Raw genomic sequence first — 57671 nt, 5'->3', positions numbered from 1 at the left:
CGGGCAACCCGGTCCTTAAAGGCAGTCTTTTCTTGCCCAATTACGCCAGGAATGCCCGGGCCAATGGCCAGAGCGTCTATGTCGCCAATGACGAAGTCGGCCTTTTGTCGGTTATTTCCCGCCCCGGAATCGAGTTGACCGCAACAGCCTACGTAAACGACCCGGACCAGTTCACCACCTGGGATGGAACTCTTGAATACCGCTGGGACTTCGACGCGGACGGAATTTGGGATACCCTGTTCAGCGGCACCGCCGAGGCGCTCATCACCCTTCAGGGAGATGAGCAAGCCCCGATATCGATCGTGTGCGAAGCAAGTGACCGGTTCAACGCCGCAACGACCCTGGCCGCCGAGTACCAACCCCCGCCCCCGGTCAACACGCCGCCGGTTGCCATGGCCAACGGTCCCTACACGGGGTCCATCCAGGCCCCGGTGTTTCTTTCCGGTGCGGGCAGCTACGATGTGAACGGGGACCCACTGACCTACCTTTGGGACTTCGGCGACGGCGCCACGGCGACGGAACAGGACCCCAGTCACAGCTACACGGCGGCAGGAGTCTACACCGTGGTTCTGACCGTCACCGACCCGACTGGGGCATCGGCCGCTGACACCACCTCTGTCACCATCGATGAGGGCAGCGTCAACGTCCCGCCGGTCGCCGATGCAGGATCGGACCGGACCGTGCTGGTTAGACAGGAGACAACCTTTGACGGATCCGCATCGTACGACCCCGACGGCACCCTGGTCAGCTTTCAGTGGGATTTCGGTGACGGCGCCGCCGATACGGGCGCGACGGTCGTTCACAAGTACAAAAAAACCGGCACGTACACCCTCACCTTGACGGTGACCGACGATGCCAATGAACAGGCACAGAACAGCGCGGTCATCACAGTCGTAAAGTAAGTTATCCATACCAACCGACCATGCCGGGCCGCTTCCCTCTGGAAGCGGCCCTTTTTTATTGTTTTCGAAGAGCTGGAGGCGTTGCCAAAAATAGATTTTCGCAATCCCTCCCTGATCCCATCAATGGGGGGGCATCCCACCGACACATGTAAACCCAAGGCAGGTCAAGAGCAGGTTTCAGAGCATTCTCCGGTAAACCTTCCCGTCTCCCAAAAGGTCCGGCGGGCCACACTCAGGCCGCCCTGTTCCAAGATGCAAATTTTCCCTTGCGCCCCCCAACAACAGTCATTAGGATTTAACATTCCTGTCCCTTCCCTGTGTCGTTTGGAGAATCTCCACGATGAACAACGTCGTCGAACTCATTGAGAAAAGCTGCGCCGCCTACGCCTCCAAGGCCGCCTTCCGCCACAAGGCCAAGGGAGTCTGGCAGGACACCACCTATGAAACCCTCGGGCGCGACTCCGACGGGGTCGCCTCGGGGCTGCAAAAGGCCGGATTCAAGCCAGGCTCCCATGCGGCCATCCTCGCCCTCGCCTCCCCGCGCTGGGTGGCCGCCTTCTTCGGCATCCAGAAAGCCGGGGGGGTCGTCATCCCCATCGACAAGGAACTCAAGGCGGCGGAACTGCGCCACGTACTGGTCGACTGTGAGGCCAGGGTTCTGTTCACCGAGGACGCGTTCCTCGACACCCTGCTGGAGATCAAGGAGGACCTGCCCAGGCTGGAGAAGATCGTCCTTCTCGACCGGCAGGTCACCCGGCACGGGGTCTCCCCCGATGTCGCCCGGGCCATCGACCTGCTCGTCACCGAGTGGCGGGCCATGGTGGAAAGTCTTGAACTGCCCCCGGACGAAACCGCCCGCCTGGAGAAACTGGCCAACGAGGCCCACCGCCTTCTGACCGGCGCTCCCGAAGAGAAGAAAAAGGGACAGCGCGGCTTCAAAGAGATGTTTTCGCCCCTTGCCGCCCTGCACCGCCGCCTGTTCCAGACCGGGGAACTGATCAGCCTGCAGGAACTCCGGCAGGACGAACCCCCCTCCCCCGCCCCCCGCAAAAGGGACGACACCGCCGTCATCCTTTACACCTCGGGAACGACCGGGCGCTCCAAGGGGGCCATGCTCAGCCACCACAACATCGTCTCCAACGTGCGGGCCTCGGTGGGCCACTTCGGCCTCGACAGTTCCATCCACACCCTCTCTTTTCTTCCCATCAACCATGTCTTCGAACTGGTGCTCGGCATCCACCTCCCCCTCTACCTCGGCGGCACCGTCTCCTTCGCCGAGTCGCTGAAGAAACTCGGGGACAACCTCGCCGAGGTCAAGCCGACTTTTCTCCTCGGGGTGCCGGCGGTCTACCGTCTCCTGCTCGGCCGCATCATGAGGGGGATCGGCGAGAAACCCCTCGCCAGGACACTCTTTTCCCTCCCCCTGACCCGCCCGGTCATTGCCCGAAAGGTCCGAAGGGCCCTCGGAGAGGGGACCATTTTCATCAGCGGCGGGGCGGCCCTCGACCCGGAAATCGCAAAGGGTCTCCAGGCATTGGGGATCGCCATCTACCAGGGGTACGGCATCACCGAAACCTCGCCGGTGATCACCGCCGAATCCCCGGGGCGCACACGCCTGGGCAGCGTCGGAAGGGCCCTGGAGGGTGTGGAGGTAAAGATCGAGGCCCCGAACGAGGCCGGCGAAGGGGAAATCGTGGTGCGCGGCCCCGGCGTCATGCAGGGGTACTACAAGAATCCCCAGGCCACCGAGGAGGTTCTCCAGAACGGCTGGTACCGCACCGGCGACCTGGGCCGCATCGACCCCGACGGCGTCCTCTCCATCTGCGGCCGGGTCAAGAACCTCATCGTTACCGCCAACGGCAAGAACGTCTATCCCGAAGAGGTGGAGAACGAACTGCTCAAGAGCCCTTTCGTCGCCGAGGCGATGGTCTACGGGCACAAAGTGGACTGAGTCGCCGAGGAAGTCCACGCCATCATCTACCCCGACCAGGAGGCCCTCGACGATCACGCCCGGCAGAAGAGGCTGGCCCGCCTGTCCCAGCAGGACGTGGAGGCCCTCATCCGGGCCGAGGTGCTGACCTGCGGCCGGAACCTCGCCGATTACAAGCGGATCCGGCGTTTCACCCTGCGCGAGGACGAATTCCCCAAGACCACCACCCGCAAGATCAAGCGCTTCGTTGTGGAGGCGGACATCCCGGCCGCCTGACCGGGTCCGGTTCCACCCCTGCCCCCCTGGAAACGCCAAAGCCCCGGCCGATCGGCCGGGGCTTTGGATTGTACCGGACAGAAAATCTCTTAGAACCGGTAGCTGACCTCGATGCTGGCGATGTCGACGGAATTCTCGAATTCGCCGACCAGAGTCCCCCGCCCCTCGTCCTCGGTGCCGGGAGTCGCGGTCTTGTTGATCCTGGAATTGTCGACGAAGAGGTGGGCATAGCCGAAGTCAAAGCCGAAGTTGTCGATTTTGTAGCCTGCGCCGACGGCGATCCAGAGACGGTCCTCGCCCGGGATGCGCGGGGTGCGGTGCTCGGCGTCGGGGATCGGGGTCTCGTCATAGGCGAGGCCGGCGCGAAGTTCGAGCTGCTCATCGGGATTGAAGGTGGTGCCGACCGAGTAGCGGAAATTGTCGTCCCAATTTTCAGTCGTCACGCTCGGCTGGCTGGCCAGGGAACCGTCGAACTCGATGACGAGCTTCTCGAAAGAACTCCACTCGGTCCAGGTGACGTCGGCCATTGCGGCCCACTCGGCATTGAACCGGTGGTAGTAGCTCAGCGAAGCGCTGGCCGGAAGGTCGATCTCCCCCCCCGCGCCCTGGTCCTGGAAGACGCTGGCGGCCACCCCGGCCAGGATCGGATCCTGGGAAGCGAGATAGGCGCTCGGGATATCGAAATCGGCTTCCCCCTCCAGTTCATGGGAGACCTGGGAGCGATAGGCCAGGCCGATCCGGGAGTGGTCGCAGACCTCGTAGAGAGCCCCCAGGTTGAAGCCGTAGCTCCAGTCATCGGCCTCGATGTCCGAGAAGATGTCCGCCTCGCGGTTGGACACCGTCGGCAGGATCGAGCCGGCGATGGGGTTGAGGGTCGAGAAGAGGGGGTGGGATGGGTCGGAGGCGGCCCCTGCGGCGAAGAGGCCGTAGTCGACCATCTGGGATAGTTTGGCGTCGATGTACTGGGCGCTGACACCGAAACCGAGGCTCAATTGATCGGTCGCCTTGTAGGCGACCGAGGGATTGATGTTGACGGTCTTGACGTCTGACTCCACGGCGTGATAGCGCCCCACCCAGCCTTTATTGTACTCGGTGGCCAGACCGAAGGGGGCGTTGACCCCGACACCGAAGACCCAACCGTTGGCCGGGTTGAAGGTGTAGTAGAGGTTGGGAGCGACACCGGTCACGCCGGCGCCCCCTCCCTCGTTCCCGGACAAGGGAGCGCCGAGGGCGTTGGTCGCCGAGTCCTTGTCGAACTTGGCCTTGGGAGCGATGATGTGGACCGCGCCCAGGGCCTGCTGGCCCTCCAGCCGGGTCATGCCGGCAGGGTTGAAAAATACCGTACTCGGGTCGTCGGCCACCGCGGCGCCGCCGGCAAAGGCGTTGCCGAGCCCTTTCACCCCCTGCTCGATAAGGGCAAACCCAGCACCGAAAGCAGACCCCGTCCAGACCAGAAGCGCCAGGGCCGTTACCGCAACAATTCGTGTCACCATGAAAAGTCTCCTGTCTCCGAATAGAAAAAGCGCCGGCCGTTGAGGCCAGCCAAATTAAATTATTCCGAGTCTAGCGTCAAAGCCGCTCCCGTTCAACCGGAAAAACTTGTTAAGGATGCCGGATCTGTTGACGGCCACCTGGAACCGGACTAGAATCCCGCGAACCCCTTGCCGGCCTTTCGCCCCTGGAGCCCATGCAGCACACCGCCATTATCCGAGATGCCGCCACCGGGAAGTGGCTGCGTTTCTCCCGGCCCCGCCAGATTCTTGTCGCAGAGCGCACCGTAGATGTCCTTCCGGCCCTGCGCAGGGTCGAGGCCGCCGTTGACGAAGAGGGTCTATGGGCCGCCGGGTTTCTGGCCTACGAGGCCGCCCCGGCCTTCGACCGTGCCCTGCGGGTCCGCCCCGCCGGTCCGGCGCCCCTGCTCTGGTTCGGGCTCTTCGATCCGCCCGAGGAGGTGTCCCCGCCGAGCACCCCGCAACTCCGGGAACAGCTTTCCTGGAGCCCGGCTCTGGACCGTCCCGCCTACGACCGGGCCATAGCCCGCATCCGTCAGCTCATCGCCGACGGCGACACCTACCAGGTCAACTTCACCTTCCCTCTGAGGGCCCCCTTCCGCGGAGAGGCCGAGGCCCTCTTCTGGCACTTGGCCCTCTCTGCACAGGCTCCCTACGCCGCCTTCCTGGACACAGGGCCCTTCGCCGTCTGCTCCGCCTCGCCGGAGCTCTTCTTCCGCCTCGAAGGCCGGGAGATGACCTGCCGGCCGATGAAGGGGACCGCCCCCCGCGGCCGCACCCCGACCGAGGACGAGCAGGTCCGCGAGCGCCTCCTCGCCTCGGCCAAGGACCGGGCCGAAAACCTGATGATCGTCGACATGCTGCGCAACGACCTGGGCCGGGTCGCCGCGACCGGCAGCGTGGTCGTCCCCGAACTGTTCCGCGCCGAACGCTACCCGACGGTGTGGCAACTGACCTCCACCGTCACCGCCCGCAGCGACGCTTCCCTCTGCGAGATCATGGCCGCCCTCTTTCCCTGCGCCTCCATCACCGGGGCGCCCAAGGCCCGCACCATGGAGATCATCGCCGAGCTCGAGCGCTTTCCCCGCCAGGCCTATACCGGCACCCTCGGCTACTTCGCCCCGGGCCGCCGGGCCCAGTTCAACGTCGCGATCCGCACCGTCCTCGTCGACCGCGCCGCGAAACAGGCCGAGTTCGGCGTCGGGGGGGGCGTCACCTGGAGCTCCGACAGCGCCGGGGAGTATGCCGAGTGCCTGGTCAAGGCCCGCCTGCTCGGCGGCAAACCGGTCGATTTCGAACTGCTCGAAACCCTCCTCTGGGACCCGGCGAAGGGGTTCTTCCTTCTGAACGAACATATGAAGAGGCTTGCAGATTCGGCCCTTTACTTCGGCTTCCCCTTCGACCCGGGGGAGGCCTCTGCCCGGCTTCGGAAAACGGCCGAAGCCCTCCCCCCCGTCCCTCACAAAGTGCGCCTGCGGACCGAACGGCGCGGCGGCCTCACGATAGAGCACGCCCCCCTGGAACCCGCCGAAAAGCATCCGCTGCGCCTCGCCCTCGCTGCCGAACCGGTCGATCCGAACGAGCCCCTCCTGTACCACAAGACCACCCGTCGGCAACTCTACGAAGCGGCCCGGACCGCACGCCCCGAGGAGGACGAGGTCTTGCTCTGGAACACTCGGGGGGAGGTCACCGAGGGGTGCAACTTCAACCTCGTGGTGAGATACCGGTGACGATTGCTGACCCCGCCGGTCGACAGCGGCCTCCTTCCGGGCACCTACCGGTGCTGGTTGCTGAGAAAGGGTACGCTCCGGGAGGAAACAGTGACCGTGGAGATGCTTCGCGAGTGCGAACAGATCTGGCTGATCAATTCTGTTCGCAAGTGGCGGAAAGCCGTCCTGGCAGACGAGCCAGTTTCATGAAAGCTAATTGCCATTGACCGGGGAGGCGAAGGGGTTTAAACTGCGCTTCATACAGCCGGTTGGGGGAGAAAGTCCGTCTCCCGTTACGCGGAAAGAAGGCCGCCGGCCCCGGAAATCCCGCACCCCATAGAAAATTCGGGAATAACGGTTTGAAAATGGACACGGAAAAACGATTCATGTTCTCGCTCGGCTGCGGCATCGTGCTCAGTTTCATTGGCGCCCTGTCCGAGTCGAAAACGATCCTGGTTGTGGGATACCTCTGCATCCTGCCGTCGCTGGCGGTGATATTCCTGGCCATTTATGAGATTATCATCGAGACCCTGAACGACATCTTTTCCCTGTACAAACCCCAAGACATGAAGACCTTCGACGAGAAGCCATCGACGACTCAGAGCTGACAAGCCCCCCCCTCTCGTCCCTCCTGCCCGCACAAGCGACCCTTCAGGCCATCCCGCAGTCTTCCTTTCCGGTCCCCTGCCTGCCCTGATTCTTCCCCCAGAACGCCTTTGATTTTTTTGTTGGACACCTCTCCGTTCATGAGGTAATTAAGAAACAGGGTGACGAACCCCCGCACCGGTGCGCCCCGGCAATCCTGTCTCACCCCTTGGCGCTTCGGTGGCCCGACAGCCCGCAGTTCGGAGAGATCGCATGAGCGCCCCTATTCAGAACACCCGCAGAACCGAGTCCGAGGTGGACAGCATCTTCCCCGATCGGTGGTCGCCCCGGGCCCTGAGCCCCGCCCCGATCCCCGAAGAACAGTTGCGCATGCTGTTCGAGGCGGCCCGCTGGGCGCCATCCTGCTACAACGAACAGCCCTGGCACTTCGTCTACGCCACCTCGGCGGAGGGCCGGGCGCACCTCGGCGAGGCCCTTGTGGAGAAGAACCGGCAGTGGGCCCTGCAGGCGCCGCTGCTGATGTTCATCCTCGCCCGGCGCACCTTCGCCCGGGGAGGCAAGCCGAACCGGCACGCCCCCTTCGACGCGGGGGCGGCCTGGATGTCGCTGGCCATCCAGGCCCGGCGCCTCGGCCTTTACGCCCACGCCATGGCCGGGTTCTCTGTGCCGAAGGCCTTCCAGGTCCTCGGCGTGGCCGAGCAGGATTACGAGATCATGGCCGCCGTCGCGGTGGGCCGGAGAGCCGACCCGACGACCCTCCCCAAAGACCTGCGGGAGATGGAGAGCCCCAACGACCGCAAACCCCTCTCCGAAGTGGCCGCGGAGTTCCGGCCCGGGGACTAGACTCCCTTGGCCGGCCCCGCTGCCGGGCCGCACCAATAAAAAAGCGGGGCCCGCTGTGGGGCCCCGCTTTGTCGTCTGTGATTTCCCGCCTCTGTCTAGCCGCGAATGAAGAGAGCCATTTCGGCCCGCTCCCCTTCGGCCACATGGATATGGAAGAGCAGCCCGGACTGGCCGGGTTTGGCGGTGACGGGTCCGCCCTTTGCCTCGATCAGCTCGGGAGGCCGGATATCCATCTGAAAACCCATCTGGGCGGCCTTGGCCACGGCGTTGCCGCAGACGATGTTGACGAACTCCATCACCGTGTCGTCGAGCACCTCCTGCGGCTCTGCCGAAACGTCCGCCTCCTGCAGAATGGCCCGAGCGATCTGGGCCTGGACCCCGGAGGAGATCGAAAGGAGGTAGCGGGCCTGCAGCGCCCCGGTGAAGTCCATGGCGACCACCACCCCGTGGGACTGAAGCGACGAGGTCACCGAACACGGGCCGGGGCGGTGCTCGAGGTTGACGACCCGGGTCAGCATCTTGTAGGTCAGGTCGGCCACCATGGCCCAAGTTTCGGCGTTCGCCAGCCCCTCTGGGACGATGGTCCGCCGCTCCAGGAAGGGCGCCTGGTCCTTGCGGAACTCGTCCAGGTAGCGGATCAGGTCGTGCCGCGCCAGAGCGCCGATCTTGACCAGCGCCTCGCCGATGTAAAGATGGCTGTTCTTCTGCCGGGTCAGCACCTGCTGGAGCTGCTCCGGAGTGATGATTCCCAGCTTGACCGCCATGTCGCCGAAACGCAGGTCCTCGCTGCGCTGAGCCAGATGGACCCGCTCCACGTCGGAATCGGTCATCAGCTTCATCGAAAGGGCCATCTCTCCGAAGCGCAGATTGGTCTTCTCCTGCAGTTCGATGGCCTGCAGGATCTGCTCCCTGCCGACGGTTCCCCGCTCGACCAGGAACTGCCCGAAAAACTTGACTGCCATTGTCCCTCCCCTGAATAAATCGATACAGCGCTCCGTGCCGGCAACGGGCTAGGCGGCGCGCAGAGCCTCCAGAACTACGTCCTTGTCAAAAGGCTTGGAGACGACGTTGCGCGCTCCGAATTTGAGAGCCTCGGTGAACTTGTCGCCGACCCCGCCGAGGGAGGTCACCATGATCACCTTGACCTCCTTGTCCACGGCGACCATGGTACGCAACGCGGTCAGGCCGCACATCACCGGCATGTTCATGTCCATGCAGATAATGTCAGGTTTTTCACTGCGGTGTAGCTTGAGAGCCTCGGCCCCGTTGCGGGCCTGGGCGATCACCTCGAACTCCCCCGTGCTGCTAACGATCTTTTCCAGCTGGCGGGCGACGGTGATGCTGTCGTCAACGATCAGCACCTTTTTCATAGATACATCCTCCTCGATTTTAAACGCCGACGAACCGGGCCGAAGGGCCATTGGCTTGCGCCGGGCGTCGAGACTGCTAGTATTGTCACTTAATCGGATATTTCCGGCAAAAACTTTAACTAAAACGACCATCCCGTGCTCCGGCTCCACCAAAGGCGGGACGGACAAAAGACAGGGGACGAATGACCCTCAAAGAACTGGCCCGGCACGACGGCAGGGATGGGCGCAAAGCCTATGTAGCGGTCAACGGCAAGGTCTACGACTTCACCGACAGCCCCCTGTGGCAGGCGGGAAGCCACCAGGGGGAGCACCGGGCCGGCTGCGACCTGAGCGAAGCCCTGTGGAAAGCCCCTCACGTGCGGTCGGTGGTGGAGCGCTACCCGGTCGTCGGAAAGCTGGAGCAGGAACCCGCACCGGCCCGGGGCGGGAGCGGCACCGTCAAGCTGGCCCTGGCCGCGCTGGCAATCATCCTGGTCGTTACGGTTCTTCTTTTGACGCGCTAGAATCCTTCGCCGGCTGGAAACTTCGTGGAAAGGAGGCGACGAAGGTTGTCCCCCCCGAGGCTGAGCTGGAGAAGGAGACCTTTCCCCCGAGGTACTCGCTCAGCAGCCGCATGCCGTAGGTCCCAAGGCCGCGATCCCGCCCCTTTGTGGAGAAGTTGCGCCGAAAAATCTGGACCTGGTCTGCCATGGGGATGACGCCTGGATTGGCCACCCGGAAGCTGACTCCGTCCCCCTCCTCCGACCAGCCGGCCCGCACCGTCTCGCCCTCCCCGCTTGCCTCGAGGGCGTTCTTGAGCATGTTGCCGAGGACCCGTCCCAGCAGGGTCGGGTCGCTGTGCAGCACGACCTCTTCCCCCCCCGCCTCCAGGACCAGTTGCCTCCCTTTTGCCGCATCGTGCCTGCGATAGATATCTACGATCTGTTGGAGAAAGCGCCCGGCCTCCAGAGGCTCCGGCCGCACCTCCAGGTCCCGGCTCTCGACGGCCGAGAGCACCCGCTGCCCCTCGATCTCACCGATGGTCTGCTGGGCGGCCGCGTGGATCAGGCCATAAATCTCCTGCCGATCCTCGGGTTCATAATCACGCAGGATTTCGGCAAACCCCCGAATGCTCCCCACCACGTTGAGAACGTCATGATAAAAAATCCGTTCCAGAGCCTGCCGACGCTTCTGCTGGCTGATGTCGCTTGCGGCGAAGATGGTGAAGCGCTCGCCGCCGAACTCGAGGGGTGTCGCCGAGACGAGAAGGCTGAGCGCCTCGGTCTTCAGGCCCGAAGTGCGAAGGATGCTGCACTCCCGAACCTGGCCCTCGCCTTCCAGGCTGGCCAGGATAGCCAGCACCGCGCCGCAGGTCCGGCACCCCTCGCCGGTGCCGCAGCCGTCCACCGCCTCCTCGACAAGCTCGCAGCCGAGCACCTCGCCGGGGCGCAGTCCGAGCACCAGGGCCTCCTCATCCATACCGACCAGTTTCAGCAGGTGCCGATTGGCGAAAACGACCTGCCGCTGGGCATTGAGAACCATCAGGATGTTCGGCACGGAATCGAGGAGTTGCGCGGTGATGGTGTCCTGAGAGAAGTGGTCGCTCTGCCGCTTCAGCAAGGCCTCGGGCGCGCGTTCGGCGGGTGCGAATCGTGTGGAGAGGGGCTTTTTGGACATGGACGGCCTCGAACAGGATAGAGCTTGGATTCATTGGAAGCCTAGCACGTTTCCGCCCGTGGCGACAGAACCAAATGCCGTCCTCAGGCCGGGGACTGCATGGGCTCCGCTCCCGCCAGCTCCGCACGCACCCGGGGCAGGCTCTCCGGGTACTCCCGCTGCAAAAAGGCGAGCATCTTCTCCCGAACCTCGCAGCGCAGGTCCCAGGCCAGCGAGGCGTCGACCGCGCTCACCAGGCAGCGCAGCTCCATGGAGCGCTCGGAGGCGTTCGTCACCTGCAGCCCGCAGACCTTGCCGTCCCAGGCGTCGGACTCCTCGACTATCCGGCGAAGCTCCTCCCGGACGGCATCGACCGGGACGGTGTAATCGGTGTAGAGAAAGACCGTCCCGAGGATGTCGGCCGAGACCCGGGTCCAGTTCTGGAAGGGTTTTTCGAGGAAATAGGTGATGGGCAGGACCAGGCGGCGCAGGTCCCAGACACGCACCACGACGTAGGTGAGGGTGATCTCCTCGATGCGCCCCCACTCCCCCTCGACGATGACCACGTCGTCGAGCCGGATCGGCTGGGTCGCGGCGATCTGGATGCCCGCCAGCAGGGTGGCGATGCTGCGCTGGGCGGCGAAGCCGACGATGATCCCGGCGATTCCCGCAGAGGCGAGGATGCTGAAACCGACCTGGCGCACCTTCTCGAAGGTCATCAGCATCGACGCGCCGGCGACGATGAAAATGACCACCAGGGCGACCTTGACCAGCACGTTGACCTGGGTGTGCACCGCCCGGGCCTTGAGGTTGTCCCGGACCTTCATGTCGAAACGGATCAGCACCAGGTCCCGCAGGGCGAAGACGGTCCCGGCCAGCAGCCAGGCGATGCCCCCGATCAGGGCGATGCTGAAGAGATTGCGGAAAATACCGAGGAAACCGGGGGGCAGTCTCAGGGCGGGGGCGACGAGGAGAATCCCGAGCAGGGGCAGCAGCAGGCTGGCCGGACCCTGCCAGCGCCGCACCAGGGTGTTGTCGAGGGCGGTGTCGGAGCGGGCCGCGAAGCGCCCGAGAACCCGGAAGAGAAAGTAGTATAGGACCCACCCCGCCGCGACTGCCGCAAAGATCAACCCGAAGGACTCCAGCAGCGCACCCCAACCGCCCCCGCCCAACGCCGACTGCACTGCCATGGCTCACCTCCCTGATTGTTTACGCTCGGCGGCAAACGCATCCGCCCCCCCCCGGTTTTACCGATCCCGAAGCAGCAGGCCTCCCCGGTACCAAAGCCAGAAGCCGCCCATCTGCACCACGTGGTACAGGTCGTTGTGGTTGAAATGCAGATGCAGGTCCGGCCCTTTCATCTGGATGGCGGCCGCGCCGAATGAAACCAGGATCCCGCCGACCACCCACAGCGCCCCCGGCACACTCCTGCGCGCCGCCCCCCACCCCATCAGGATCAGCACCAGGAGGAGCGCCGGGGCGTAGTCGTAAATGACGTAGCGAAAGGCGTCGTGCCCGGCCATCCAGACCGCGTAAAAGACGAACTTGGCAAGAGCCAGGGCGATCAGCAGCGCCCGCCCCGCCCCGCGCGCCGCCGCATAGGAGGAGGCGCTGACGAGGAGCAGGCTCGCCAGCCCCACCGAATAGACGGTGACCTTCCAGAGCCCTCCCTGCAGAGGCCCCAGCTGATCGGTGAAGCCGTGCACGACTCCTCCGGCGGCGGCGGCCAGCGCCGAGGCGACGAAGGCCGCGCCCCACAGAAGGACGGAGCGCTGCCCGCCATCGCGGGCCTCCCGGAAGAGGCGTGCGGCGAACCAGAGAACCAGCGCGGCGAGAAGGAGATCGGTGGCAAGGGTCATCGGCTCGTGGATGGTCATGCGTTTCTCCCTGAAACATTCTCAATACTAACCGTCCCGCCTCAAAGGGCAAACGTCCTCTCGGGCAGGGTGGTTGAAAAAAAAGGCCGCTTCCGAAGAAGCGGCCATGTATTTTCATTCCACTGCAATCCGTCCTACTTGTAGCCGTCCATCTCGTCGAACTGCAGGTACTGGTAGATCTCGTCCTTCTTCGGCGCGACCTTCTCCTTGTACACGGCGAGGTACTCGGCCGGGGTGGGGAGCTTGCCCATGTTGCTGGTCACCGCGCCGAGCTCGGCGGAGCCGAGGTAGACCTTGGCGCCGTTGCCGATGCGGTCGTCGAAGTTACGGGTCGAGGTGGAGAACATGTTCACCGCGTCGGGCACGCGGGCCTGGTTGCCCATGCAGAGGGAGCAGCCGGCCATCTCGATGCGGGCGCCCATGGCGCTGTAGACCGAGAAGAGGGCCTCTTCCTTGAGCTTGACCTGGTCCATGCGGGTCGGGGGGCAGATCCAGGTGCGGACGGCCGGGTTGAACTTCTGGCCGCGCCAGATCTCGGCGGCGGCGCGGAAGTGACCGATGTTGGTCATGCAGGAGCCGAGGAAGATGTCCTGGATCGGGGTTCCCTGCACGTCGCTGAGGAGCTTGACGTCGTCGGGATCGTTGGGGCAGGCGAGGATCGGCTCGGTGATCTCGGCCAGGTCGATCTCGATGACCGCGGCGTACTCGGCGTTGGCGTCGGCCTCGAGCAGCTTGGGATCTTTCAGCCACTCGTTGACGGCGTCGATGCGGTTCTGCAGGGTCTGGGGATCCTGGTAGCCCTCTTCGATCATCTTCTTCATCAGGGCGACGTTGGAGCGCAGGTAGGTGCAGACGCTCTCTTCGCTGAGCTTGATGCAGCCTGCGGCGGCGGAGCGCTCGGCGGCGGCGTCGGTCAGCTCGAAGGCCTGCTCGACGGAGAGGTCGGGAAGCCCTTCCATCTCCAGGATGCGGCCGTTGAAGATGTTGACCTTGTTCTTCTTCGGAACGGTCAGCAGGCCCTGCTTGATGGCCCAGTAGGGGATGGCGTTGACGGCGTCACGCAGGGTGATCCCTTCGTTGAGCTCGCCCTTGAAGCGGACCAGCACCGACTCGGGCATGTCGAGGGGCATGAAGCCGAGGGCGCCGCCGAAAGCCACGAGGCCGGAGCCGGCGGGGAAGCTGATGCCGATGGGGAAGCGGGTGTGGCTGTCGCCGCCGGTGCCGACGGTGTCGGGCACGAGCAGGCGGTTCAGCCAGCTGTGGATGACGCCGTCGCCGGGACGCAGGGGCACGCCGGCGCGATCGGCGATGAACTTGGGCAGGTTGGCGTGCATCTTCACGTCAGCCGGCTTGGGGTAGGCCGCGGTGTGGCAGAAGGACTGCATGAACATCGGCGACTTGAAGCGCAGGCAGGCCAGCTCCTTGATCTCGTCGGCGGTCATGGGGCCGGTGGTGTCCTGGGAGCCGACGGTGGTCNGACGGTGGTCATCTTCGGCTCGCAGGCGGTGCCGGGGAGAACGCCTTCGACGCCGCAGGCGCGGCCGACCATCTTCTGAGCCTGGGTGTAACCCTGACCCGCCTTGGGGGTGGGGTTGTCCGGGGTGGCGAAGATCTCGGGCTCACCCTTGCCGAGGGACGTGCAGGCCTCGGTGGTGAGGGAGCGGCCGATGATCAGGGGGATACGGCCGCCGGCCTGGAACTCGTCGGGGACGGTGTTCGGCTTGATGTCGAAGGTCGAGACGACTTCGCCGGCCGCGTTGGTCACCTCGCCCTTGGCGGTGTTGATGGTGATCACGTCGCCCATGTTCATCTTGGTGACGTCCATGCGCAGGGGCAGAGCGCCGGAGTCCTGGGCGGTGTTGAAGAAGATCGGGGCGATGACGCTGCCGATGATCACGCCGCCGCGGCGCTTGTTGGGAACGGCGGGGATGTCGTCGCCGATGTACCAGAGGACGCTGTTGCAGGCCGACTTGCGGGAGGAGCCGGTGCCGACCACGTCGCCGACGAAGGCAACCTGGTGACCTTCGGCGCGCCACTTGGCGATCTCCTCGATGCCGCCGGGGAAGCGGGTCTTGCCCATGGCCAGGGCGTGCAGCGGGATGTCGGGGCGGCTCCAGGCGTCGCCGGCCGGGGAGAAGTCGTCGGTGTTGATCTCGCCTTCGACCTTGAAGACCTTGACGGTGATCGTCTCGGGCATCTCGGGCTTGCTGGTGAACCACTCGGCGGCGGCCCAGCTCTCGGCGACTTTCTTGGCGGCGGCGTTGCTCTTTGCCAGCTCGAGCACCTGCGCGGCGGCGTCGTAGACGTAGGTCAGGCCGGAGAGGGCGCAGGCGGCCTCGTCGGCCAGTTCGGCGTCGGAGAGGGCGGCGATCAGGGGCTGCACGTTGTAGCCGCCGATCATGGTGCCGAGGATCTGCACCGCTTTTTTCTTGTCGAACAGGGGGGTGCTCTTGGTCCCCTTCAGAACCTCGGCCAGGAACGCGGCCTTGACCTCGGCGGCGGGGTCGACGCCGGGGCTGACCCGCTCGGTGAAGAGGTTCATCAGGAACTCTTCCTTGCCGGCGGGGGGGCTCTGAAGCAGTTCGCAAAGGTCGGCGGTCTGCTCGGGATTCAGCGGCAGCGCCGGGATGCCCTGGGCGTTGCGCTCCTCTTCGTGTCTCAGATAGGCTTCGATCATTTTCTCTCCTCCAGGAAAATTTTGCGGCAGAGGCGTCTGACGCCCATGCCGCACCTTTATGGTATCCGGTATACCAGAACTCCGGAAATCAAATTTGCATACTGTATACAGTTTTACCCGCCCCTTGTCAACGCCCTAGTCGGCCTCCCGGACCGTCAACCCGAAGGTGTTGAAGGGCCGTCCCCCCCCTCCCGCCATAGCACTATTTTAGACTGTCCTTCTTTTTCCCTAAAGAAAAACCACCCTCCGTCCGAAGAAGAGTTCAGGGCATCCGTGGACACTCCGGGAATGCACCTCCATAAATGTTATTCCATTCGGAAGGGCCCCGATACCGATGGTCGAATCGAACACAGCGCCAAAGGACGTCTCCCCCCCCGAGACTGCCTCTGCCCCTAAAGCTCCCCCCTCCAAAAAGCATCCCGGCGGCGTCATCGCCGAACTGCTCCAGCGGGAGGGCATGCTCAGCGATGAGCAACTCCAATATGCCCGCAGGGTGCAATCCAAAATGGCCGTCGCCAAGCCCCTGGTCCACATTCTCATGGGGCTCGGCTACACGACCAACGATCAGCTCCAGCAGGCCCTGCGAAAAAACCGCATCCAGCTCCGCATCGGAGACCTCCTGGTGGAACTGGGACATCTCCGGGAGAGCGACCTGTCTGCGGCCCTCTCCATGCAGCGCGATCAGGAAGAGGGGAAAAAGCTCGGTGACATCCTGGTGGAGAAGCACTTCATCGAGGAGGAGAAGCTCTGCCAGATCCTCAGCTACCAGTTGGGGATGCCGGTCCTGCAGCCGAGCCTGGCTGAAATAGACCGCAAGCTGATCGCCAAGGTGTCCCCAAAGTGGCTCAAGGAGCAGGACTTCCTCCCCATCCGCGAAGACGGCAAAGAGGTCATCGTGGTCTTTGCCGACCCCCTTGACCGAAAGGAGCGGGAGACCGCCCTGCAGGTCTTCGGGCCGCGCATCAAGCCGGCCATTTCAACCCGCAAGGCGATCCGGGAGACCATCGACCTGCTCCAGCGCGGCAGCCTGCGCTCGGCCGAAGCGGCCTATGACGAAAGCACCGTCATCTGCATCATCAACACCCTGGTCGAGGCGGCCCTGCGAGAGGGCATCAGCGACATCCACGTCGAGCCGATGCGTGACCGGCTGCGCATCCGATTCCGGCGCGACGGGGTGCTGGTCCACTACAAGGATCTCAACCGCGACCTGTGCTCTCCCATCAGCACCCGGCTCAAGGTTCTGGCAAAAGCCGACATCGCCGAGAAAAGGCGCCACCAGGACGGCCGGTTCCTGTACGAGAGCCCGATCACGGGCGAGCCTCTCGACCTGCGTGCCTCCTTCTACGTCACCATCCACGGCGAGAAGATCGTCCTGCGCCTGTTGCGCCAGAAGGAGACCCTGCTGAGCCTGGACGATCTCGGCATGCCCCCCAAGACCATGGAGCGCTACCAGGAGAGGACCCTCGACTTTCCCAGCGGCATCCTCATCATCACCGGCCCCACCGGTTCGGGAAAGACCACCACCCTCTACGGCAGCGTCAACTACCTGAACGACCCCGAGACCAGCATCGTCACCGCCGAGGATCCGGTCGAATACCAGGTGGACGGCATCTCTCAGTGCTCCATCAATCCGAAAATCGGGCTGACCTTCGAAGAGACCCTGCGCCACATCGTGCGCCAGGACCCTGACATCATCGTCCTGGGCGAGGTGCGCGACGCCTTTTCGGCGGAGACGGCCATTCAGGCCGCACTCACCGGCCACAAGGTGCTGACAACCTTCCACACCGAAGACTCCATCGGGGCCCTTCTGCGCCTGATGAACATGGACATTCAGCCCTTCCTCATCGCCTCCACGATCATCGGGGTCCTGGCCCAGCGCCTGCTGCGCAAGGTCTGCCCGCAGTGCTCCGAGCCCTACCAGCCGACCATGAGCGAATTGCGCCGCATCGGCTATCGCCAGGAAGACCTGGCGGGATGCAATTTCCGCATCGGCAAAGGCTGTTCGGCCTGCGCCTTTACCGGGAACCGGGGGCGGATCGGGGCCTTCGAACTGCTGATTCTCAACGAGCCTGTCAGGGATGCCGTCCTGCAGAGAAAGCCCTCCTCGGAAATCCGCCGCCTCAGCATTGAGACCAGCGGACTGGTCAGCCTGTTTGAAGACGGCCTGGTCAAGGCCGCCGAGGGCCAGGTCTCCCTGCAGGACGTGCTGCGCCTTCTGCCCCGGATCAACGAGCCCCGTCCCCTTAACGAGATCAAGCGACTGTTAGGAATGTAGACATGACTCAAAGCAAATCCCTGATGGACATTTTCGAAGAGCGGCTGGTCTCCGAACAACTGAACCTGCCGATCTTTCATCGCGTCGCCCTGGAACTGCAGCAGATGGTCGCCCGCGATGACTTCGACATCGAGCAGGCCACCCGGCTCATCGCCGAAGACCAGGCCCTGGCAAGCCGACTGCTGCGGGAAGCCAACTCGAGCTTTTACAGCGGACTCAAGAAGGCCGTCACCCTGCGCGACGCAGTGGTCCGCCTCGGCACCAGAGAGGCCGCCAACCTGGTGATGCTCGAAACCCAGAAGAAGACCTACCGCTCCGAGATCCCCCTCATCCAGGGCTACATGGAGGAGCTGTGGCGCCACGCCCTGGGCTGCGCCAAGGCTGCTCAGTGGCTGGCCATGAAGACAGGATCCGCGGAACTCAAAGCCGAGGCTTTCCTCGGCGGCCTTATGCACGACATCGGCAAGCTTTTCCTGCTCAAGGTCCTGGAGGAGGTGGCGACCACCGAGCCGGCGACGCCCCTTTCCGACGCGCTTGTCACTGAGATTCTCGACAACCTCCACATCGAGCACGGGACCCGGCTCATGAGCCACTGGAACATGCCCGAGATTTACACCGACGTGATCCAGAACCATCAGGCCGAGGCGTTCGACACCAATAACGTGCTGCTTACCATCGTGCGACTTGCCAATCGGGCCTGTCACAAAATGGGTCTGGGACTGTGCCACGATCCGGAGATCATTCTGGGGGCCTGCTCCGAGGCCCAGATTCTCACCAGCAACGAGATCCTCCTCGCCGAACTGGAAATCATGCTCGAAGACACCTTCATGGCGGATGAGGCCGTCAACGCCTGAGACCGCCCCTTCGCTGATCCGGACCCGGCCCGGACTGCCGGCCCACCTGTGACATATTCTGTCGCACCCCTCCCGTATCCTTCCCTCACCACAACAGGGGAGGTGATCGTGTTCGAATTCTTCATGCTCGTCGGTTTTCTTGGTGCAGGACTCAGTCGCCTGCTTCCTCCGTCCGAACAAAAACGCTCGAAGCGGACCCCGCGAACCCGCCCCGGGGCCCGTCCCCCCACCCTCAAAGAGGCCGGGCGCAGAAACCGCCAACAGTGCAGCGCTCACCCGGCAAAGGCTTGGCAAGCTTCTTAGCTTGTGCTAATCTGCCTCAGGAATCAGCTTTTCCGGGAGGCGGACAATGGCCCAGACATACCCCTGCCGGGCGTACCGGGGAGCCCCTCATGACCCCTTTCAGGCCCCGGTCCTCGGCGGCAAGCCGGGATGCGTCCCGGCCTTCCCCTGAACCATGGGCCTTCCGGCCCTGTTGCTCGCCCTGGCTCTCGGCCTGGCCTGCGCTCCCTATCTTCAGACCCCGCCTCCCTGGTTCGTCCCCCCCCTGTTGGCACTCACCTGGTACCTGGCGCGCAGACGCCCCCTGTCCCTTCTGCTCCTTTCGGCCCTCCTCTGGACCCTGGGAGCCTCTCTTTACCACCTCCACCTCGACCCTCCTTCCGGTACGGGCCACGTAAGGGCCTTCATCAACCCGGAGAAGCTGACCCTCCAGGCCCGGGTACTCCGGATCTCCCAGCGGCCCGGGGAGCGCTGGAGCGCAGACCTGGAGGCGGACCGGGTCATCTTCGACGGTATCGCCGCCCCGGTCCGGGGCCGGATTCGTCTCTACGTCGACACGGGCCCCCGGCATGCCAGCCCGGGCGACGTGGTCCGGCTTCGCACACGCCTGCGGGCCCCAAGGCTTTTCGGCACCCCCGGCGAATTCGATTTCCCCCGGCATCTCGCCCGCCAGGGCATCTTCGCAACCGCCTTCGTCCCCACCGGCGAGGAGGTCGTCTCCCTCGGACCGGCCCCTGACGGAGGGTTCGGCCTGAAACTGGAGCGACAACGCTCCGAAATCGGCGCTTTCATCGCCCGAAGCGTGAACCCCGGTACGGCTCCGCTGGTCAAGGCCCTGGTCCTCGGCGACAAGGGCGGCATATCCCCGGCCCAAAGGGACCTGCTGGCCCGGGCCGGTCTCTCCCACCTCTTCGCCATATCGGGGCTGCATCTCGGCCTGATCGCCCTTCTCCTTTATGTCACGGCCCGGGCCCTGTACCGCCGATCGACAGGCCTGCTGCTTCGGTGGCCGCCCGGGCGGGTTCTCCCCGCCCTCCTGGCCCCCGCCCTGCTGGCCTACCTGCTCCTGAGCGGGGGAGCCCTCGCCACCCGCCGGGCCTTTCTGATGGGCCTGGCAGGTGCGTTGCTGCTGCTCTGGTCGCGCCGCACCCCGCCCGTGAAGATGCTCGCCGCGACCGCCTTCGGATTCCTGCTTCTCGACCCCCTGGCCCTCTTCGAGCCGGCCTGGCAGCTCTCCTTCGCCGGGGTCCTGGGCATACTCTCTCTCCTGCCCCGCTGGCGCCTTTGGACCGCCCCCCTCCCTTCGCCCCTGCGCCCGCCGCTTCTTCTGTTCATGAGCACGGCGGCGGCCACCGTGGCCACCGCCCCGATCGTCCTCTGGCACTTTCACATGGCCGCTCCGGCGGGCCTGCTCTCAAATCTGGCGGCCGTCCCGGCGGTCGGTTTCGCGGCCGTTCCGATCGGCCTGGCAGGAGCCCTTCTCCTGCCCTGGTGGCCCGACGGAGCGGCGGCGCTCTTCCGGGGCTGCGCCTTGACGATCGATGCCGTCCTCGCCGCAGCCGAGCGAATCGTAAACCTTCCAGGCCTTGGCGGGTGGGTCCACTATCCCTCCCCCGGCGAAACAGCCGCCCTCCTCTTATTAACCGGCGCCCTGCTCATGCCGTCTCCGGGTCCCCGGGGCTGGCCGGCTCGTTGGATGCTGTCCCTTGCGGCGGCGATCCTTCTCTGGCCGGGCGGCCAGAGCGACGCCTTGCGAGTCACGGCCCTGGGCGTCGGCCAGGGCGACGCATTCCTGCTTTCCCATGGAGGCCAAACCCATTACCTGGTGGACGGCGGCGGTCTCTACAGCGACACCTTCGACGTGGGCCAGCGCCTCGTGGCGCCAGCCCTGGGCCGTTCCGGCATCCATGCCCTGAAGGCAGTCGTCCTCACCCACGACCATCCCGACCATCGCAAAGGTTTTATTCATATTCTGGAGCACTTTCCGGTCGGGGAGTTCTGGTCGCCTCTTCCGGTTTCGGACCTCCACCCTTCCCTGCAGTACGCGCTGGCCGATCGTAAGATCCCCGCCCGCTGCCTGCCCCCGGGATGGACCACTCTGGAACGAACGGACTTGACGACCAACGCCATTTTCGTCCCCGAGCAGAGCGGAAAGGATCTCAACGACCGCTCCCTGGTCGTGTATTGCCGGAAGGGAGCGGACGGCGTACTCCTGACCGGCGACCTGGAGACGAAAGGGGTCGCCCAGCTGCTGGGCGCGCCGCCGCCCGGACCGGTCACTCTGCTCAAACTTCCCCACCACGGCAGCCGCGGCTCCTCGCCCCAACTCCTGGTGAAACGTTTCAGTCCCGATCTGGCCTTCGTGTCGGTCGGCGCCGGCAACCCCCATGGGCTGCCCCACCGGACGGTGGTCGATTACCTGCGGCAACGAAGAGTCCCCCTTCACCGAACCGACCAGGACGGAAGCCTGAGGTTCACCACAGAGGGGAAGGGTTGGAAGGCCGAGCACTGGGTCAGGGGGCTTTTCCGTTGACAGAACCACGGGATCTTGCTAGGTTTTAATCTTCTCACGAGGTGGAGGTCGGAGTGGAAAAACCAACCATACTGGTTGTGGATGATGAGCTGTTCTTTCGCCGCCTCTACGCCGACCAGCTGAAAGACGATGGTCACCATGTAGAAACCGTCGCCTCCGGTGCTGATGCTCTCGACCGACTCCGGCTGGGAGGGGTCGACGTGGTCCTCGCCGACCTGGTCATGCCCGAGGTCGATGGCCTTGATGTCCTGCGCCAGGCCCGGGCCCTGCCCTCCCCCCCCGAAGTGATCCTGGCGACCGGGCACGCTACCGTGGAGTCGGCCATTCAAGCCCTCAAGAACGGGGCCCGCGACTACCTGATAAAGCCATTCGATCCCGGCGAGTTGCGCCACCTGGTGAATCTCTGCCTGGACAAGCGGCGCCTGGAGACCGAGAATTCCCAACTCAAGGATCAGGTTCGCCTCTTTGAACGCGGACCCCACATCGTCTCCCAGCTTGAAATCGAAAAGCTTCTCCCGGTGGCCGTCGAGCTTCTCCTCCAGGAACTCGGAGGCGGCCGCGGCTTCGCATTCCTGCTGAACCGCAGCAAAGTATCGAGGCTGATGGGAACCGTCGGCCTCAAAGAGACTCAGGCCATGCTCCTGGCCCGGACCCTGCGGCCTTTCCTCAAGGACCTGGAAGGCCCGCACCTCCTCGACGGGGAGGATCTGGATCCGACCCGGCACTGGCCGAAGGCAATCGACCGCCTCTGCATTTTCCCCCTGAGGAGCCAGAACAGCATCAAGGGTGCCCTGGTCCTGATCAACGCCCCGGGCGGGGCGTTTCCCGATCCCTTCCCCATGAAGAGCATTGAGTTTCTCGCCCAGCAGGCCGCACTCGCCTTCGAGAATGCCTTTCGTTACGACGGGGCTCGGCAGCTCATGTACACCGACGATTTGACCGGGCTCTACAACTACCGGTACCTGGAAATGGCCCTGGACCAGGAAATCCGCCGGGCCAAACGCTACGGCGTTCCCTTCTCCCTTGTCTTCATTGACCTGGACCACTTCAAAAACATCAACGACACCCACGGCCACCTGGTCGGCAGCAACACCCTGCGAGAGGTTGCCAAGCTGCTGCGCAAAAGCGTCCGCGATGTCGACCTTCTGTTCCGGTACGGCGGGGACGAATTCACCGCGCTCCTGGTCGGCACCGACTCGCAGGGGGCTTTGCTGGTGGCCGAAAGAATCCGCAAAACCATCGAGGGACACACCTTCCGCGCCCCCAACCAGGTCAACTACTCGCTGACCGCAACCGTCGGCTATGCCACCTTCCCGGAGGACGCCAAGGACAAGGAAGCGATCATCGACCTGGCCGACCGGGCGATGTACTTCGGAAAGAAAGTCCGCAACGTCACCCGTGGCGCCAGGGAGATCACAGAATAGAACCGCTCAACGGAAGCGCCCGGCCGGTCCGACCTTCGACGGGCCCGGGCCCTTCCTTCCCCGCGGCAACGACTTTGGCGACCCCTTTCATGGGTCGCATAATTTTTTGCATGAACCAAAACATGCATCAACAGTATGAGGTGATAAGTACGTGAACATTACAGGCATCAAGGGAATGAACGACATCCTGCCGGGCGAGGTGGAAACCTGGCAGTTTCTGGAAACCCAAGCGCGACGCATTTTTCAGGCCTACGGCTTCACCGAGATCCGGGTGCCGACCGTAGAGAAGACCGAACTTTTCTGCCGCTCCATCGGCGAGACCACGGACATCGTCGAAAAGGAGATGTACACCTTCGACGACAAGAGCGGCAACTCCCTGACCCTGCGCCCCGAGGGGACGGCCCCGGTGATGAGGGCTTTTATCCAGAACAAGCTGTACGCCCTGGACTCGGTCAACAAGCTCTACTACCTGGGGCCGATGTACCGCTACGAGCGCCCCCAGAAGGGACGTTACCGCCAGTTCCACCAGATCGGAGCCGAGGTGCTCGGGGTGGACGATCCCAAGATCGACGCCCAGGTGCTGAGCATGCTCTCTCACTATTTCCAGGAGGTGGGCATCCGGGACATTGAACTGCAGATCAACTCCCTCGGCTGCCCGGAGTGCCGCCCCGGCTACCGGAAAGCCCTGGTCGACTATCTCCAGCAGCGGCTGTCATCCCTCTGCGAAGACTGCAAGCGCCGCTACGAGACAAACCCCCTGAGGGCCCTCGACTGCAAATCCCAGGGCTGCAAGGAAGCGACCCAGAACGCCCCGTCGGTTCTCGATTCCCTCTGCGCCTCCTGCGAGGACCACTTTTCCCGGGTGCGGGGGCACCTCGACGACATCGCCGTCGCCTACACCGTCAACCCGCGCATGGCCCGGGGTCTGGACTATTACACCAAGACCACCTTCGAGATGGTCACAAACAGCCTGGGGGCACAGAACGCCGTTGCCGCCGGGGGACGCTACGACGGGCTGATCGAGGATCTGGGCGGACCATCCCTTCCGGGCATCGGTTTCGCCATGGGGGTGGAGCGCCTGGCGCTGATGCTCGGCGAGAAATCGATCGAGGCGCCCCGCCCCGACCTCTTCATCGCCGCCCTCGGCCAAGAGGCCGGCCGCAGGGGGTTCGTCCTGCTGTCTGCCCTGCATCGCCGGGGTCTGCACGCCGAGATGGACTACGAAGGCAAGAGCCTCAAAGCCCAGTTGCGGCGTGCCGGAAAACAAAAGGCCCGCTTCGTGCTCATCCTCGGCGAAGAGGAACTCGCCCGGCAGGCGGGCCAATTAAAGGACATGGACGCCGGCAGCCAGGAAGAGGTGCCCCTCGGTGCGGTCGAAGAACTGATGATGGAAAAGTGCCGGCCGGCCGATCGGGAGGCAGGATAGTCCTTGACGTTGTCACGAGGGGATTTGTATAGTGTCCTCTTTGCATCTGCGTCGTCTGACCATCCACTGAATGACATATATAGCCTCTGGAGGACATACCCTTGAACGACTTGCTTGGTGACTGGAAACGAAGCCAATATTGCGGCCAGGTGACTGCGGCGGATATCGGCAAAGAGGTCTGCCTGATGGGCTGGGTGCAACGCCGCCGGGACCACGGGGGCCTTATCTTCATCGACCTGCGGGATCGCGACGCGATCGTGCAGCTGGCCCTCGACCCCGACCGCGACCCCGAGGCCCACGCCAAGGCGGAGGCGGTTCGCAACGAGTTCGTACTCGCGGTCAAGGGAACAGTTTCGCCCCGCCCCGAGGGGACGGTCAACCCCAAGATGAAGACCGGCGAGATCGAAGTCGAGGTTCGTGAGCTGCGCATCCTCAACTCGGCCAAGACCCCGCCCTTCATGCTCGACGAGTACACTGACGTGGCCGAAAACCTGCGCCTGAAGCACCGCTATCTCGACCTGCGCCGGCCCGCCATCCAGAAGAACCTGATCATGCGGCACCACGTCGCCCACACCGCCCGCACCTACCTCGCCGAACACGGTTTCCTCGAGATCGAAACCCCCATGCTGACCAAGAGCACTCCCGAGGGGGCCCGCGACTACCTTGTCCCCAGCCGGGTCAACCAGGGCAGCTTCTACGCTCTGCCCCAGTCGCCCCAGTTGTTCAAGCAGCTGCTCATGGTCTCCGGCTTCGACCGCTACTGCCAGATCGTCAAGTGCTTCCGCGACGAGGACCTGCGCGCCGACCGGCAGCCCGAGTTCACCCAGATCGACTGTGAAATGAGCTTTGTCGACCAGGACGACGTCATCTCGATCATGGAGGGGATGATCTCCCGTGTTTTCCAGGGGGCCCTGAACGTCGAAGTGCCGCTGCCCATGCCCCGGATGACCTATGCCGAGGCCCTGGCCCGGTTCGGCGTGGACAACCCCGACCTGCGCTTCGAGCTCTAACTGGTCGATGTCAGCAACCAGGTCAAAGGCTCCGGCTTCAAGGTCTTCGCCGACGTGGTCAAAAAAGGCGGCATCGTCAAAGCGATCAACGTCAAGGGCGGCGCCCCCCTCTCTCGCAAGGACCTCGACGACCTCACCGAGTTCGTCAAGATCTACGGCGCCAAGGGCCTGGCCTGGGTCAAGATGACCGAAGAGGGCTGGCAGTCGCCCATCGCCAAGTTTTTCAGCGAGGAAGAGCTTCAAGCCATCGACCGCACCCTCGAGGCGGAAACCGGCGACCTCCTGCTCTTCGTCGCCGACACCTATGCCGTGACAAACGAAGCGCTCGGGCGCCTGCGCGGCCATCTCGGCCACAAGCTCGGCCTTGTTAACAAGGACGCGTTCCGCTTCGTCTGGATTACCGACTTTCCCCTTCTCGAGTGGGACGGCGAGAGCCGCCGCCACGTCGCCGTCCACCACCCTTTCACCGCACCGATGGACGATGACATGGCCCTGCTCGACGGCGAGCCCGGGAAGGTCCGGGCGAAGGCCTACGACCTGGTTCTCAACGGGTCGGAAATCGGCGGTGGCAGCATCCGTATCCACGACCAGGCGGTGCAGAGCAGGATGTTCGACCTCCTGGGCATCGGGCCGGAAGAGGCCCGGGAGAAGTTCGGCTTCCTTCTGGACGCCCTCGAATACGGCGCGCCGCCCCACGGAGGAATCGCCTTCGGACTGGACCGACTGGTGATGATCCTGACCGGCAGCGATTCGATCCGAGATGTCATTGCCTTCCCGAAGACCCAGAAGGCCACCTGCCTCATGTCCGAGGCGCCGAACGAAGTGGATGAAAAACAGTTGAAGGAATTGTCCATCCGCGTGACGGCACGACCCAAATAGGGCCCAACTGAAAGGCGCCCAAAGTCACCCATGGCAAAACTTTTCACCTGCATCCTGTTCATGACCCTGCTTCTCGGCGGGTGCGCATCGCCGCCCCGCCAGGAGCTTCAGGCCGCCCGACTGGCGGTAGCCCGGGCCTACGCCTCCGAAGCCCCTCTCCTGGCCCCCCTGCCCTACCAGGCGGCCGAGCGGGCCCTGAGGGAGGGAGAGCATCGCTACCGCCTCCGGGATTATTGCGAGGCCCGGCAGGTGCTGCCCCGGGCCGAATCCCTGGCCCGCCACGCCTCCCTCAAGGCCGGGGAGGAGAAGAGCCGGATCGCCGAGAAGGAGCAGCAGCGCATCGCCAAAGAGGAGCAGCGCCGGGAAGAGGTCCGCAAGGCCGAGGAGCGACTCCGTCTGCAAGAGGAGCATGCCAGGCGATCCCAAAGCTCCCAGACTCCCCCGCCTTCCAAACCGAAACCGGCCCCAGCGCCGCTCCCGCCGCCGACCCGATACACCGTTGGCGAAGGGGAGACCCTCTGGACCATCGCCGGCCAGGGGAAGGTCTACTCCGATGCCCTGCTTTGGCCCCTGCTCTACAAGGCCAACAGGGACCAGATCAAGGACCCGCGGCAGATCTACCCCGGGCAGATCCTCAACATCCCCAGGGACTTCACCGGGGAGGAAGAGCAAGAAGCCCGCGCAATGGCCCGTGAGTCGGACATCTTCCCCGTGGAGACCCTGCTCCCAAACCCATCCCCCAAACCCTACTAAAATGGTGTTTGTTTTCAATCCAACAGTACCCGCCGCCCTCTGCCGCGGGGCCATCTTTTCACTTGACACCCCCTGCCCATTTGTATACTGTATACAACATTCTTGACCCGGCCTCATCTTGCTACAGCACATAGCACTTATACGCACCTACTGATCGTTCGCTCTTTTTCACTGTTATCGTTTTAAAATTAACATTTACCTTATTACCATTCATACAATCTAAAACATTCCCCTCAAGGCTAGACAAAACAACGAACATATCACCTTAGTTTCATCCGTCACTGATTAAACCAGTTGATAAAGGCGATCGCGATTTGCCTTTCTTGAGCCTCTGGCGATACTGGCATAACAAACTTAAGGAGAGAAACATGGCAAAAATTATCTGGTCAGAAATTGATGAAGCACCCGCGTTGGCTACCTACGCCCTCCTCCCGATCGTTCAGGCGTTCACCAAGGGGACCGGCGTTGACGTTGAGACCAAGGACATCTCCCTGGCTGGCCGTATCATTGCAAACTTCCCCGAGAAGTTGACCGAAGAGCAGAAGGTTGCCGATTACCTGTCGGAACTGGGTGAGATCGTTCTGAAGCCGGAAGCCAACGTTATCAAGCTGCCGAACATCAGTGCTTCGATCCCTCAGCTGCAGGACGCTATCGCCGAACTGCAGGAGAAGGGCTACGACATTCCGAGCTACCCTGAAGAGGCGACCACCGACGCAGAAAAAGAGCTGCAGGCCCGCTTCGCCAAGTGCCTCGGCTCAGCCGTCAACCCGGTGCTGCGTGAAGGCAACTCCGACCGCCGCGCCGCCGCTTCGGTAAAGAAGTTCGCCCAGAAGAACCCGCACCGGATGATGAAGCCGTGGCCTGCTCCCGGCACCTCCAAGTGCCGTGTTGCCCACATGGAAGGCGGCGACTTCTACGAGACCGAAAAATCGGTCACCATGGACGCTGCAGACACCGTCAAGATCCAGTTTGTTGACGCTGCCGGCAATGTCACCGTCAAGAAAGACGGCCTGGCCCTGCAGGCTGGCGAAGTTCTCGACAGCTCGGTCATGAAGGTTGCCGCTCTGCGCGAGTTCTACGCCAAGACCGCCCAGGAGGCCAAAGAGAAGGGCGTACTGCTCTCCCTGCACCTCAAGGCCACCATGATGAAGATCTCCGATCCGATCATGTTCGGTCACTGTGTCTCGGTTTACTTCAAGGACGCTCTCGAGAAGCATGCCGACACCCTTGCATCGATCGGTGCCAACGTCAACTTCGGCATGGGCGACATCCTCAACAAGCTCAACAAGCTTCCGGCCGAGAAGAAGGCCGAAATCGAAGCCGACATCAACGCCTGCTACGAGGGCCAGGCCGCTCTGGCGATGGTCGACTCCCGCAAGAACATCACCAACCTGCACGTTCCGAACGATGTCATCGTCGATGCTTCGATGCCGAACGTCGTGCGTGACGGCGGCAAGATGTGGAACCTGCAGGACGAGCTGCAGGACACCATCGCCATGGTTCCCGATCGCTGCTACGCCACCATGTACCGCGAGATCTGCGAAGACGCCAACAAGAACGGCCAGTTCGACCCGGCCACCATGGGCAGCGTTTCCAACGTCGGCCTGATGGCTCAGAAGGCTGAAGAGTACGGTTCCCACGACAAGACCTTCGAAGCTCCTGCCGCTGGCAAGTTCCAGGTTGTCAACGCCGCTGGCCAGGTGATCCTCGAGCAGCCGGTTGACACTGGCGACATCTACCGTTCCAGCCAGGCCAAAGACATTCCGATCAAGGACTGGGTCAAGCTGGCCGTCAACCGCGCCAAGGCGTCCGGTGAGCCGGCAATCTTCTGGCTCAACGAAAACCGCGGTCACGATAAAGAGATCATCAAAAAGGTCAACAAGTACCTTCCCGAGTTCGATACCGCCGGCCTCGATATCCGCATCATGGATCCTGTCGCCGCCATGAAGTTCTCCCTCGAGCGGGTTCGCAAGGGGCTGAACACCATCTCCGTGACCGGCAACGTCCTCAGGGATTACCTGACCGACCTCTTCCCGATCCTCGAACTGGGCACCTCGGCTCGTATGCTCTCCATCGTTCCCCTGATCAACGGTGGCGGCCTCTTCGAGACCGGCGCCGGCGGTTCTGCTCCGAAGCACGTCGAGCAGTTCCTCAAGGAAGGTCACATCCGCTGGGATTCCCTCGGCGAGTACTGCGCCCTGGTTCCGTCCCTGGAGCAGGCTGCAACCGCTGACAACAACCCGAAGGCCGCTATCCTGGCCGAGACCCTCGACGCTGGTATCGGTCAGTACCTGGAAAACCAGAAGCTGCCTTCCCGTAAGGTCAAGGAAATCGACAACCGCGGCGCCAGCTTCTACCTGGCTCTCTACTGGGCACAGGCTCTCGCCGCTCAGGACAAGGACGCTGCGATGAAGGCCCGCTTCTCCGAGGTCGCTGCCGAGCTCGAGAAGAACGCTTCCAAGATCGATGCCGAGCTGGTCGACTGCCAGGGCTCCCCGGTCGACGTCGGCGGCTACTTCAAATTCGATCCGGTCAAGGCCGACAAGGCAATGCGCCCGAGCGCCACGCTGAACGCAATCATTGACGCAATGTAAGGACCTTAGCAGGTTCGGGGCAACTCGGTTGCCCCGAACCTTGTTTTTCAATTTCCCAACATAAGGAGAGAAAACCATGGCTAGACCGAAAATCGCATTGATCGGTGGTGGGCAGATTTGTGGCGTTCTGGCACAGCTTTGCGCCCTGCGCGAGCTCGGGGACACCGTCCTCTTCGACATCGTCGAGAACATGCCCCAGGGCAAGACCCTCGACCTCGCCGAGGCCTCCCCGGTCGACGGTTTCGACGTCAGCGTCACCGGCACCAACGACTACAAGGACATCGCCGGCGCCAACATCGTCATCGTCACCGCCGGCCTGCCCCGCAAGCCCGGCATGAGCCGTGACGACCTGATCGGCGTCAACAGCAAGATCATGACCCAGGTGTCCGAAGGCATCAAGCAGTACGCCCCCGACTCCTTCGTCATCATCATCTCCAACCCCCTCGACGCCATGGTCACCCTGTGCCAGAAGATCACCGGCTTCCCCCCCGAGCGGGTCATGGGCCAGGCCGGCGTCCTCGACTCCGCCCGCTTCGCCGCCTTCATCGCCTGGGAGCTCGGCGTTTCCGTCAAGGACGTCACCGCCATGACCCTCGGCGGCCACGGCGACACCATGGTTCCTCTCGTCCGCTACGCCAGCGTCAACGGCATCCCGGTCATGGAGTTGCTCGAGCAGAAGTACGGCAGCACCGCCAAGGCTGAGGAAGTCATGACCGCCATGGTCGAGCGCACCAAGGCCGCCGGCGGCGAAGTCGTCAAGCTTCTCGGCAACGGCAGCGCGTTCTACTCCCCCGCTTCCTCCGCCATCGCGATGGCCGAAGCGATCCTCCGCGACCAGAAGCGGGTCCTGCCGGTCTGCGCCCTGCTCGACGGCGAGTTCGGTGTCGACGGCTTCTACGTCGGCGTCCCCTGCATTCTCGGCGCCGGCGGCATCGAGAAGATCATCGAGTTCAAGCTCGACGCCACCGAGCAGGCCCTGATGGACAACTCGGTTGCCGCAGTCAAGGAACTGGTCGGGAGCATGAACCTGTAGCAGGTATCATTGTTTGAAATGTCGCATCGTAAAGAAGGGCAATGGCGACATTGCCCTTCTTTACGATTTCAAAAAAACATATATCTAAATAAAATGATTGGCATTTCGGCCGTTATCGCCGCAAGCCCTGCGCCACTTCCCCCTCTCAGGACTTGTCCGCTCGATCAGCCTGCCCGGTCTTTACACCATAATTTTCTGGCTTGAGTGGTGCGTTTGTGTTAGCATTCCGCCGCATTATCAAGCCGTTGCATAAACGTCAAACACGCGCAAAGGAGAAAAACGGGAATGAGCAGTGCAAGATTGGAGGTCATCGAAAGGTACTGCAAGGGGTGCAATATCTGCGTCGAATTCTGCACCACTAAGGTCCTTGAGATGGATGCGTTCGTGGTAAAAGTCGCCAAGCCCGAGGCTTGCATCGCCTGCATGCAGTGCGAGTTGCGGTGCCCTGACTTTGCCATCAAAGTCCACAAAGATTAATCATATTCCATAGGAGGACGGAAAACGTGGCTAAGAAAGTTGCTCTTTTGCAGGGGAACGAAGCCTGTGCCCAAGGTGCGATGTACGCCGGGGCCAAGTTCTTCGGCGGTTACCCCATCACCCCCTCCACCGAGGTGGCCGAGGTTCTCTCCGTAGAACTGCCCAAGGTCGGAGGCAAATTCATCCAGATGGAAGACGAGATCGCCGCCATGGCGTCGGTCATCGGCGCCGCCCTGACCGGTGCCAAGTCGATCACCGCGACCTCCGGCCCGGGGGTTTCGCTCAAGCAGGAACTGATCGGCTATGCCTGCATCGCCGAAGTTCCCTGCGTCATCATCAACGTCATGCGTGGCGGCCCCTCCACCGGGATGCCCACCGGCCCCGGCCAGTCCGACGTCATGCAGGCCAAATGGGGCACCCACGGTGACCACGCGACCATCGCCGTCGCCCCCGCCTCCTGCCAGGAGATCTTCGAGGAGACCGTGCGCGCCTTCAACCTGGCCGAAAAATACCGCATGCCGGTCCAGGTCCTCTTCGACGAGATCGTCGGCCACATGCGCGAGCGCATCGAGTTCCCTGAGCCGGGCGAACTCGAGATCATCGACCGCGCCGAACCGACCGCCTCTCCCGCCGACTACAAGCCCTACGACACCTCCTTCGGCGACGTGCCTCCCCTGGCGGCCTTCGGCTCCGACTACCGCTACCACGTCACCGGCCTGAACAAGGCGGCTGACGGCTTCCCCACCACCAAGGCCGAACTGGTCGACGCCGAAGAGCGCCGCCAGATCAGCAAGGTCGAGTGCGAGAGCGCCCGTGCCGACATCGAGAAGAACGAGGAGTACCTCACCGAGGACGCCGAGGTTCTGCTCCTGGCTTACGGCTCCACCTCCCGTTCTGCCCGCTACGCGGTCAACAAGCTACGCTAGCAGGGGGTCAAGGCCGGCCTCTTCCGCCCCATCACCCTCTGGCCCTTCCCCGAGAAGCGGGTCGCCGAACTGGCCAACCAGGTCAAGGCGATCGTGGTTCCCGAAATGAATCTCGGCCAGATGATTCTCGAAGTCGAGCGTGTGATCAAAGGATCTTGTGCCCTGGCTGGCGTGTTCCGGGTTGACGGCGAGCCCATCAACCCCGGCCAGATCATGGACAAGGTCAAGGAGGTACTGTAAATGGCTTACGATTACGATAAATGGATCCGCCCGGGCAAGCTGCCCCACATCTGGTGCCCCGGATGCGGTCACGGCATCGTCATGAAGGGCCTTATCCGGGCCATGGAGACCTGCGGCCTGGAAAAGAACAACACCGCCCTCGTTTCCGGTATCGGCTGCGCCAGCCGCCTGCCCGGCTACATTGACGCCTGCACCCTTCACACCGCTCACGGCCGTGCGGCCGCTTTCGCCACCGGCGTCAAGATGGCCAAGCCCGAGATGAACGTCATCCTCTGCGGCGGCGACGGCGACGGCACAGCCATCGGCGGCAACCATTTCATCCACGCCTGCCGGCGCAACATCGACATGACCTACGTCGTGCTGAACAACAAGATCTACGGCATGACCGGCGGCCAGTTCTCCCCCTGCACCCCCACCGGCGACATGGCCTCCACCACCCCCTACGGCAACCCCGACCCGGTCTTCGACATCAGCAAGCTGGCCATCGGCGCCGGTGCCACCTTCGTGGCCCGCACCACCGCCTTCCACGCTACCCAGATCGACAAGCTGATCGTCGAAGGGATCAAGCACAAGGGGATGTCCATCATCGAAGTCCTCGACGACTGCCCCACCACCTACGGGCGCCGCAACAAGTTCCGCTCCGTCGTGGACATGATGAAGCAGCTCAAAGAAGTCGCCGTCCCCGTAGCCGCAGCCGCCAAGATGACGGCCGAGCAGCTCGAAGGCAAGGTCCTGACCGGCGTCCTCTACAAAGAGGAGAAGCCCGAGTACACCGAGCAGTACGCCAACGTCATCGCCAAGGCCCAGGGCGCCTGATCCTTCGACCGGTTCAAACAAGGAGAGTATAGAAATGGCTGATAGATATGAAATTCGGTTTTCAGGCGCCGGCGGCCAGGGCCTGATCACCGCCGGCATCATTCTCGCCGAGGCCGCCTCCATCATCGAGGGCAAGAACGCCGTGCAGTCCCAGAGCTACGGCCCCGAGGCCCGCGGCGGCGCCTCCAAGTCGGAGGTCATCATCTCCGACGAACCCATCGACTACCCCAAGGCGACCGTCGTCGACGCCTGCCTTGCCATGACCCAGGAGGCCGCCGACAAATACGCCGTCGGCATCAAGGCCGGCGGGGTCCTGCTGCTCGATACGGACTTCGTCCCTAACGAGCCCAAGGGGGACTTCAAGGTCTACAAAATGCCCATCATGCGCACCGCTCAGGATGAAATCGGCCGTGCCATCGTCGCCAACGTGGTCGCGCTGGGCGCGATGATCGCCCTGACCGACGTTGTCTCCAAGGAAGCGGGCGAAAAGGCTGTTCTGGCCAAGGTTCCCGAAGCCTTCCTGGAACTGAACAAGAAGGCCTTCAACCTCGGCTTCGAAAAGGTCAAGGCCCTCATGTAGCCTGGTCCTAGATACTGCGACAAGCAAAAAGCCCGGCAGCGAAACGCTGCCGGGCTTTTTGTTTGTCATTGTCCGTATTTTTAAAAGGTTCAGCACCTAGCCGTGGGCGGCGACATATTCCTCGGCTTTTGCCACCAACTCCTTGCTCCCGATAAAGACCGGGGCCCGGGCTTCGATCCCCTCTGGCGTCAGATCGAGAATGCGCTCGCGTCCCGTCGAAGCCGCGCCGCCCGCCTGCTCGATGAGGTAGGCCATGGGGTTGAGTTCGAAGAGAACCCGCAGCTTTCCATCCGGCGCGCCTTGAAGGTGGGGATAGAAGAAAATCCCCTTACCCTTCATCAGAATCTGGTTGATGTCGGGGACGAACCCCCCACTGTAGCGCAGCTTGGAACCGTTCTCCTCCAGTTGTCCCACGAACTTCTCGACCCCAGAGGTGTACTTGTTGCGCTGCCCCCCGGGGGAGTAGATGCTGCCGCTCGACTCCACGGTGATGTTTTCACGGGTCAGGGTGTATTCCATGAGCTTATTCATGGCGAATTCGTGGACCCCGTTGCCGGTGCTCAGAACCATCGTGGTGCGGGGCCCGTAAAGGATGTAGAGGGCCGCCACCTGGTTGCGGCCAGGCTGGAGCAGGTCGCACCCCTCGTAGATGGAGACGATGGTTCCCACCGCGAGGTTAACATCGACCAGGGAGGAACCGTCGAGGGGATCGTAGGCCACCGAGAATTTCCCTTCGCAGTCAGGCGAAATGGGAAGGATTTCCGGAGACTCTTCGGAGGCGATATTGGCCACGACTCCCGAATGAGCGAGACGCTTGCGCAGGATGCGGTCGGAGAGGACATCCAGAGCCAACTGCTGCTCTCCATAGAGGTTGGAGGTTCCGGCAACTCCAAGATCACCTGTGCGGATCGAGTTGACGATGTACTTGGAAGCCTCTGCGATCTCGCAGATGAGGCGGGTCAGGTTCCGGTCCTCATCCTGCTCGCGAAGATACCGCCGAAGATCGACCTGAAAGGGTGTCTTTCCCGGTTCTGCCATCTTGTTTTCACTCCCTATGCAAAAAAACCGCCCCGAAGGGCAAGATAAAAACAATTTTGAATTTTAGAATAATTCTAGTCCTTCGGCAAGAAAAAACCCGGCACGCTCCGAATGGAGACCGCCTTGACGGACAGCCCAAAGGTGTTACTATCGAATTGAAATCGGCCAGATTTCAGCCTCTCTATTTTTCCTGATACGGAGGAAACCATGACCGAGAATAATCAGCCAACGGAAGAACATCAGGGCGAGAAACATCCCGGCAAAATCGAAACATGGTGGGACGCAACACTCAAAACCTGGAACGCGACCACTTTCAGGGCTGGACAGTACAAGCGACTGGTACAGAAAAAGATCGACCTGGCCTCCCTCCAGAAGCAGATTGCCGCGGATCATGCCGAACTAGGCAGGCAGATCGACCAGCTTCGGGACGCCGGCGAAGCGGACATTTTCGGGAACCAGAACGTCCAAGGCCTTTTCGAAAAGTTGCACGGTCTCAAAGAAAATGCGGCGACCCATGAAAGGGAAATCGCGGACCTCCAAACCGACCACACGCCCGAAACGATGGCGTCAAGCGAGGAGCAGCCGCCGGAAGAGACAAGACATTAACGCAAAAGTGAATATGACAGAATGTAAAAGGCCCCCCGGAGACGAGGGGCCTTTTGTTTTCCATCGTAAGGTAAAGTGACTCTCTGTTTCTCAGCGCATGTGTTTTCGTGATCGAGGCACGCTGTGCAGGCGAGCATCCTTGTACTCGCGATCCCACCTGCGCATCGACTCCTGGATTTCACCCTCGACCTCGGCCATCGCAGCCTCGTGCCTTTCCATGATGTCGAGATCCTGATCCAGGCGTTCGAGGTTTCTTCCCATACCGGACTCCACCGACGTTTCCGCCCTGTTGTTCAGATCGGTCATGCTACCTCCTTTTGCGTGTACCCACATCTTCCCGCCTGCCCGCCGATTCCTTCCCGAACGGGACACGCGGGACTCGAAAACCTTTCCACGAAATCGGTTTTGCGTAAAAACATTATAACACAACACCCTCTGTGAATTTCTTTGCCCCTGCCCAGGGTGAACCCAGTCGCCTCAGGCAATAACGCCCGGTCAGGGCCTTTCTCCTTTCTGAAGAATCTCCGCCATGTCCCTGTGGATGAATCCGTTGCTGGCAAGGCACTCCCTGCCATAGATATCCAGGTCTTGTCCGTTGAAGTCGCTGATCTCGCCCCCGGCCTCCTCGATGAGGATTTTGCCCGCCGCAAGATCCCAGGGTTTGAGTTTCATCTCCCAGAATCCGTCCAGCCGCCCGGCGGCGACGTAAGCAAGGTCCAGACTCGCCGCCCCGGCGCGGCGGCAGGCCTGGGCGCTCTGCTGAAAATGAATAAAATGATCATAGTTGTTGACCGGACTGGTCTTACGATCATAGGGGAAACCCGTGCCCAAAAGGGCCCGGTCGAGACGGCCGGTGCTGGAGACCTGGATTTGAATGTCGTTCAAAAAGGACCCTTTGCCCTTTTCGGCAAGGAACAACTCCTGGTGAAACGGATTGTAAACGACCCCTAGGGTCACCTCCCCCCGGACCTCAAGCGCGATGGAGACGGCGAACCACGGAAAGCCGTGCGTATAGTTCGTGGTCCCGTCCAGGGGGTCGATGATCCAACGATAGTCAGAACATATGCGGCCGTGGTCCTTTTCCTCGGCGAGGATATCGTGCCGCGGGAAAGTGCTGCGGATCACCGTGACGATCGCCTCCTCCGAGGCCCGGTCGGCCTCGGTGACCAGGTCCACCTCCCCCTTGAGGTGGACCTGCAGAGAACAACCGAATTTCTGCAACAGCAAACGTCCCCCCGCCTTGGCCGCCGCAATGGCAATCTGCCTCATGGCGTCCCCCTGTCCGAAGCGGGTCCGCCCCCGCCGCTGCAATCCCACCACAACTGGGTCGCGGCGACCACCGCAACGGGGATGCAGAAGAATTGAAGGAAGGGGATAGCCAGAAGAACAAGCAACCCAACGCCGAAACCGAGCATGAGAAATTTGCGCCCAAAAATGAAACGCCGCTGGTCCCGGAAAGTCGAGCGCTTGCGGCTGAAGACAAAGCCGGTGTATTCCACGGCCAGAAAGAAGAGGGTGAACAGAACCGAAAGGACCGAATAGACCATGGTCCCCACGCCGGGGATCAGGTTAAGAAGAAGCAGCAGGACCATGCCCAGCACGAAAAAGAGCATTTTCTTGCTCTCCTCCACCAGGGTCCGACGAACATCCTTCCCAAAGGCACCCAGGGAAAAGGGTTCCTCGTTGCGCCGCCCGGCCAAAGTTTCCTCGGTTCGCTCCGACAGCAGGTCATTGAAGGGGGCGGCGATCAGGTTCCCCACCACGGTGAAGGCAAAAAAGACCAGAACCGCCGTAGCCAGAGCGGCAACGACCCAAAGAGTGTAAAAGAGGATCAGCCAGTACCAGGCATCCCCTTGGGGAATGCGGTGGATAACCGTATCGTTGAAAAAATTGAGACCGAAATAGACGGCGAGGGAAAAGACCGATGTATTGATGATGAAGGGGATGAGGATGTACTTGAAAAGCCGCGGGCAACCCAATATGAATCGCCCAGCGCGGAAGGGAGAAAAGAAACCGCGAGAAAAGTTGGTGACCGGGTTGTCTTTGATAAAGTCGGACATGAAGGGTTGTGCGTCCCCAACCTGTGCGTTTTTTTCATCCTAGCACAACGCTTTTGCTTTTCCAAGAGTTGGGGCCGAGGTCCACGAAAATGTCGGGGGTTGAAGTACAACGTCCGCGAAGACGAGAAGTCCTTCATCGTTAAAAAAAAAGTCCGCCATCCCCTGGCGAGGGGATGGCGGCAAGGTTGTCGACAGGAGGCAAAAATCGTCGACAAATAAACTTTGGATATTTTAGAAATTCAGGGCCACGGTCACACCACCCATGAACTCGTCGTCGATGCCGGAGATGTCCTCGGCGTCGTCGCTCATGGGAGTGGAGTAGATCACTGCAGGACTGACGACGATCTGGTCGGTCACCGAGTAATCGAGGCCGAGGCTCAGTTCGGCATTGTGCAGGTCGCTGTAATTGCCGACCGCGAAATCGGACTCCTGGTTGTAGCTGACCAGGGCACCGATGCCCAGGCCGATGTTCTCTGCGAGGTCGAAACCGTGCCCGACGGAGAAGGTGTAAAAGGCACCCGTCTCTTCGCACTCGTCATAATCGTAGTAAATGGTCAGGGAAGGCTCGAGAACAGTATTCAGGCTCACACCGAGGTAAAGCTCGTTGGTCGTCTTGAAGCCGTCCACATCGTAGAGGATGTTGCCGATGCTCATGGAAACCAATTCCCCGAGGTCAAAGGAGTAGTCGAGAACCAGATCGACCTCGTTCATCTCCCCGGTATTCTCGCTCATGTTGCCCCACCAGCCGAGGCTGAACCCGCCGAAACTGACGTCGGCCCCAGGCTGCGCAACGAAGCTGTCGTCTGCGCTCAGGTCAAACCCTCTCCAGAGGTACATGCTGTTAATGCTCACATAAGCGTCGCCGCTGACTTCGATTTCAGCAAAGGCGGGGGAGACGGAACCGATCATCATCATGGCAGCCAGCACAACAAAAAACTTCTTCATCCTTCTGTTCTCCTTATTTCTTGAGGGTTTTTCCCTGGAGGGCCCCCATCGGGCCCTCCAGGAAGCGACATTACAAAACCAGTCCAAATTCGAGGCGCTGAACAGTCTTTGCCAGATCTATGCCTGTTTCACCGGCTCGGTGACGACCCGGGCGGCAGCCTGAGCGGCACCGAGGCTGGAGCCGACGCCCACGCCGCCGATGTTGACGCTCTGGAAATCGGGGTAGGCTTCCATGCCGATCTCGGCGAGGTCGAGTCCGCGGAGTTCATCTTCCTCGGAGGCGCGGATTCCGATGGTGGCCTTGAGGGCGATCCAGACGATCGAGGAGGCGATGACAACAAAGGCCCCGGTGGCGGCCACACCGATGAACTGGGTAACAAAGCTCGCGCCGCTGTCGGTGAAGGGAACGGCCATGGTGCCCCAGATGCCGCAGACCAGGTGGACCGAGAGAGCGCCGACCACGTCGTCGATCTTGAGCTTGTCGAAGAAGGGAACGGCCAGCACAACGAGGATGCCGCCAACGGCGCCGATCAGGGTCGCCGCGCCGAGGGACGGGGTGGCCGGGCCGGCGGTGATGGAGACCAGGCCGGCCAAAGCGCCGTTGAGGCCCATGGTCACGTCGACCTTCTTGTAGAGGATCTGAACCATCGCCATCGCGGCAATCATGCCGCCGCAGGCAGCCAGGTTGGTGTTGGCGATAACGTTGCCCATCTCGATCACCGAGGCGGCATCGCCCAGGGCGAGGACCGAACCGCAGTTGAAGCCGTACCAACCCATCCACAGGATGAAGGTACCGAGGGTCGCCAGGGGGATGTTGGAACCGGGCATCGGGTTGACACGGCCGTTCTTGCCATACTTGCCCTTACGGGCGCCGAGGATGATGGCGCCAGTCAATGCGGCCCAACCGCCGACCGAGTGCACAATGGTCGAGCCGGCGTAGTCGGCGAAACCCATCTCGGAGAGCCAGCCGCCGCCCCAGCCCCAGGAACCCTGGATGGGGTAGATGATGCCGCACAGGATGGCGCAGAAGAGCAGGAAGGACCACAGCTTGATACGCTCGGCCACGCAACCGGACACGATGGAGCAGGCCGCGCCGCAGAAGACCATCTGGAAGAACCAGTCAGACGAGGCCGAGTACCCGGCGGAGTAGTCGCCGGCGAGGGCCGCGGCGTCGTCAGCCGCCCAGGGCCCGAAGGAGCCGATGAAACCGCCGTCGACCCCGGCATACATCAGGTTGTAACCGGTCACATAGAAGAGGATCCCGGCGATGCCGAAGAGGGAAATGTTCTTCAGGCAGATAGTGGCGACGTTCTTGTAACGAACGAGGCCTGACTCGAGCATGCCGAAGCCTGCAGCCATCCACATAACCAGGATGCCCATGACAAGGAAAGAGAAAGAATTCAGGATGTAGGTCATCTCGGAGACCGGGGCATCCTCAGCCAGGGCCAGGGTGGGCAGGGCAAAGAGCAGGCCCGCCAGGGTAAGGGAAACAAGTTTCTTCATTTTTATACCTCCTTGAGCTTTTTTCTCAGTTGGCCAATGGTTTTTTAGAGAGAATCGGAGCCGGTCTCACCCGTGCGGATACGCACCGACTGCTGCACGTCGTAGACGAAAATCTTTCCATCGCCGATCCGCCCGGTGCAGGCTTCCTTCTGAACCGCCTCGACGATCTCGTTTACCTGGTCGGCGGCGACCACCAGTTCGAGCTTCACCTTGGGGATGAAATCGATCTGGTACTCGGCCCCCCGATAAAGTTCGGTGTGCCCCTTTTGGCGGCCGAACCCGCGGACCTCGCTCACGGTCATCCCGGAGATGCCCATGTCGCTGAGGACGCTCTTGACGTCATCCAGTTTGAAGGGTTTGATGATGCAATCGATCTTCTTCATGCCACGTTCTCCTTTCCAGAGGGTATAAATAAAAAAGCGCCCACCTTCCGTGTATCGGAAGGGTGGGCGCCGTTGCCAACCGTCGGCCCTATCTGGAACACCTTTGTTCCCCGGGCCGCTATTCTGTTTTCTTTTTACCCGGCCCGTCGCCAGAAGAGATCTTCTCCTTTCTGCCAGCGGGCCGCTCCCTGCAATCTTCGTTTTCTATAGTAGCACAGGCTGTGCCAAAACTTTTTTCCCTTATCTTTCAGCAACATATGGCTTTTTGAATACAGAATATGCCTGTTTTTTTTGCACCCTGTGCAGGGCCTGAGCATGCAAAAGCAGCTACTCTGCCGGGAGAAAAACCCGGAAGGTAGTCCCCTTCCCCACAGCCGATTCGAGCTCCAGACGCCCCTCGTGCTCCAGCACGATGTTACGGCAAATATACAGACCCAAACCGGTCCCCTCCCCTTCCTTCTTGGTGGTAAAAAAGGGCTCGAAAATCCGTTTCCGCACCTCCGGGGGAATGCCGGCGCCCGAATCGGACACAACCGCCTCCAACATCCCCTCCCCGGCGGGCCGGGTCTCCACGGAAAGGGTCCCCCCCTCCTTCATGGCCTGGGCCGCGTTAAGAATCAGGTTGATAAATACCTGCTTGAGCTTGTTGGGATCGGCCTGGAGAACCGGAACTTCCCCGTAGGACTCCTTCAAGACAATGGAGTGGCGGGTCACCTCGTAGCGCACCAGGCGCAGCACGTCCTGAAGGATCTCGTTGAGGTCGACCCACCTCTTGGCGGCCCCCTGCCCCCTGGAGAAGGACAGCAGTCCTCCGGTCAGGGCCTTGAGCCGTTCGACCTCGCTCTCCACCCTCTCGACAAGCTCCTTCTGGAAGGAAGACAGGTTCTCCTCCCTTTGCAGCAACTGGGCCCCGTAGGCGATAACCGCCAGGGGGTTGTTGATTTCGTGGGCGATCCCTGCCGATAGCCTCCCGACCTCGGCGAGCTTTTCCGACTGAAGGGTCTGGTCGAGAAGCCTGCGGAATTCGGTGACGTCCTCGACGATCACCACCACCCCGACGGTCTTGCCGTCCTCCTTCAGGGGGGCCAGGCGCCTCTTCTGGAAACGCATCTCCCCCCGGTGGTCGCGATGGGCGAGTCGGAATTTCTCCGGCATGCCCGTATCGAAAACCTTGTGTACCCGATCGGCAAAACCCTCCCCCTCAAGCCCGGGGAAGATCCGGAACAGGCTGTGTCCGAGGACTTCGCTCTCGGCCATCCCGCTCATGTCTTCGATGCGGCGGTTCCAGGAAGTGACCCGCATCTCGTTATCAACGGTGTAGATTCCGAGATTGGCGCTTTGCAGGATACTGCCATTAAACTGGTGGAGTTTCTGGTAGCGCTCCGACATCCCCTTGAGGTTCTGGTAGAGGCGGGCATTCTCGATGGCGATAGCGGCCTGGCCGGCCATGGTCATGAGCGGGGCGATATCGCCCCGGGAAAAGGCGTGGGGACGGGGGCTCTCCACGTTGAAGACCCCGATCACCCTGTCCCTGGCCACCAGGGGCACCGCCAGTTCGCTACGGGCCCCGCTGATCCCCGGGACGTAATCGGGATGCGAGGCGATATCGGTCAGCAGGATCGGCTCTCCATCCCGGGCCACCTGCCCCATGACCCCTTGGCCCACCGTGATCTCTGGCCCGGTCGCCTCCTCCTCGTAGCCATAGGAAGCGGCAGTCACCAGCACCCCGCGTTTCTCTTCAAGGAGACGAATAATTGCGTTCTCGAACCGGAACACTTCCCGGGAGATGCGCAGGATGCGGTTAAGAAGCTCCTCCAGTTCAATGGTTGAGGCCAGTTCCTTGCCGATATCAATAAGTGCGGTGACCAGCTTTTCTTCCTGCCGGCCCGCTGAATGAATCGCCATTTCTTGTCCTTTTGCAGTGGGTGCCATATCCATTACAGGGCACAAGCCGTGCCATCCTCCTTTCACACGGTATCAAGGGAAAAAACGGCGTCGATGACGGGAAATCGCTCAAGATTTGTCCACCCGAAATTGACACATGCCCAATCCTTGAGCATTCGCGGGGCTCCCGAAAAGGGCAAATTCCCTCTTGTCACCGCCCACTCTTTCCCCTATACTCACCACTAAGAGAAAGCTCTCTGCCCTGCAAGTGAGGTTAGAACGCCCAAGCGGAATAATGTTATTTCGGGATCGCTTCCAGGGGCGTTGTGAGCCAGCCCACCACGTAGTGGGACGCCTGATACGCCCACAAGCTATCCCCCCTATTCTGGTACTCGCTTTGAGGCCGGAAAACCCACGGCAGGCGTGGAGAGCCATTCAAAAAAAAGGCGCCGACTCTGCGGCGCCTTTTCTGTTCCCGACTCCCATCTACGGCTTCTGTAACCGCCTTTTCCGCTTCCTTCTGTTGAGTAATGAATCACAAAAGCGACCCTCCCTCTCCCTGTCATGGCAGGCGAAAGAGAGGCATTCCTTTTTTGTCGCCGCGGCGTTCCTTTTTACGACCCCTGTCTCTTCAGGCCTCTCCCTCGACCTCTTCCACTTCGGCGGGCGGCCAACTGGTCACATCTTCGCCGACCTGAACCAAAAAGGCATCCGGGGTATCGAACCCGGTACACTGGATCACCTTCCCCACCTCGCCGGTCCTCATGTTGCGCAGGAAGGCGGGCATGTCTTTGTGTTCGGTTCGTTCGCAGGCATCGTTGTAGTCCTTGTGTTTCATGGTCACGTCCTCCCGTCCTTTTTTCTAAAGTATATCACCTAACCGAAGGCTGTGCCCCACTGGGCAAGGCGGGATTTCAGGGACCGAAAAACTTCCTGTCCGGCCAAGAAAACAAACCCCTACGTCAAAACAGCAAAGATATGCTAAGATGCAAAGTTGAATTCAGTGCAGGACGAAAGGTCACAATGAACGATCATACCCCTTCGGATATCCGGCGCCTGACGCTGGAAGGCAAGGACATCACCCTGGTGGGCACCGCCCACATCTCCCAGGACTCGGTTGACACCGTGCGAAGGGTCATCGAAGCGGAGATGCCGGACACGGTCTGCATAGAACTCGACGCGCAAAGGCACCGGGCCCTTCAGGATCAGAAGCACTGGGAATCCCTCAACCTCATCCAGGTCATCCGCAAGGGGCAGGCCCCCTTCCTGATGGCCAACCTGGCCCTGGCGGCCTTCCAGAAACGCATGGGACTGCAGACCGGCGTAAAGCCGGGGAGCGAACTGGCGGAAGCGGCCGCCCTTGCCAAGGACCGTGGCATGGCCGTTGAGCTTGTTGACCGGGAGATCCGCACGACCCTGCTGCGGGCCTGGCGCATGACCGGACTGTGGCGGAAGATGCACCTCCTCGCGACCCTTGTGGCCGGCCTGTTCGAAAACCAGAAACTCGATGAAGAGGAACTGGCCCGTCTGCGCCAGACCGACACCCTTTCGGCCATGCTTGAGGAGATGGGAGACATGCTCCCCTCGGTCAAGACGATCCTCGTGGACGAACGCGACCAGTACATGGCCCACCACATCCGCAACGCCCCCGGGAAGAAGATCGTGGCGGTGGTCGGCGCAGCACACCTGCCCGGAATTGTAAATCACATCTCCACCGGAGTCTCCGAGCAAACCATCGGGGAGATCTCCGTCATCCCTCCAAAGGCCAGCCTCTCCAAGGCCCTTCCCTGGATCGTCCCGGCCGTCGTGGCGGCCCTTTTCGCTACCGGCTTCTTTTTCGGCGACCGCCAGCAGCTGGCGGACACGGCACTGGCCTGGATCCTGGCCAACGGTCTGCTGGCCGCCCTCGGCACCCTTTTCGCCCTCGGGCACCCCCTGACCGTGGTTGCAGCCTTCGTGGCCGCTCCCATCACCTCGCTCAACCCCACGGTCGGTGCCGGCATGGTCACGGGCCTGGTCCAGGCTTTCGTGGCCGCACCAACCGTCTGTGACATGGAACGGGTCGGCGAAGACCTGACCACCGTGCGCGGCTGGTGGAACAACCGCATGACCCGGGTTTTGCTGGTGTTCCTCTTCTCCTCCCTGGGCTCCGCCGCCGGAACCCTCATCGCCTTCCACTGGCTCGCAGACCTTTTTTAGAGTTCCCTGGAGTCGGTTCAAGCCATCCCTCCAGGCCCTCTCTGCGTTGCGCCTCAATGCGCCAGCGCATGCCCTTGGCAAGGGGCCACGATGGCCGAGAGACGGGTCCCCCCTCCCTGCCGCCGAGGGCGCTAGTCCCCAGAGAGGGCAGGACGGTCCTGAATCACGTATCCCTGCTCGGCCTCTCCGGGTTTCCCCTTGTTTCCTAGGGCCAGTTCAAGGTCCACGTCCCGCTGATAAATATCCCTGCGGAACTGCATCGCCCCCGCAGCGTCCACCCAGGCAGTCCTGTAAAGGATGTGCACGGGTAGAGGATTGGACAGCCTCACCCACAAGGGTGACTCGAATTCGGTGGCGTCCAAAATCCGGTCGCAATCCCAGTCCTCTTCCTCTTCCAGGACAAAAGCGGCCAGGTCCTGGGGCCTCTCCACCCGGATACAGCCGGAGCTGAAGGAGCGGACGTGGTGCCCGAACAGATGCTTGTCGTTTGTATCGTGGAGGTAAACATCGAAAGAGTTGGGAAAAAGGAACTTGACCTGTCCCAAGGGGTTCCATGGTCCGGGTCGTTGACGCAGGACCCCCGGGAACCGGTCTGCGGTGACCTGGTCCCAGGAAATCCCGGAGAGGTCGAGGATTTCCTTTCCTTCGCCGCGGCCGCGCACAATTTCGAAATTCTTTCTCTCTAGATAGCCGGGATCGTCCTTGATCCTGGGAAGCTTGTCCTCCCGCAGGATCGTCGGCGGGACATTCCAGTAGGGGGAGAACACCAGGTACTTCATGCGGGCCGAGAAAATCGGGGTCTTGCGGTAGCCCGTCCCGACAATGACCGGCATGGACATCACCGCCCGGCCGCCCTCCACCACCTCGAGGGAGAAATCCGCGATATTGACCTGCAGGTGCCGCCGGCCCAGATCCCTCGGCAGCCATCGCCAGCGCTCCAGGTTAAGCTCGACCTGCCGGATGCGGGCCTCGACCGGGGTATTCAGTTCGGCGAGGGTCTTGGGCCCCACGACTCCGTCAGCGACCAGCCCGTGCCTGCGCTGAAACCGCTTCAGGGCGTCCTCCAGGCCAGCGTTGAACTCCCCGCCCCCCCCTGGCTCATCCCCCGCTCCGGAGTAGTCGCCGGATATTTCTAGCCGCTCCCGAAGCAGGTCGACCCGCCTGTCCACATCCCCCGGCCGCAAGGTCGGCCCTGCAGGAACCGCCGGCCATCCCCCAAGAGCCGAGAGGCGCCGCAGAGTTTCCAGTGCCTGACGTAACCGGTCGTAGCTTTCGTGGTGGGGGAGAAGCGAATCGAGAGCCCCGGCAACGCCCTCTCCGTCCAGAACCTGCTTCAGCAGCCGGGTAACGTCGCCGCCCTCGGTCAAGGCGCACAGCCCGAGGTGAAGGGCGCAGGGATCGACCCGTCCATGCCGAAGGTGGTGGGCATAGAGGAGAAAAGCGTCGGTAAGGAGCAGGTCGAGCCTGGCCACGTAGGACGAGTCGAAAAGAACTCCGTAGCGCCGCGAGTCAGCCTCCAGGGTCGCCAGGGGCTCTATCTCCCCGAGGTGATAATCTTCGGGACACAGGCCCTCGCGCCCGGCGTCCCTCAGCACCGAGAGAAGCTCAGCGCCCTTGCGTCCCAGGCCGAGGTCGCCGACCCACGCCGGCCGATAGTCTCGCTCCGCGTAGAAAGACGTCAGGATTTCGCCATGATGGAGGCCGTCCCATCCCCACGCCAGAAGCGGCGACGGCTCTTTCAGAAGAAACCGGAGATCCCCGGCCGTCTCCTGACTCAGCGATACGGCTTCGGCCGAGGAGCCCGGAAGAGAACAGGCGCACAGGACAAGGAAAAGGGCGAACCATTTTTTCCGAAACATTGCCAACTCGACCGCCGCCTCTCAAAATTAAATGGTTGCGTGTATATATAGGGTACTGCAAAACGATCAGGGGGAAAACCCCGGCCACCCATAAAAAGCAACGGCCGCCCCTCTCGGGACGGCCGTCGGCAACAGTCGTCATGCGGCTTCGTACCCCGTCATGATCAGGACAGGGCATCGGCCGGGATGTCTCTGGGGGGCCTTACTTCACCCACACCGTCTGGATATTGACGAATTCCTTGATGCCGTGATAGGAGAGTTCGCGGCCGAACCCGGAGATCTTGACTCCGCCGAAGGGCAGGCGAGGGTCGCTCTTGACCATACCGTTGACGAACGCTGCCCCGGCTTCGAGGTGGGCCGCGAACGCCTCGCCCTTCTCCAGGTCCGCGGTCCAGACGCACGCTCCGAGACCGAACGGGGTGTCGTTGGCGATATGCAGGGCATCGGCATCGTTTTCCGCCCGAATGACCGAGGCGACGGGCCCGAAGAGTTCCTCGGTATAGGCCGGCACGCCCGGCACAACCTCGGTGAGGATGGTCGGCGGGTAAAAGCAGCCGGCGCGCTCAAGCGGCGCCCCGCCGAGGACGACTTTGGCCCCTGCGGCCACCGAGGCCTTGACCTGGTCGTGCAGTTCCAGCATCAGATCGTGGCGCGCCTGGGCCCCGACCTGGCTCGATTCATCGAGCGGGTCGCCGATCACCAGGGCTTTCATGCTGGCGGTGAATTTCTCCAGAAACGCCTCGTAAACCTCCTCAACGACGATAAAGCGCTTGGCGGCGATGCAACTCTGTCCGGAATTGATGCAGCGCGACTTGGCCGCGGCGGCGGCGGCCGCGTCCAGATCGGCGTCGGCGAGAACGACGAAGGGGTCGCTGCCACCGAGCTCGAGGACGGTCTTCTTCAGCATCTCCCCGGCCTTGGCCGCCACCTTGCGCCCGGCGATGTCGCTGCCGGTGAGGGTCACCGCCTTCACCTTCGGGTTCTCGATGACCGCGTCGACTTTTCGCGAGCCGATCATCAGGGTGCGGAAGACGTTCGCCGGGAAGCCCGCCTTGACAAAGACCTCCTCGATCTGCAGCGCGCAACGCGGTACGTTGGATGAATGCTTCAGCACCCCGGTGTTGCCGGCCATCAGGGCCGGGGCGGCGAAGCGAAAAACCTGCCAGAAGGGAAAGTTCCAGGGCATAACCGCCAGAACGGTCCCGATCGGGCGGTGGCCCACGTACGATTTGGAACCGTCGCTCTCGATCGGCTCATCGGCCAGAAACCCTTCGGCGTGGTCCGCGTAGAAATCGCAGCAGAGGGCGCACTTGTTGATCTCGCCGCGCCCCTCTGAAATCGGTTTCCCCATCTCCACAGCCATGGTCCGCGCATACTCGTCGATATTATCGCGCAGGACCTGGGCGGCCCTCTTCATCAGGGTCGCCCGCTGCTCGAAGGTGGTATGCGCCCAGTCCATCCAGGCCTTGTCGACCTCTTCGATCACCGATGCGACCTGCTCGTCGGACCACTCCGTGAAGGTTTCAATCAGTTCCCCGGTTGCGGGGTTTATCGACTCCAGTGCCATAGCCTCCTCCTCCCTTGGCGCAACCGCGCCTCAAAGCCTCCAAACGATACGAAAAAAAGACCGGGCAAACCCGGCGGTTTTGCATCACGAACAATCTCTGCGGTGTTCAGATTTGGCAGACCAGTTTGCCTAATCTTTCGGTCAATTTCAAGTTTTCTTCATAGTCCACCGGACAATCGATGACCACCGGGCCATCATGCCCGAGGGCTCGGCGGAGCATCGGCCCCAGGTCCGAGGCCCGCTCCACCCGCAGGCCGAGGGCGCCGAAGCTTTCGGCGAAGCGCACAAAGTCCGGGTTTCCGACTTTCACGCCGGTCTGGCGGCCGTATCGGATCCGCTGTTTCCACTCGATCAGGCCGTAGGCGTTGTCGTTGAAGATCAGGATGACCAGGGGCAATCTCTCGCGCACCGCGGTTTCCAGTTCCTGGCAGTTCATCAAAAACCCTCCGTCGCCGGTCGCGGCTACAACCTTGTGCTCCGGAAAAACGAGTTTGGCGGCGATGGCCCCCGGCAGTGCGATCCCCATCGAGGCGAATCCGTTGCTGATGATGCAGGTGTTCGGCTGGTGGCAGGCGTACATCCGCGCCAGCCACATCTTGTGCGCGCCGACATCGGAGATCACGATATCCTCCCCGGCCAGGGCGCGGCGCAATTCGGCGACTATTCGCTGCGGCTTGACCGGAAAACCGTCGTCCCGCCCCGCCGCCTCAAGCTCCCCCATTAAGGCCCTGCGCAGCCCCTCGTTGGCCGGGACCGGCCATTTCCGGGCACCCAGGCAATCGGTCAGGGCGCAGAGCGTCTCTCCGATATCACCAATGACCTCGCATCGGGTATTGTAGAAACGATCGATCTCCGCCGCAGTTCGATCGATATGGACAATGCGCCGGGTGCCCTCCGGGTTCCACAGGCGGGGATGGTACTCGACGATGTCGTAGCCGATCGCCAGCACAAGGTCGGCGGCGTCGAAACCGCAGGAAACATAGTCCCGGGACTGCAGGCCAACGGCCATAAGCGACTCGGCCTGATCGTGGGGCACGCACCCTTTCCCCATAAAGGTGTGGGCAACGCCGATGCCGGTGGCGGAACAGAAATCGCGCAGTTCCTGGCAGGCGCCGCTGCGGATCACCCCATTGCCGGACAGGATGATCGGCCGGCGGGCCTTGCGAATCAGGTCGGCGGCGACCTGCAAGACCTCGGGATGGGGCTTGGTCGGGGGGACGAGAGAAGGCTCAAGGGGGTCAAGCCCCTCGACCGAGCGCTCGGCTACATCCTCGGGGAGGTCGATGTGAACCGCTCCCGGTTTTTCCGAGGAGGCCACCTTGAAAGCCTTGCGCACGATCTCAGGGATGGTGGCCGGGGCTTGAACCAGAGCGTTCCACTTGGTCACGGGACGGAACAGGGAGACCAGGTCGAGGTACTGGTGGGATTCCTTGTGCATGCGGTCCAGGGAAGCCTGACCGGTAATCGCGACCAGGGGAGCATGATCCATATTGGCGTCAGCCACCGCGGTCATCAGGTTGGTGGCCCCCGGCCCAAGAGTGGAAAGGCACACTCCCGGCCGGCCGGTCAGCCGGCCGTGGACATCGGCCATAAAGGCGGCCCCCTGTTCGTGGCGGGTCGTCACGAAGCGGATGGCCGAGTCGCGCAGCGCCTCCATCAGCGCCAGGTTCTCCTCCCCGGGAACGCCGAAGACGAACCTGACCCCTTCCTTTTCCAGGCACCTGACCAGAAGTTTCGCGCAGTTCATTGAGGTATCTGCTCCTTTGGCGGAAAATATCCGGCGAACAAAACTGACCAAAGTATACCCTTGGGAGAAAAAGCCGCAAGAAATGGGGCCCTGCCGCCGATAAAGATCAGTATTGACTTGGAACGCACAAACATGGTAAAAATTGCATATTCAGATCTTGGCATTACATTGTTGTCTTTATCCAACCCATTTCGCAACACCCCGCCCGCCGGGCGAGACTATCCCAACACCACGAGACGGAGGTTGAAAAACATGTCGATCCACTCCCGCAAATGGCTTCTCGCCACCCTGGTGGCTGCCTTTATCTGCCTGCCGGCCCTGCCCGGCCTGGCCGCCGAAACCGACCACACCGGCTTCGTCGAGGGTCCCTTCACCACCGGCCCCGAAGTGACCAAGCAGTGCCTCGAGTGCCACGAAGACGCCGCCACGGACGTCATGAAGACGTCCCACTGGACCTGGGCCCTGGAGCAGAAAGTCGACGGCAAGACCGTGGCGCGCGGCAAGAAGAACGCCATCAACAACTTCTGCATCTCCGTCACCGGCAACTGGCCGCGCTGCACGAGCTGCCATGCCGGGTACGGCTGGACCGACAACGACTTCGACTTCAATGACAAGACCAAGGTCGACTGCCTCGTTTGCCACGACACCACCGGCACCTATGTCAAGGAACCGACCGGCGCGGGCAATCCCGCCAAGAGCGTCGACCTGCTGCGCGTGGCCCAGAACGTCGGCAAACCGGTCCGCGACAACTGCGGCGCCTGCCACTTCTTCGGCGGCGGCGGCGATGCCGTCAAGCACGGCGACCTCGACTCCTCCATGGCCTACCCGGACCGTACCGTCGACGTTCACATGGACGCCGAAGGGAACGACTTCCAGTGCCAGGCCTGCCATGAACCTGAGAACCACCTCATCCCGGGCAACTCCCTCGGCGTCTCCCCCGGAGGCGAGAACCACTTCGGCTGCGAGAAATGCCACGACGCCTCGCCTCACAAGCAATCCCGCCTGAACACACACGCCGCGGCCGTGGCCTGCCAGACCTGCCATATCCCGGCCTACGCCAAGGAAATCCCCACCAAGCTCGAGTGGGATTGGTCCACCGCAGGCCAGAACCTCGAGGGCGAGCACAAAGACGAATACGGCAAGCACACCTACATGAAGAAGAAGGGGCACTTCAAGTGGGGCAAGAACGTCACCCCCGAGTACGCCTGGTACAACGGCTCCGCCGGCGCCTACCTCCCCGGCGACAAGATGGACCCCGACCAGGTCACCAAGCTCAGCTACCCCCTCGGAAGCAAAGGCGAGAAGAACGCCAAGATCTACCCCTTCAAGGTCCACCGCGGCAAGCAGATCTACGACAGCAAGAACAACGTCTTCATCACCGCCAAGGTCTTCGGCAAGGGCGGCTACTGGAAGACCTTCGACTGGGACCAGGCCGCCAAGCTCGGCATGGAGTCCAACCCGATCATGAAGGAGAAGGGGATCAGCTACAGCGGCTCCTACGGCTTCGCGGCGACCGAGATGTACTGGCGCCTGAACCACATGGTCGCTCCCGAGGAGCAGGCCCTCGGCTGCCTCGACTGCCACGGCGACAACGGCCGCCTCGACTGGAAAGCCCTGGGATACAAGGCCGACCCCATGGACGACCGTTCCCCTGCCAAGAACTAAGACCTCCCTCCCGTACCTCAACGGGATTTGGGGCACCCGCTCTGCGGGTGCCCATTTTTTTTGCCTATCGCTCAGACACTCTCATGAAAGGGTCGCCATCCCCCTTTTGACAGAGACCTATCACGCTGCTACATTCTCCGGCAAAAGAGCCCGGGGGGCAATTGACATTCCCTTCAAGGTTGGTAAGTTTCAATTTGACCCTTCCACCTCAGTTCAGGAGGCAAAATCGATGACGAAACCCATTTCCACCCTCCTGGTCGCCCTTGGCGGCCTCCTGTTAAGCATCTCCCCCGCCGTGGCCTCCACGAACCACGCCGCCCTGATCAAAGGCCCGATCGACAGTGGCCCTGCGGCGACCAAGCAATGCCTCCGCTGCCACGACGACGCGGCCGCCGAGGTCATGGGAACCTCCCACTGGACATGGTCTGCCCTCCAGGGAATCCGGGGCAAATCCGTTGACCGGGGGAAGAAGAACACCATCAACAACTTCTGCGTCTCCACCGCCGCAAACGAACCCCGCTGCACCAGCTGCCACATCGGCTACGGCTGGAAGGACGCCGGCTTCGACTTCACGGACAAAACGGCCGTCGACTGCCTCGTCTGCCACGACACCACCGGCACCTATAAAAAAGAGCCGACCGGCGCCGGCGCTCCCGCCAAAGGGATCGACCTGCTGCGGGTGGCCCAGAACGTCGGCAACCCGACCCGGGCCAACTGCGGTGCCTGCCACTTCTTCGGCGGCGGCGGCGACGCAGTCAAACACGGCGACCTCGACTCCTCCATGGAGTACCCGGAACGATCGGTCGACGTCCACATGTCTCCCGACGGCAACGACTTTCAGTGCCAGAACTGCCACGAAACCTCCAGCCACAAGATCATGGGACGGGCCATGGTCGTCAGCCCCGGCGGGACGGACCACATTGGCTGCGACAAGTGCCACGGCGCGGACCCGCACAAGGAGTCGCGGCTCAACACCCATGCCGGTTCGCTGGCCTGCCAAAGCTGCCACATCCCCCACTTCGCCAAAGAGATCCCCACCAAGCTCTCCTGGGACTGGTCCACCGCCGGCAGAGACATCGACCCGACCCCCATCGACAAACTCGGCAAGGCGACCTATAGCAAGAAAAAAGGGGACTTTTCCTGGGGCAAGAAGGTCGTTCCGACCTACCGGTGGTACAACGGCACGGCCGGTGCTTACCTGACCGGGGACACGATGGACCCCTCCAAGGTGACCCCCCTCGCCTATCCCAACGGCGACAAGCAGGACAAGGCCGCCAAGATCTACCCGTTCAAAACACACTCCGGCAAACAGATCTACGACACCAAGAACAACATCTTCATCACCCCCAAGCTCTTCGGCAAGGAAGGGTACTGGAAGACCCTCGACTGGGACAAATCGGCCCGCCTCGGCATGGAGGCGAGCGGCCTTCCGTACAGCGGCTCCTACGGCTTCGCCCCGTCAATCATGTACTGGCGCATCAATCACATGGTCTCCCCCAAGGAGCAGGCCCTCTCCTGCCTCGACTGCCATGGCGACTCGAAACGCATGAACTGGAAAGAACTCGGTTACGAAGGCGACCCCATGAACAACCCCGAATGGGGCCGGAGCCTCTAAAGAACATCCGCCTCGGATAGGAAAGGGCCCTCGACTCGAGGGCCCTTTTCCTTTTATATCCGGATGGAGATGATCACTCCCATGTCCCAATTCCCAGGCAGACGATCACCATCTTGCCGCTTGTCCTGAGGCCGCCCCTGTGGTAATTTCAAAAAATTGGGACAGGCACGTTATTCGTTTTTAGTGCTCCACACAGATCAGCCGCATCCATTCCACCGCCAGGTGGAGAATCGACTAGCAGCATGGAGTCCTCCTCCAAAGCCGCCAATCCAGTCCCCCTGGAGTTGATGGCGACAGCGACGGAGAAAAAAAGCAAATCGATCAACAAAACACAAATGCTCAATAGATTAAATTTTATCAATTTTGTCGAGAAGACCGTTCTCATCGAGCTGAAACATCCCAAATTCGATTTCACCCACCATCTGCACGCCAAGCCCCAGCCCTGCTCCGGCGACACCGTCGAATGCCTCTGGGTGGGAACACCCGACCTGGAGCAAAAACTCAAAGTCTTCGAGGTCGCCAGGCTCCTCATTGTCGACGACCAGAGCCTTGTCCCCGTAATTCCCCAGGTCGAAAGCGTCGATGCCAAAAGCGTCCGCCTCATCCTGCCGGAGCGCTCCGAGGAAATCTGCACCCGCAGAGTCAGGCGCTACCCGGCCCAGGGCATCCAAGCCCGCCTGAGCCAGAACGGAGCCCCTTTCGAAGGGTTCCTTGTCGATTTCAGCGCGGTCTCCTTTCAGGTAGAACTTCGTGCCACCCCGCCCCAAACTTTCCACTGGATCAGTGCCGGCTCGGCGCCCAACCTGACCCTCTTGCGTGGTTCGGAAACCCTCTATTCCGGCGAATGCGAAATCGTGCGTCATTCCACCGGAGACGAGACCCGGACCTACGTCATGAAGCCGGCGACCAAGGGCGTCCATCGTTTCGGGGCGAGAAAATACCGAAGCAGCAGGCAGAAACTGGTTCCCTCCCCCAATATCAACTTCATCCATCCCATCACCCAGAAACTGGTCGATTTGAAAATCATCGACATGTCCGGGACAGGCTTCGCCGTCGAAGAAGACATGCAGAGCGCCATTCTCCTGCCCGGCATGATCATTCCCCAGATGAAGATACAGTTTTCCAACACCACAAAATTCACCTGCAAAGCTCAAGTCGTCTACAGCAACCCCTTTGAGGATAACGACGAAATCAAGTGCAAATGCGGACTGGTTATTCTGGACATAGCCATAAACGACCACCTGAACTACCTGTCCCTCCTTCAACAGGCGCAAAACCCCAATTCATATATCAGCAACACCGTCGAACAGGATGCCCTGTGGAACTTTTTCTTTGAAACAGGATTCATTTATCCCCAAAAATATGCCTCGATTCAGGGGAAAAAAGAAGAATTCAAACAGACCTACGAAAAACTCTACACTCAGAACCCCACCATCGCCCGCCATTTCATCTACCAGAAAAACGGCAAGATCTACGGCCATTTCGCCATGCTGCGCTTTTATGAAAAGACCTGGATCAACCAGCACCACGCGGCCCTCAAATCCGGTCCCCACAAGGCGGGTTTGGTGGTCATGAGCCAGTTGTCCCGCTATATCAACGACGCGCAGAACCTTTACTCGGCCCACATGGATTTCATCGCCGGTTATTTCCGGCCGAACAATCGGTTTCCCAAGCGCTTCTTCGGCGGATTCACCCAAAAGGTCGCCGATCCCAAGAAATGTTCCATCGACCCCCTGGCCTATTTTCCGTTTCACGCATCCTCGCCCCAGGCATGGGATTCGACCGGCCCGTGGGAGGTTGCGAGAGTCCAGGCCGACGACCTCCGGGCGCTGGAGAGCATATACGAAAAAGAGTCGGGGGGGCTGATGCTGAGCGCTCTCGATCTGAAATCAAACAGGGAAAGCCGGGAGACCCTCAGCGAGGAATACCGAAAAATCGGATTCCGAAGGGAAAACCTGCTCTTCTCGGTCAAAAAGAACGACGACCTCAAAGCCATCATGATGGTCAACCTCTCCGACATCGGCCTGAACATGTCCGACCTGACCAACTGCATCCACGTGTTCGTTCTGGACCCTGAGGACTTCCCCAAAGAGAGACTGTTCTGGATGCTGTCGGTCCTTTCGGTGAAATTCAACCAAGACGAGATTCCGGTTCTTGTCTATCCGCGGACCTACGCCGACTCCCAGTCCGTTCCCTATGAAAAGACCTACAACATCTGGGTATTAAACTTGCAGCACACGGACCTGTACATGGAGCACATGGAAACCCTTCTCCAAACGGCCAAGTACGGAATATAAGTAATCTTTATGGCCGCTGGACCCATCTTCGCAGGGCGTTCATGAACAGCAAGCCTCTCTACAACAGTCGGATTATTGACAACTACCTCCGCCTTATCCGGAGGAGTTACCCCCACGTCGATATCAATGATCTGTTGAGCCACGCGGGAATTTTGCCCTTCGAGGTGGCGGACCAGCGCCACTGGTTCACCCAGGAGCAGGTCAACCTTTTTCACCAAAGGCTCAAGGAGGTCACTCAAAACAACAACATCGCCCGGGAAGCGGGGCGATACGCCGCCTCCCCCGACGCTTTGGGATTGATGAGGCTCTGGGTCCTGGGCACCCTCAGCGCTGCCAAGCTCTTTGAAGTCATCGGGAAGTTTTCCTCGAACCTGACCAGGTCGTCCCGGTATGAATCGAGGAAAATAGCGGCCAACAAGATCGAAATGAAGGTGACCCCCCATGAGGGGACGAAAGAGAACCCGTTCCAGTGCGCAAACCGACACGGCTTTATCGAAGCCGCGGCCCTGATCTTCACCAACAGACTGCCCCGAGTCGAGCATCCCGAATGCATCTTCAAGGGAGGGTCGTCCTGCCGCTACATCGTCACCTGGGAACCGGCAATGACCGGGCTGTTGAAAAAGGCCGCCAACCTGTCGATCGTCCTCTTCATTCTCTACATCATGGCAGGCGTCTTCACCTCCCCCAAAGGCGAGCTGCATTCCATGGGGGCCTTTTTATTGGGAACAGTCGCCCTCGGGCTGAGCGTTATGGCCGGTTCCAGGGAAAAGAGGGAGCTGAAGAACAGCCTCAGCAACCTCTCCGACTCAACCAACAAGCTGGTGGAACAGACCGACATCAACTACAACAATGCCCTCATGGCCAACGAGATCGGCCAAGCGATCAGCGGCAAGATAAACACTGAGGACATTCTCAGCACGGTCATTCAGATTCTGCAAAAACGCCTGGACTTCGACCGGGGGATGATCCTTCTGGCAAACGATGACAAGACCCGCTTAGAGTTTCGGGGGGGGTTCGGCTACCGCGAGGAAGAGATCGCCCTGGTCGGCAAGATCGGCTTCCACTTGAACAGGCCGGAGTCGAAAGGGGCCTTCGTCCTCGCCTACCGCGAGCAAAGGCCCTTCCTGGTCAACGACATCAATGACATCGAAAGCGATCTGTCCCCGCGCAGCCTGGACCTTGCCAGGCGGCTCGGGACCCGCTCCTTCATCTGCTGCCCCATTATCTGCGAAGGGGAGTCGATGGGCACCCTGGCGGTGGACAACCTCTCAAGCAAGAGACCCCTTGTAAAGAGCGACATGAGCCTGCTCATGGGGATCGCTCCGATCATCGGCATCAGCCTGAACAACGCACGCCTCCTGAGCGGGCGGACGACCCAGTTCAGGTCCACCTTGGAGGTCTTGGCGGCCACGATCGATGCCCGGGACTTACTGACGGCGGGTCATTCCCAAAAAGTCACCGAATATTCCCTGGGCATCTGCCAAGAACTGCGCCTGCCCAAGGAATTCCAGGACATGATTCGAGTGGCGGCCCTGCTCCACGACTACGGAAAAATCGGGGTGCCCGACTCCATCCTGAAAAAGGACGGGCGACTCACGCCCGAAGAATACGAAATCGTCAAGACCCACGCTTCCAAGACGCGGGAAATCCTCGAAAGGATCGAGTTCCACGGCAACTACAGGCAGGTTCCCGAAATCGCGGGGGCCCACCACGAAAAACTGGACGGGAGCGGCTACCCCCTCGGCCTCAAGGGAAAGGAGATTCCCCTCGGCGCAAGGATCATCGCCGTGGCCGACTTCTTCGAAGCCATCACCTCAAAGCGCCACTACCGCGACCCCATGCCCCTTGACGTAGCCTTCAAACTGCTCGACGAGGAAAAAGGCACCCACTTCGAGGAGAACATCGTAAACGCTTTTATCAGATACTTCGAAAAAAACGACCTCGGCAAGTCACTTCAACTCGCCAGGAACACCAAGAACAGAGTCCCTTACCGGACCGAGGTAACCTTCCGAGCGGGAGAGCAGATCTTTATCGGACAAACGCACGATATCGGCACCTACGGCCTGTACCTGGTCAGCAACCAGGAACTTTCGAAAGACACGATTCTAGACCTGTCGTTCCATCTGCCCGGCTCCACCCACCTCTTCGTGAAAGCCCTCGGCAGGATCGCCTGGGTCAACCATGCCAGCCTCCAGAAAAGCCCTTCCTTTCCCCCCGGCTTCGGGGTCGAGTTCCTCGAAGTCCACTCCGAAACAATCAAATCGATCGAATCCTGGGTCGAATCGGCTGCCGCGTAGTCGCCGGGGGGGTCAGGACTCGACCAGGGGCCGGCGCCCCCGACAGGCGATCACCGGGGTATAAGTGAAGCGGCGCGGGTCGGAAAAAAAGGTTTCGTACTCCGCCAGGAACTCATCGTAGCCCCCTTCGTAGTCGGTGAATTCGTATCCGATCTTTTTCGGTGCGACCTCCACCTTTTTCATCCAGTTAAAAGCATCGGAATCCTTCAACTCCCCATAGATCACGTGGTGAGCCGAGACATCGACGCCGATGTCCTCGAAACCGAGGTCGTAAAGATAGGAGTAGAGCTTGCGGCCCACATAGGGATCGAAATTGGCCTTCTCCTCCAGGCTCTTCATGACATCGATAATCACCCGCTCCAGCCTTGCCGGCAGGCCGTAATGACTGAGGCAGTTATGGTCCAGGTCGATGAGGTACAGGGTGCCGCCCGGCTTGACGATTTTGGCGATGTTCTCCACCAGTTCCCGACTGTCTTTCCGGTAATACTCCAGGACAAACCGCACCCAGACGAAATCGAACAGACCAAGGTCCTCCAGAGGGCCCCTGGCATCCCTGCATTTGAACTCC

42 protein-coding genes, 1 other RNA gene and 5 pseudogenes (1 of these 48 running past the window's edge) are annotated in these 57671 nt (G+C 61.7%); 27 read left to right on the top strand and 21 right to left on the bottom strand.

Going from position 1 to position 57671, the window contains the following annotated elements; genetic code table 11:
* The 3 genes from C0617_RS03205 to C0617_RS03195 form a co-directional block, all read left to right on the top strand.
* On the top strand, positions 1-902 hold the end of the coding sequence (locus C0617_RS03205) for a PKD domain-containing protein (RefSeq protein WP_291315576.1). It extends 3913 nt beyond the left edge of the window; only the last 902 of its 4815 coding nucleotides appear in the window; the start codon falls outside the window, past its left edge; it ends in the stop codon at positions 900-902.
* Between the two features lie 340 nt (positions 903-1242).
* A complete protein-coding gene (locus C0617_RS03200) occupies positions 1243-2853 on the top strand; it encodes an AMP-binding protein (protein WP_291315575.1) in 1611 nt (536 codons plus the stop codon).
* Positions 2854-2949: 96 nt separating this feature from the next.
* Positions 2950-3108 carry a hypothetical protein gene (locus C0617_RS03195; protein ID WP_291315574.1) on the top strand — a complete coding sequence of 53 codons (159 nt, stop codon included), beginning with the start codon at positions 2950-2952 and terminating at the stop codon, positions 3106-3108.
* A gap of 89 nt (positions 3109-3197) precedes the next feature.
* On the opposite strand, the gene C0617_RS03190 is transcribed toward C0617_RS03195, so the two are convergent.
* On the bottom strand, positions 3198-4601 hold the full coding sequence (locus C0617_RS03190; RefSeq protein ID WP_291315573.1) for an outer membrane protein transport protein: 1404 nt from the start codon (positions 4599-4601) through the stop codon (positions 3198-3200).
* A gap of 194 nt (positions 4602-4795) precedes the next feature.
* Here C0617_RS03190 and pabB point away from each other — a divergent pair.
* From pabB to C0617_RS03175, 3 genes and pseudogenes are all read left to right on the top strand, one after another.
* Positions 4796-6538 (top strand): annotated as a pseudogene (gene pabB / locus C0617_RS03185) (aminodeoxychorismate synthase component I).
* 176 nt (positions 6539-6714) lie between these two features.
* Positions 6715-6936: a hypothetical protein gene (locus C0617_RS03180; RefSeq protein ID WP_291315572.1), complete on the top strand. Its 222-nt coding sequence runs from the start codon at positions 6715-6717 to the stop codon at positions 6934-6936.
* 250 nt (positions 6937-7186) lie between these two features.
* The gene (locus C0617_RS03175) at positions 7187-7777 is read left to right on the top strand and encodes a nitroreductase family protein (RefSeq protein ID WP_291315571.1); all 591 of its coding nucleotides are present in this window, start codon (positions 7187-7189) and stop codon (positions 7775-7777) included.
* A gap of 95 nt (positions 7778-7872) precedes the next feature.
* Here the strand turns inward: C0617_RS03175 and C0617_RS03170 are convergent, their stop codons facing one another.
* Both C0617_RS03170 and C0617_RS03165 read right to left on the bottom strand, forming a co-directional pair.
* A complete protein-coding gene (locus tag C0617_RS03170; protein ID WP_291315570.1) occupies positions 7873-8739 on the bottom strand; it encodes a chemotaxis protein CheX in 867 nt (288 codons plus the stop codon).
* A gap of 48 nt (positions 8740-8787) precedes the next feature.
* Positions 8788-9147 (bottom strand): response regulator, encoded by a 360-nt coding sequence (locus C0617_RS03165; protein ID WP_291315569.1) that lies wholly within the window; start codon positions 9145-9147, stop codon positions 8788-8790.
* A gap of 182 nt (positions 9148-9329) precedes the next feature.
* On the opposite strand from C0617_RS03165, the gene C0617_RS03160 reads away from it, so the two are divergent.
* Positions 9330-9650 carry a cytochrome b5 domain-containing protein gene (locus C0617_RS03160; protein ID WP_291315568.1) on the top strand — a complete coding sequence of 107 codons (321 nt, stop codon included), beginning with the start codon at positions 9330-9332 and terminating at the stop codon, positions 9648-9650.
* On the opposite strand, the gene C0617_RS03155 is transcribed toward C0617_RS03160, so the two are convergent.
* From C0617_RS03155 to C0617_RS03135, 5 genes and pseudogenes are all read right to left on the bottom strand, one after another.
* Entirely contained in the window at positions 9625-10803 is a 1179-nt protein-coding gene (locus tag C0617_RS03155) for a PAS domain-containing sensor histidine kinase (RefSeq protein WP_291315567.1), read from the bottom strand. The genes C0617_RS03160 and C0617_RS03155 overlap by 26 nt on opposite strands.
* Before the next feature lie 83 nt (positions 10804-10886).
* Entirely contained in the window at positions 10887-11972 is a 1086-nt protein-coding gene (locus tag C0617_RS03150) for a mechanosensitive ion channel domain-containing protein (RefSeq protein WP_291315566.1), read from the bottom strand.
* A 57-nt stretch (positions 11973-12029) separates the two neighbouring features.
* Complete coding sequence (locus C0617_RS03145) at positions 12030-12659, bottom strand: hypothetical protein (protein WP_291315565.1); 630 nt, start codon at positions 12657-12659, stop codon at positions 12030-12032.
* Positions 12660-12793: 134 nt separating this feature from the next.
* Positions 12794-14135 (bottom strand): annotated as a pseudogene (locus C0617_RS03140) (bifunctional aconitate hydratase 2/2-methylisocitrate dehydratase); the annotation flags it as partial.
* 1 nt (position 14136) lies between these two features.
* Positions 14137-15336 (bottom strand): annotated as a pseudogene (locus C0617_RS03135) (aconitate hydratase B); the annotation flags it as partial.
* Between the two features lie 334 nt (positions 15337-15670).
* Between C0617_RS03135 and C0617_RS03130 the strand changes: the two are divergent.
* The 13 genes and pseudogenes from C0617_RS03130 to C0617_RS03065 all read left to right on the top strand — a co-directional run bounded on the left by C0617_RS03130 (position 15671) and on the right by C0617_RS03065 (position 33438).
* Positions 15671-17611, top strand: a complete 1941-nt coding sequence (locus C0617_RS03130) for a type II/IV secretion system protein (RefSeq protein ID WP_291315564.1) — start codon at positions 15671-15673, stop codon at positions 17609-17611.
* Positions 17612-17613: 2 nt separating this feature from the next.
* Positions 17614-18465, top strand: coding sequence for an HDOD domain-containing protein (locus C0617_RS03125; protein ID WP_291315563.1), 852 nt, complete (start codon positions 17614-17616; stop codon positions 18463-18465).
* Positions 18466-18922: 457 nt separating this feature from the next.
* A complete protein-coding gene (locus tag C0617_RS03120) occupies positions 18923-21280 on the top strand; it encodes a DNA internalization-related competence protein ComEC/Rec2 (RefSeq protein ID WP_291315562.1) in 2358 nt (785 codons plus the stop codon).
* Positions 21281-21333: 53 nt separating this feature from the next.
* Entirely contained in the window at positions 21334-22704 is a 1371-nt protein-coding gene (locus tag C0617_RS03115; protein ID WP_291315561.1) for a diguanylate cyclase, read from the top strand.
* A gap of 175 nt (positions 22705-22879) precedes the next feature.
* Positions 22880-24130, top strand: a complete 1251-nt coding sequence (gene hisS, locus C0617_RS03110; RefSeq protein ID WP_365888875.1) for a histidine--tRNA ligase — start codon at positions 22880-22882, stop codon at positions 24128-24130.
* A gap of 101 nt (positions 24131-24231) precedes the next feature.
* A pseudogene (aspS, locus tag C0617_RS03105) lies at positions 24232-26019 on the top strand (aspartate--tRNA ligase).
* Between the two features lie 30 nt (positions 26020-26049).
* A complete protein-coding gene (locus C0617_RS03100) occupies positions 26050-26772 on the top strand; it encodes a LysM peptidoglycan-binding domain-containing protein (protein ID WP_291315559.1) in 723 nt (240 codons plus the stop codon).
* Between the two features lie 368 nt (positions 26773-27140).
* On the top strand, positions 27141-29366 hold the full coding sequence (locus C0617_RS03095) for an NADP-dependent isocitrate dehydrogenase (RefSeq protein ID WP_291315558.1): 2226 nt from the start codon (positions 27141-27143) through the stop codon (positions 29364-29366).
* Positions 29367-29442: 76 nt separating this feature from the next.
* A complete protein-coding gene (gene mdh / locus C0617_RS03090; RefSeq protein WP_291315557.1) occupies positions 29443-30399 on the top strand; it encodes a malate dehydrogenase in 957 nt (318 codons plus the stop codon).
* Between the two features lie 285 nt (positions 30400-30684).
* On the top strand, positions 30685-30876 hold the full coding sequence (locus tag C0617_RS03085) for a 4Fe-4S binding protein (RefSeq protein WP_291315556.1): 192 nt from the start codon (positions 30685-30687) through the stop codon (positions 30874-30876).
* 26 nt (positions 30877-30902) lie between these two features.
* A pseudogene (locus C0617_RS03080) lies at positions 30903-32042 on the top strand (2-oxoacid:acceptor oxidoreductase subunit alpha).
* Positions 32043-32858 carry a 2-oxoacid:ferredoxin oxidoreductase subunit beta gene (locus tag C0617_RS03070; RefSeq protein WP_291315554.1) on the top strand — a complete coding sequence of 272 codons (816 nt, stop codon included), beginning with the start codon at positions 32043-32045 and terminating at the stop codon, positions 32856-32858. It abuts the pseudogene before it with no gap.
* A 34-nt stretch (positions 32859-32892) separates the two neighbouring features.
* On the top strand, positions 32893-33438 hold the full coding sequence (locus C0617_RS03065) for a 2-oxoacid:acceptor oxidoreductase family protein (RefSeq protein WP_291315553.1): 546 nt from the start codon (positions 32893-32895) through the stop codon (positions 33436-33438).
* Between the two features lie 96 nt (positions 33439-33534).
* On the opposite strand, the gene C0617_RS03060 is transcribed toward C0617_RS03065, so the two are convergent.
* Complete coding sequence (locus C0617_RS03060; protein ID WP_291315552.1) at positions 33535-34476, bottom strand: class 1 fructose-bisphosphatase; 942 nt, start codon at positions 34474-34476, stop codon at positions 33535-33537.
* A 207-nt stretch (positions 34477-34683) separates the two neighbouring features.
* Here C0617_RS03060 and C0617_RS03055 point away from each other — a divergent pair, with 207 nt between their 5' ends.
* Positions 34684-35082, top strand: a complete 399-nt coding sequence (locus C0617_RS03055) for a hypothetical protein (RefSeq protein ID WP_291315551.1) — start codon at positions 34684-34686, stop codon at positions 35080-35082.
* Between the two features lie 90 nt (positions 35083-35172).
* On the opposite strand, the gene C0617_RS03050 is transcribed toward C0617_RS03055, so the two are convergent.
* From C0617_RS03050 to C0617_RS03020, 7 genes are all read right to left on the bottom strand, one after another.
* Positions 35173-35388, bottom strand: coding sequence for a hypothetical protein (locus C0617_RS03050; RefSeq protein WP_291315550.1), 216 nt, complete (start codon positions 35386-35388; stop codon positions 35173-35175).
* A 189-nt stretch (positions 35389-35577) separates the two neighbouring features.
* Positions 35578-36351, bottom strand: a complete 774-nt coding sequence (locus C0617_RS03045) for an inositol monophosphatase family protein (protein ID WP_291315549.1) — start codon at positions 36349-36351, stop codon at positions 35578-35580.
* Positions 36348-37142, bottom strand: a complete 795-nt coding sequence (gene cysZ, locus C0617_RS03040; protein WP_291315548.1) for a sulfate transporter CysZ — start codon at positions 37140-37142, stop codon at positions 36348-36350. The genes C0617_RS03045 and cysZ overlap by 4 nt, the downstream gene beginning before the upstream one ends.
* 231 nt (positions 37143-37373) lie before the next feature.
* A complete protein-coding gene (locus tag C0617_RS03035; RefSeq protein WP_291315547.1) occupies positions 37374-38087 on the bottom strand; it encodes a hypothetical protein in 714 nt (237 codons plus the stop codon).
* A gap of 117 nt (positions 38088-38204) precedes the next feature.
* Positions 38205-39590 (bottom strand): ammonium transporter, encoded by a 1386-nt coding sequence (locus tag C0617_RS03030; protein WP_291315546.1) that lies wholly within the window; start codon positions 39588-39590, stop codon positions 38205-38207.
* A gap of 44 nt (positions 39591-39634) precedes the next feature.
* Positions 39635-39973 (bottom strand): P-II family nitrogen regulator, encoded by a 339-nt coding sequence (locus C0617_RS03025; protein ID WP_291315545.1) that lies wholly within the window; start codon positions 39971-39973, stop codon positions 39635-39637.
* Positions 39974-40300: 327 nt separating this feature from the next.
* The gene (locus C0617_RS03020; protein WP_291315544.1) at positions 40301-41878 is read right to left on the bottom strand and encodes an ATP-binding protein; all 1578 of its coding nucleotides are present in this window, start codon (positions 41876-41878) and stop codon (positions 40301-40303) included.
* Positions 41879-42108: 230 nt separating this feature from the next.
* Between C0617_RS03020 and ssrS the strand changes: the two genes are divergently transcribed.
* A non-coding RNA gene (ssrS, locus tag C0617_RS03015) (6S RNA) lies at positions 42109-42291 on the top strand.
* Between the two features lie 197 nt (positions 42292-42488).
* Here ssrS and C0617_RS03010 read toward each other — a convergent pair.
* A complete protein-coding gene (locus C0617_RS03010; protein ID WP_291315543.1) occupies positions 42489-42695 on the bottom strand; it encodes a hypothetical protein in 207 nt (68 codons plus the stop codon).
* A 185-nt stretch (positions 42696-42880) separates the two neighbouring features.
* Between C0617_RS03010 and C0617_RS03005 the strand changes: the two genes are divergently transcribed.
* Positions 42881-44056 (top strand): TraB/GumN family protein, encoded by a 1176-nt coding sequence (locus C0617_RS03005; RefSeq protein ID WP_291315542.1) that lies wholly within the window; start codon positions 42881-42883, stop codon positions 44054-44056.
* A 131-nt stretch (positions 44057-44187) separates the two neighbouring features.
* On the opposite strand, the gene C0617_RS03000 is transcribed toward C0617_RS03005, so the two are convergent.
* From C0617_RS03000 to C0617_RS02990, 3 genes are all read right to left on the bottom strand, one after another.
* Positions 44188-45915, bottom strand: a complete 1728-nt coding sequence (locus C0617_RS03000; RefSeq protein WP_291315541.1) for a L,D-transpeptidase family protein — start codon at positions 45913-45915, stop codon at positions 44188-44190.
* A 202-nt stretch (positions 45916-46117) separates the two neighbouring features.
* Positions 46118-47482: an NAD-dependent succinate-semialdehyde dehydrogenase gene (locus C0617_RS02995; protein ID WP_291315540.1), complete on the bottom strand. Its 1365-nt coding sequence runs from the start codon at positions 47480-47482 to the stop codon at positions 46118-46120.
* A gap of 106 nt (positions 47483-47588) precedes the next feature.
* On the bottom strand, positions 47589-49229 hold the full coding sequence (locus C0617_RS02990) for an acetolactate synthase large subunit (RefSeq protein WP_291315539.1): 1641 nt from the start codon (positions 49227-49229) through the stop codon (positions 47589-47591).
* 252 nt (positions 49230-49481) lie between these two features.
* Between C0617_RS02990 and C0617_RS02985 the strand changes: the two genes are divergently transcribed.
* The 4 genes from C0617_RS02985 to C0617_RS02970 all read left to right on the top strand — a co-directional run bounded on the left by C0617_RS02985 (position 49482) and on the right by C0617_RS02970 (position 57103).
* Positions 49482-50894, top strand: a complete 1413-nt coding sequence (locus C0617_RS02985) for a tetrathionate reductase family octaheme c-type cytochrome (protein WP_291315538.1) — start codon at positions 49482-49484, stop codon at positions 50892-50894.
* A gap of 229 nt (positions 50895-51123) precedes the next feature.
* On the top strand, positions 51124-52509 hold the full coding sequence (locus C0617_RS02980) for a tetrathionate reductase family octaheme c-type cytochrome (protein ID WP_291315537.1): 1386 nt from the start codon (positions 51124-51126) through the stop codon (positions 52507-52509).
* Positions 52510-52844: 335 nt separating this feature from the next.
* Positions 52845-54806, top strand: a complete 1962-nt coding sequence (locus C0617_RS02975; RefSeq protein ID WP_291315536.1) for a pilus assembly protein PilZ — start codon at positions 52845-52847, stop codon at positions 54804-54806.
* 41 nt (positions 54807-54847) lie between these two features.
* Complete coding sequence (locus tag C0617_RS02970; RefSeq protein WP_291315535.1) at positions 54848-57103, top strand: HD domain-containing phosphohydrolase; 2256 nt, start codon at positions 54848-54850, stop codon at positions 57101-57103.
* A 12-nt stretch (positions 57104-57115) separates the two neighbouring features.
* Here C0617_RS02970 and C0617_RS02965 read toward each other — a convergent pair.
* Positions 57116-57671, bottom strand: a 556-nt coding sequence (locus tag C0617_RS02965) for a methyltransferase domain-containing protein (RefSeq protein ID WP_291315534.1), incomplete at its 5' end; no start/stop codon positions are given.

It is taken from the genome of Desulfuromonas sp. (genome assembly GCF_002868845.1).
Lineage (GTDB): Bacteria > Desulfobacterota > Desulfuromonadia > Desulfuromonadales > BM501 > BM501.
Note: the sequence above shows the minus strand (reverse complement) of the source record. Positions and strands in the feature narration are given on the sequence as shown.

Bases quoted from the DNA above. Each gene is read 5' to 3' on its own strand.
- C0617_RS02995 (WP_291315540.1), bottom strand. From the start codon at position 47,482: ATGGCACTGGAGTCGATAAACCCCGCAACCGGGGAACTGATTGAAACC.
- C0617_RS03055 (WP_291315551.1), top strand. From the start codon at position 34,684: ATGACCGAGAATAATCAGCCAACGGAAGAACATCAGGGCGAGAAACAT.
- C0617_RS03045 (WP_291315549.1), bottom strand. From the start codon at position 36,351: ATGAGGCAGATTGCCATTGCGGCGGCCAAGGCGGGGGGACGTTTGCTG.
- C0617_RS03145 (WP_291315565.1), bottom strand. From the start codon at position 12,659: ATGACCATCCACGAGCCGATGACCCTTGCCACCGATCTCCTTCTCGCC.
- C0617_RS03165 (WP_291315569.1), bottom strand. From the start codon at position 9,147: ATGAAAAAGGTGCTGATCGTTGACGACAGCATCACCGTCGCCCGCCAG.
- hisS (WP_365888875.1), top strand. From the start codon at position 22,880: ATGAACGACATCCTGCCGGGCGAGGTGGAAACCTGGCAGTTTCTGGAA.
- C0617_RS03120 (WP_291315562.1), top strand. From the start codon at position 18,923: ATGGGCCTTCCGGCCCTGTTGCTCGCCCTGGCTCTCGGCCTGGCCTGC.
- C0617_RS02980 (WP_291315537.1), top strand. From the start codon at position 51,124: ATGACGAAACCCATTTCCACCCTCCTGGTCGCCCTTGGCGGCCTCCTG.
- C0617_RS03190 (WP_291315573.1), bottom strand. From the start codon at position 4,601: ATGGTGACACGAATTGTTGCGGTAACGGCCCTGGCGCTTCTGGTCTGG.
- C0617_RS03175 (WP_291315571.1), top strand. From the start codon at position 7,187: ATGAGCGCCCCTATTCAGAACACCCGCAGAACCGAGTCCGAGGTGGAC.
- cysZ (WP_291315548.1), bottom strand. From the start codon at position 37,142: ATGTCCGACTTTATCAAAGACAACCCGGTCACCAACTTTTCTCGCGGT.
- C0617_RS03010 (WP_291315543.1), bottom strand. From the start codon at position 42,695: ATGAAACACAAGGACTACAACGATGCCTGCGAACGAACCGAACACAAA.
- C0617_RS03155 (WP_291315567.1), bottom strand. From the start codon at position 10,803: ATGTCCAAAAAGCCCCTCTCCACACGATTCGCACCCGCCGAACGCGCG.
- C0617_RS03050 (WP_291315550.1), bottom strand. From the start codon at position 35,388: ATGACCGATCTGAACAACAGGGCGGAAACGTCGGTGGAGTCCGGTATG.
- C0617_RS02970 (WP_291315535.1), top strand. From the start codon at position 54,848: ATGAACAGCAAGCCTCTCTACAACAGTCGGATTATTGACAACTACCTC.
- C0617_RS03070 (WP_291315554.1), top strand. From the start codon at position 32,043: ATGGCTTACGATTACGATAAATGGATCCGCCCGGGCAAGCTGCCCCAC.
- C0617_RS03095 (WP_291315558.1), top strand. From the start codon at position 27,141: ATGGCAAAAATTATCTGGTCAGAAATTGATGAAGCACCCGCGTTGGCT.
- C0617_RS03125 (WP_291315563.1), top strand. From the start codon at position 17,614: ATGACTCAAAGCAAATCCCTGATGGACATTTTCGAAGAGCGGCTGGTC.
- mdh (WP_291315557.1), top strand. From the start codon at position 29,443: ATGGCTAGACCGAAAATCGCATTGATCGGTGGTGGGCAGATTTGTGGC.
- C0617_RS02975 (WP_291315536.1), top strand. From the start codon at position 52,845: ATGCTCAATAGATTAAATTTTATCAATTTTGTCGAGAAGACCGTTCTC.
- C0617_RS02990 (WP_291315539.1), bottom strand. From the start codon at position 49,229: ATGAACTGCGCGAAACTTCTGGTCAGGTGCCTGGAAAAGGAAGGGGTC.
- C0617_RS03020 (WP_291315544.1), bottom strand. From the start codon at position 41,878: ATGGCGATTCATTCAGCGGGCCGGCAGGAAGAAAAGCTGGTCACCGCA.
- C0617_RS03160 (WP_291315568.1), top strand. From the start codon at position 9,330: ATGACCCTCAAAGAACTGGCCCGGCACGACGGCAGGGATGGGCGCAAA.
- C0617_RS03150 (WP_291315566.1), bottom strand. From the start codon at position 11,972: ATGGCAGTGCAGTCGGCGTTGGGCGGGGGCGGTTGGGGTGCGCTGCTG.
- C0617_RS03000 (WP_291315541.1), bottom strand. From the start codon at position 45,915: ATGTTTCGGAAAAAATGGTTCGCCCTTTTCCTTGTCCTGTGCGCCTGT.
- C0617_RS03060 (WP_291315552.1), bottom strand. From the start codon at position 34,476: ATGGCAGAACCGGGAAAGACACCCTTTCAGGTCGATCTTCGGCGGTAT.
- C0617_RS03005 (WP_291315542.1), top strand. From the start codon at position 42,881: ATGAACGATCATACCCCTTCGGATATCCGGCGCCTGACGCTGGAAGGC.
- C0617_RS03100 (WP_291315559.1), top strand. From the start codon at position 26,050: ATGGCAAAACTTTTCACCTGCATCCTGTTCATGACCCTGCTTCTCGGC.
- C0617_RS02985 (WP_291315538.1), top strand. From the start codon at position 49,482: ATGTCGATCCACTCCCGCAAATGGCTTCTCGCCACCCTGGTGGCTGCC.
- C0617_RS03200 (WP_291315575.1), top strand. From the start codon at position 1,243: ATGAACAACGTCGTCGAACTCATTGAGAAAAGCTGCGCCGCCTACGCC.
- C0617_RS03035 (WP_291315547.1), bottom strand. From the start codon at position 38,087: ATGAAGAAGTTTTTTGTTGTGCTGGCTGCCATGATGATGATCGGTTCC.
- C0617_RS03180 (WP_291315572.1), top strand. From the start codon at position 6,715: ATGTTCTCGCTCGGCTGCGGCATCGTGCTCAGTTTCATTGGCGCCCTG.
- C0617_RS03025 (WP_291315545.1), bottom strand. From the start codon at position 39,973: ATGAAGAAGATCGATTGCATCATCAAACCCTTCAAACTGGATGACGTC.
- C0617_RS03085 (WP_291315556.1), top strand. From the start codon at position 30,685: ATGAGCAGTGCAAGATTGGAGGTCATCGAAAGGTACTGCAAGGGGTGC.
- C0617_RS03065 (WP_291315553.1), top strand. From the start codon at position 32,893: ATGGCTGATAGATATGAAATTCGGTTTTCAGGCGCCGGCGGCCAGGGC.
- C0617_RS03170 (WP_291315570.1), bottom strand. From the start codon at position 8,739: ATGGCAGTCAAGTTTTTCGGGCAGTTCCTGGTCGAGCGGGGAACCGTC.
- C0617_RS03130 (WP_291315564.1), top strand. From the start codon at position 15,671: ATGGTCGAATCGAACACAGCGCCAAAGGACGTCTCCCCCCCCGAGACT.
- C0617_RS03030 (WP_291315546.1), bottom strand. From the start codon at position 39,590: ATGAAGAAACTTGTTTCCCTTACCCTGGCGGGCCTGCTCTTTGCCCTG.